At 65.5% G+C, this 54777-nt stretch carries 58 protein-coding genes and 1 tRNA gene (2 of these 59 running past the window's edge); 32 read left to right on the top strand and 27 right to left on the bottom strand.

From position 1 onward, the window contains the following. A protein-coding gene (locus tag FHT02_RS11705) for a PAS domain S-box protein (RefSeq protein WP_184087732.1) crosses the window boundary here: on the top strand, positions 1-1283 show its final stretch. The gene continues 2377 nt to the left of window position 1, outside the view; only the last 1283 of its 3660 coding nucleotides appear in the window; its start codon lies beyond the left edge, outside the window; its stop codon occupies positions 1281-1283. Between the two features lie 268 nt (positions 1284-1551). On the opposite strand, the gene FHT02_RS11700 is transcribed toward FHT02_RS11705, so the two are convergent. Further along, positions 1552-1626 (bottom strand) — tRNA-Gly (locus FHT02_RS11700). Between the two features lie 186 nt (positions 1627-1812). Between FHT02_RS11700 and FHT02_RS11695 the strand changes: the two genes are divergently transcribed. From FHT02_RS11695 to FHT02_RS11685, 3 genes are read left to right on the top strand one after another with little or no spacing between them, the layout of a single operon-like run. Then, complete coding sequence (locus FHT02_RS11695; protein ID WP_184087971.1) at positions 1813-2700, top strand: tetratricopeptide repeat protein; 888 nt, start codon at positions 1813-1815, stop codon at positions 2698-2700. After that, positions 2697-3305, top strand: a complete 609-nt coding sequence (locus FHT02_RS11690; protein ID WP_184087730.1) for an LON peptidase substrate-binding domain-containing protein — start codon at positions 2697-2699, stop codon at positions 3303-3305. The genes FHT02_RS11695 and FHT02_RS11690 overlap by 4 nt, the downstream gene beginning before the upstream one ends. Next, positions 3302-3472: a Trm112 family protein gene (locus FHT02_RS11685; RefSeq protein ID WP_184087729.1), complete on the top strand. Its 171-nt coding sequence runs from the start codon at positions 3302-3304 to the stop codon at positions 3470-3472. The genes FHT02_RS11690 and FHT02_RS11685 overlap by 4 nt, the downstream gene beginning before the upstream one ends. A 94-nt stretch (positions 3473-3566) precedes the next feature. Here the strand turns inward: FHT02_RS11685 and FHT02_RS11680 are convergent, their stop codons facing one another. Further along, entirely contained in the window at positions 3567-4784 is a 1218-nt protein-coding gene (locus FHT02_RS11680) for a UbiH/UbiF/VisC/COQ6 family ubiquinone biosynthesis hydroxylase (protein WP_184087727.1), read from the bottom strand. Positions 4785-4903: 119 nt separating this feature from the next. On the opposite strand from FHT02_RS11680, the gene FHT02_RS11675 reads away from it, so the two are divergent. The 4 genes from FHT02_RS11675 to ribA all read left to right on the top strand — a co-directional run bounded on the left by FHT02_RS11675 (position 4904) and on the right by ribA (position 10090). Next, positions 4904-7264, top strand: a complete 2361-nt coding sequence (locus tag FHT02_RS11675) for a DNA translocase FtsK (RefSeq protein ID WP_184087725.1) — start codon at positions 4904-4906, stop codon at positions 7262-7264. A gap of 88 nt (positions 7265-7352) precedes the next feature. Further along, the gene (locus FHT02_RS11670; protein WP_343056927.1) at positions 7353-7955 is read left to right on the top strand and encodes a LolA family protein; all 603 of its coding nucleotides are present in this window, start codon (positions 7353-7355) and stop codon (positions 7953-7955) included. A gap of 300 nt (positions 7956-8255) precedes the next feature. Continuing rightward, a complete protein-coding gene (locus FHT02_RS11665; protein ID WP_184087723.1) occupies positions 8256-9038 on the top strand; it encodes an exodeoxyribonuclease III in 783 nt (260 codons plus the stop codon). Beyond that, positions 9035-10090: a GTP cyclohydrolase II gene (ribA, locus tag FHT02_RS11660; RefSeq protein WP_184087721.1), complete on the top strand. Its 1056-nt coding sequence runs from the start codon at positions 9035-9037 to the stop codon at positions 10088-10090. Before FHT02_RS11665 ends, ribA begins: the two co-directional genes overlap by 4 nt. Positions 10091-10220: 130 nt before the next feature. Here ribA and FHT02_RS11655 read toward each other — a convergent pair whose 3' ends face one another. Further along, a complete protein-coding gene (locus FHT02_RS11655; protein ID WP_184087720.1) occupies positions 10221-10883 on the bottom strand; it encodes an HAD family hydrolase in 663 nt (220 codons plus the stop codon). Further along, a complete protein-coding gene (locus tag FHT02_RS11650; RefSeq protein WP_184087718.1) occupies positions 10880-11548 on the bottom strand; it encodes a YggS family pyridoxal phosphate-dependent enzyme in 669 nt (222 codons plus the stop codon). The genes FHT02_RS11655 and FHT02_RS11650 overlap by 4 nt, the downstream gene beginning before the upstream one ends. Here FHT02_RS11650 and FHT02_RS11645 point away from each other — a divergent pair. Next, complete coding sequence (locus tag FHT02_RS11645; RefSeq protein WP_246352364.1) at positions 11547-12101, top strand: thiamine phosphate synthase; 555 nt, start codon at positions 11547-11549, stop codon at positions 12099-12101. The two genes, FHT02_RS11650 and FHT02_RS11645, sit on opposite strands and share 2 nt — an antisense overlap. Positions 12102-12257: 156 nt before the next feature. Here the strand turns inward: FHT02_RS11645 and FHT02_RS11640 are convergent, their stop codons facing one another. After that, the gene (locus FHT02_RS11640) at positions 12258-12989 is read right to left on the bottom strand and encodes a hypothetical protein (RefSeq protein ID WP_184087716.1); all 732 of its coding nucleotides are present in this window, start codon (positions 12987-12989) and stop codon (positions 12258-12260) included. A gap of 236 nt (positions 12990-13225) precedes the next feature. Here FHT02_RS11640 and FHT02_RS11635 point away from each other — a divergent pair, with 236 nt between their 5' ends. The 4 genes from FHT02_RS11635 to holA are packed head-to-tail and all read left to right on the top strand — an operon-like array spanning position 13226 to position 17696. Further along, positions 13226-13660, top strand: coding sequence for a DUF3576 domain-containing protein (locus FHT02_RS11635; RefSeq protein ID WP_184087714.1), 435 nt, complete (start codon positions 13226-13228; stop codon positions 13658-13660). Positions 13661-13675: 15 nt separating this feature from the next. Then, positions 13676-16183, top strand: a complete 2508-nt coding sequence (leuS, locus tag FHT02_RS11630; RefSeq protein ID WP_184087712.1) for a leucine--tRNA ligase — start codon at positions 13676-13678, stop codon at positions 16181-16183. Continuing rightward, on the top strand, positions 16180-16677 hold the full coding sequence (lptE, locus tag FHT02_RS11625) for an LPS assembly lipoprotein LptE (RefSeq protein ID WP_184087710.1): 498 nt from the start codon (positions 16180-16182) through the stop codon (positions 16675-16677). The genes leuS and lptE overlap by 4 nt, the downstream gene beginning before the upstream one ends. After that, positions 16674-17696 carry a DNA polymerase III subunit delta gene (gene holA, locus FHT02_RS11620; RefSeq protein ID WP_184087708.1) on the top strand — a complete coding sequence of 341 codons (1023 nt, stop codon included), beginning with the start codon at positions 16674-16676 and terminating at the stop codon, positions 17694-17696. The genes lptE and holA overlap by 4 nt, the downstream gene beginning before the upstream one ends. Positions 17697-17717: 21 nt before the next feature. On the opposite strand, the gene FHT02_RS11615 is transcribed toward holA, so the two are convergent. From FHT02_RS11615 to FHT02_RS11585, 7 genes are all read right to left on the bottom strand, one after another. Continuing rightward, positions 17718-18557 carry an oxidoreductase gene (locus FHT02_RS11615; RefSeq protein WP_184087706.1) on the bottom strand — a complete coding sequence of 280 codons (840 nt, stop codon included), beginning with the start codon at positions 18555-18557 and terminating at the stop codon, positions 17718-17720. Between the two features lie 76 nt (positions 18558-18633). Then, positions 18634-19545 (bottom strand): ParB/RepB/Spo0J family partition protein, encoded by a 912-nt coding sequence (locus FHT02_RS11610; protein ID WP_184087704.1) that lies wholly within the window; start codon positions 19543-19545, stop codon positions 18634-18636. Beyond that, positions 19542-20324, bottom strand: a complete 783-nt coding sequence (locus FHT02_RS11605; protein WP_184087702.1) for a ParA family protein — start codon at positions 20322-20324, stop codon at positions 19542-19544. The genes FHT02_RS11610 and FHT02_RS11605 overlap by 4 nt, the downstream gene beginning before the upstream one ends. Next, positions 20321-20941: a 16S rRNA (guanine(527)-N(7))-methyltransferase RsmG gene (rsmG, locus tag FHT02_RS11600; protein ID WP_184087700.1), complete on the bottom strand. Its 621-nt coding sequence runs from the start codon at positions 20939-20941 to the stop codon at positions 20321-20323. The genes FHT02_RS11605 and rsmG overlap by 4 nt, the downstream gene beginning before the upstream one ends. Next, the gene (gene mnmG, locus FHT02_RS11595; RefSeq protein WP_184087698.1) at positions 20938-22773 is read right to left on the bottom strand and encodes a tRNA uridine-5-carboxymethylaminomethyl(34) synthesis enzyme MnmG; all 1836 of its coding nucleotides are present in this window, start codon (positions 22771-22773) and stop codon (positions 20938-20940) included. The genes rsmG and mnmG overlap by 4 nt, the downstream gene beginning before the upstream one ends. A gap of 57 nt (positions 22774-22830) precedes the next feature. After that, positions 22831-24120 (bottom strand): tRNA uridine-5-carboxymethylaminomethyl(34) synthesis GTPase MnmE, encoded by a 1290-nt coding sequence (mnmE, locus tag FHT02_RS11590; protein WP_184087696.1) that lies wholly within the window; start codon positions 24118-24120, stop codon positions 22831-22833. A gap of 1 nt (position 24121) precedes the next feature. Next, on the bottom strand, positions 24122-24355 hold the full coding sequence (locus tag FHT02_RS11585) for a DUF6489 family protein (protein WP_184087694.1): 234 nt from the start codon (positions 24353-24355) through the stop codon (positions 24122-24124). Between the two features lie 53 nt (positions 24356-24408). Here FHT02_RS11585 and FHT02_RS11580 point away from each other — a divergent pair, with 53 nt between their 5' ends. Next, complete coding sequence (locus FHT02_RS11580) at positions 24409-24888, top strand: methylated-DNA--[protein]-cysteine S-methyltransferase (RefSeq protein WP_184087692.1); 480 nt, start codon at positions 24409-24411, stop codon at positions 24886-24888. Continuing rightward, the gene (locus FHT02_RS11575; protein ID WP_184087690.1) at positions 24885-25580 is read left to right on the top strand and encodes a dienelactone hydrolase family protein; all 696 of its coding nucleotides are present in this window, start codon (positions 24885-24887) and stop codon (positions 25578-25580) included. The genes FHT02_RS11580 and FHT02_RS11575 overlap by 4 nt, the downstream gene beginning before the upstream one ends. Positions 25581-25639: 59 nt before the next feature. Here the strand turns inward: FHT02_RS11575 and FHT02_RS11570 are convergent, their stop codons facing one another. From FHT02_RS11570 to hemE, 4 genes are all read right to left on the bottom strand, one after another. Further along, positions 25640-26371, bottom strand: coding sequence for a TerC family protein (locus FHT02_RS11570; protein WP_184087688.1), 732 nt, complete (start codon positions 26369-26371; stop codon positions 25640-25642). 190 nt (positions 26372-26561) lie between these two features. Beyond that, the gene (gene rho, locus FHT02_RS11565) at positions 26562-27818 is read right to left on the bottom strand and encodes a transcription termination factor Rho (protein ID WP_184087686.1); all 1257 of its coding nucleotides are present in this window, start codon (positions 27816-27818) and stop codon (positions 26562-26564) included. A gap of 186 nt (positions 27819-28004) precedes the next feature. Then, positions 28005-28457: a CopD family protein gene (locus FHT02_RS11560; RefSeq protein WP_184087684.1), complete on the bottom strand. Its 453-nt coding sequence runs from the start codon at positions 28455-28457 to the stop codon at positions 28005-28007. After that, entirely contained in the window at positions 28454-29497 is a 1044-nt protein-coding gene (gene hemE, locus FHT02_RS11555; RefSeq protein WP_184087682.1) for a uroporphyrinogen decarboxylase, read from the bottom strand. Before hemE ends, FHT02_RS11560 begins: the two co-directional genes overlap by 4 nt. Positions 29498-29868: 371 nt before the next feature. On the opposite strand from hemE, the gene FHT02_RS11550 reads away from it, so the two are divergent. The 11 genes from FHT02_RS11550 to FHT02_RS11500 all read left to right on the top strand — a co-directional run bounded on the left by FHT02_RS11550 (position 29869) and on the right by FHT02_RS11500 (position 36654). Next, positions 29869-30690, top strand: a complete 822-nt coding sequence (locus FHT02_RS11550) for a pyruvate, water dikinase regulatory protein (RefSeq protein ID WP_184087680.1) — start codon at positions 29869-29871, stop codon at positions 30688-30690. Continuing rightward, on the top strand, positions 30687-31286 hold the full coding sequence (locus FHT02_RS11545) for a Maf family protein (RefSeq protein ID WP_184087678.1): 600 nt from the start codon (positions 30687-30689) through the stop codon (positions 31284-31286). The genes FHT02_RS11550 and FHT02_RS11545 overlap by 4 nt, the downstream gene beginning before the upstream one ends. After that, the gene (gene aroE / locus FHT02_RS11540; RefSeq protein WP_184087676.1) at positions 31283-32092 is read left to right on the top strand and encodes a shikimate dehydrogenase; all 810 of its coding nucleotides are present in this window, start codon (positions 31283-31285) and stop codon (positions 32090-32092) included. Before FHT02_RS11545 ends, aroE begins: the two co-directional genes overlap by 4 nt. Further along, complete coding sequence (gene coaE / locus FHT02_RS11535; protein WP_184087674.1) at positions 32089-32682, top strand: dephospho-CoA kinase; 594 nt, start codon at positions 32089-32091, stop codon at positions 32680-32682. Before aroE ends, coaE begins: the two co-directional genes overlap by 4 nt. 7 nt (positions 32683-32689) lie before the next feature. Then, positions 32690-33379, top strand: coding sequence for a DNA polymerase III subunit epsilon (gene dnaQ / locus FHT02_RS11530; RefSeq protein WP_184087673.1), 690 nt, complete (start codon positions 32690-32692; stop codon positions 33377-33379). Between the two features lie 52 nt (positions 33380-33431). Continuing rightward, positions 33432-34016, top strand: a complete 585-nt coding sequence (hpf, locus tag FHT02_RS11525; RefSeq protein WP_184087671.1) for a ribosome hibernation-promoting factor, HPF/YfiA family — start codon at positions 33432-33434, stop codon at positions 34014-34016. A 40-nt stretch (positions 34017-34056) separates the two neighbouring features. Beyond that, positions 34057-34524 carry a PTS sugar transporter subunit IIA gene (locus FHT02_RS11520; RefSeq protein WP_184087669.1) on the top strand — a complete coding sequence of 156 codons (468 nt, stop codon included), beginning with the start codon at positions 34057-34059 and terminating at the stop codon, positions 34522-34524. Next, positions 34511-34972: a hotdog fold thioesterase gene (locus FHT02_RS11515; RefSeq protein ID WP_184087667.1), complete on the top strand. Its 462-nt coding sequence runs from the start codon at positions 34511-34513 to the stop codon at positions 34970-34972. The genes FHT02_RS11520 and FHT02_RS11515 overlap by 14 nt, the downstream gene beginning before the upstream one ends. Then, positions 34969-35304 carry a DUF1491 family protein gene (locus tag FHT02_RS11510; RefSeq protein ID WP_184087665.1) on the top strand — a complete coding sequence of 112 codons (336 nt, stop codon included), beginning with the start codon at positions 34969-34971 and terminating at the stop codon, positions 35302-35304. The genes FHT02_RS11515 and FHT02_RS11510 overlap by 4 nt, the downstream gene beginning before the upstream one ends. Before the next feature lie 160 nt (positions 35305-35464). After that, positions 35465-36109, top strand: a complete 645-nt coding sequence (locus FHT02_RS11505) for a cell wall hydrolase (protein ID WP_184087663.1) — start codon at positions 35465-35467, stop codon at positions 36107-36109. Positions 36110-36156: 47 nt separating this feature from the next. After that, the gene (locus FHT02_RS11500) at positions 36157-36654 is read left to right on the top strand and encodes an MmcB family DNA repair protein (protein WP_184087661.1); all 498 of its coding nucleotides are present in this window, start codon (positions 36157-36159) and stop codon (positions 36652-36654) included. A gap of 44 nt (positions 36655-36698) precedes the next feature. Here the strand turns inward: FHT02_RS11500 and FHT02_RS11495 are convergent, their stop codons facing one another. Next, the gene (locus FHT02_RS11495; RefSeq protein WP_184087659.1) at positions 36699-37304 is read right to left on the bottom strand and encodes an ankyrin repeat domain-containing protein; all 606 of its coding nucleotides are present in this window, start codon (positions 37302-37304) and stop codon (positions 36699-36701) included. A 72-nt stretch (positions 37305-37376) separates the two neighbouring features. On the opposite strand from FHT02_RS11495, the gene FHT02_RS11490 reads away from it, so the two are divergent. Genes FHT02_RS11490 through FHT02_RS11480 form a run of 3 tightly spaced genes read left to right on the top strand, consistent with a single transcriptional unit; the run spans position 37377 to position 39057 of the window. Beyond that, positions 37377-37961 carry an SCO family protein gene (locus tag FHT02_RS11490; RefSeq protein WP_246352363.1) on the top strand — a complete coding sequence of 195 codons (585 nt, stop codon included), beginning with the start codon at positions 37377-37379 and terminating at the stop codon, positions 37959-37961. After that, positions 37958-38392 (top strand): YcgN family cysteine cluster protein, encoded by a 435-nt coding sequence (locus FHT02_RS11485; RefSeq protein ID WP_425506434.1) that lies wholly within the window; start codon positions 37958-37960, stop codon positions 38390-38392. Before FHT02_RS11490 ends, FHT02_RS11485 begins: the two co-directional genes overlap by 4 nt. After that, on the top strand, positions 38389-39057 hold the full coding sequence (locus FHT02_RS11480; protein ID WP_184087653.1) for a M48 family metallopeptidase: 669 nt from the start codon (positions 38389-38391) through the stop codon (positions 39055-39057). The genes FHT02_RS11485 and FHT02_RS11480 overlap by 4 nt, the downstream gene beginning before the upstream one ends. 164 nt (positions 39058-39221) lie before the next feature. Here FHT02_RS11480 and FHT02_RS11475 read toward each other — a convergent pair whose 3' ends face one another. The 4 genes from FHT02_RS11475 to FHT02_RS11460 are packed head-to-tail and all read right to left on the bottom strand — an operon-like array spanning position 39222 to position 42894. Continuing rightward, positions 39222-41372, bottom strand: a complete 2151-nt coding sequence (locus FHT02_RS11475) for a transglycosylase domain-containing protein (RefSeq protein ID WP_184087651.1) — start codon at positions 41370-41372, stop codon at positions 39222-39224. 42 nt (positions 41373-41414) lie between these two features. Then, entirely contained in the window at positions 41415-41849 is a 435-nt protein-coding gene (msrB, locus tag FHT02_RS11470) for a peptide-methionine (R)-S-oxide reductase MsrB (protein ID WP_184087649.1), read from the bottom strand. 34 nt (positions 41850-41883) lie between these two features. Further along, a complete protein-coding gene (locus FHT02_RS11465) occupies positions 41884-42372 on the bottom strand; it encodes a sterol desaturase family protein (RefSeq protein ID WP_184087647.1) in 489 nt (162 codons plus the stop codon). Positions 42373-42411: 39 nt separating this feature from the next. Next, the gene (locus FHT02_RS11460) at positions 42412-42894 is read right to left on the bottom strand and encodes a hypothetical protein (RefSeq protein WP_184087645.1); all 483 of its coding nucleotides are present in this window, start codon (positions 42892-42894) and stop codon (positions 42412-42414) included. Positions 42895-43082: 188 nt separating this feature from the next. On the opposite strand from FHT02_RS11460, the gene sucC reads away from it, so the two are divergent. The 3 genes from sucC to FHT02_RS11445 all read left to right on the top strand — a co-directional run bounded on the left by sucC (position 43083) and on the right by FHT02_RS11445 (position 46110). Continuing rightward, positions 43083-44282, top strand: a complete 1200-nt coding sequence (sucC, locus tag FHT02_RS11455) for an ADP-forming succinate--CoA ligase subunit beta (RefSeq protein ID WP_184087643.1) — start codon at positions 43083-43085, stop codon at positions 44280-44282. A 149-nt stretch (positions 44283-44431) separates the two neighbouring features. Next, positions 44432-45184, top strand: coding sequence for an electron transfer flavoprotein subunit beta/FixA family protein (locus tag FHT02_RS11450; RefSeq protein ID WP_184087641.1), 753 nt, complete (start codon positions 44432-44434; stop codon positions 45182-45184). Then, a complete protein-coding gene (locus FHT02_RS11445; RefSeq protein WP_184087639.1) occupies positions 45181-46110 on the top strand; it encodes an FAD-binding protein in 930 nt (309 codons plus the stop codon). The genes FHT02_RS11450 and FHT02_RS11445 overlap by 4 nt, the downstream gene beginning before the upstream one ends. A gap of 182 nt (positions 46111-46292) precedes the next feature. Here FHT02_RS11445 and FHT02_RS11440 read toward each other — a convergent pair whose 3' ends face one another. The 6 genes from FHT02_RS11440 to FHT02_RS11420 form a co-directional block, all read right to left on the bottom strand. Further along, positions 46293-47522 carry an MFS transporter gene (locus FHT02_RS11440; protein ID WP_184087636.1) on the bottom strand — a complete coding sequence of 410 codons (1230 nt, stop codon included), beginning with the start codon at positions 47520-47522 and terminating at the stop codon, positions 46293-46295. Between the two features lie 253 nt (positions 47523-47775). Beyond that, a complete protein-coding gene (locus FHT02_RS21920) occupies positions 47776-47910 on the bottom strand; it encodes a hypothetical protein (protein WP_281393175.1) in 135 nt (44 codons plus the stop codon). 260 nt (positions 47911-48170) lie between these two features. After that, complete coding sequence (locus FHT02_RS11435) at positions 48171-49598, bottom strand: MFS transporter (RefSeq protein ID WP_221239445.1); 1428 nt, start codon at positions 49596-49598, stop codon at positions 48171-48173. Between the two features lie 496 nt (positions 49599-50094). Beyond that, positions 50095-51393, bottom strand: a complete 1299-nt coding sequence (locus tag FHT02_RS11430) for an aminotransferase class V-fold PLP-dependent enzyme (protein WP_184087632.1) — start codon at positions 51391-51393, stop codon at positions 50095-50097. A 1-nt stretch (position 51394) separates the two neighbouring features. Beyond that, positions 51395-54004 (bottom strand): TonB-dependent receptor plug domain-containing protein, encoded by a 2610-nt coding sequence (locus FHT02_RS11425; RefSeq protein WP_184087630.1) that lies wholly within the window; start codon positions 54002-54004, stop codon positions 51395-51397. A 356-nt stretch (positions 54005-54360) separates the two neighbouring features. Next, positions 54361-54777, bottom strand: the final stretch of a protein-coding gene (locus FHT02_RS11420) for a zinc-dependent alcohol dehydrogenase family protein (RefSeq protein ID WP_184087628.1). Its footprint extends 720 nt past the window's final position; the window shows 417 of its 1137 coding nt (coding positions 721-1137); the start codon falls outside the window, past its right edge; it ends in the stop codon at positions 54361-54363.

Genomic DNA, 54777 nt, shown 5'->3' with positions numbered 1-54777 from the left:
AGGACGGTTCCTACCGGTCGCTGTCCTGGACCGCGGTTCCGGACCAAAGCTTCATTCACGCGGTCGCGCGCGACATGGAAGCCGAGCGAAAGGCGCGGGGCGAGCTTGAACAAGCCCAAGAGCAGCTCCGCCAGGCGCAGAAGATGGAGGCAGTGGGGCAGCTGACCGGTGGGATCGCTCATGATTTCAACAACCTGTTGACCGGCATCATCGGCTCCTTGGACATGATGCAGCGGCGGATCGCACGCGGCGAGACCGAGGCGCTGGAGCGGTACGCGACGGCCGCGATCACATCGGCCAACCGCGCCGCGGCGCTCACGCACCGCTTGCTTGCGTTTTCGCGCCGTCAGCCGCTCGATCCCAAGCCAGTCAATGCCAATCGGCTCGTCACCGGGATGGAGGAGCTGCTGCGGCGAACGATCGGCGAGGCCATCCGGTTGGAAATGGTGACCGCCGGTGGGCTGTGGCAGACGCTGTGCGATCCGCACCAGCTGGAAAGCGCGATCCTCAATCTGGCGATCAACGCGCGTGACGCCATGCCCGAGGGAGGCACGCTGACGATAGAAACGTGCAATGCGCATCTCGACGACGCCTATTCGGCCCAGGAACGGGACGTGAGGCCCGGGCAGTATATCTGCATCTGCGTAACCGACACCGGCTTCGGCATGACGCAAGACACGATCCAGAAGGTGTTCGAGCCGTTCTTCACCACCAAGCCGATCGGTCAGGGCACCGGGCTTGGCCTGTCGATGATCTATGGCTTTGCGCGCCAATCGGAAGGGTTCGCGAAGATCTATTCGGAGGTGGGCAAGGGCACGACTTTCAAGCTGTATCTGCCGCGCTATTATGGCGAGGGCGAGGAGGCGGAAGATCAGGCCACCGCGCTTGCCGACGAGCACCGCGCCGGACATGGCGAAGTGGTGCTGGTCGTCGAGGACGAGACCGCCGTCCGCGCGCTGGTCGTCGATGTGCTCGAAGAACTGGGCTACCGCGCGATCGAAGCGGTCGACGGTCCGTCCGGGCTGAAGCTGCTGCATTCCAGTTTGCGCATCGACCTTCTCGTCACCGACATCGGCCTGCCCGGGCTGAACGGCCGTCAGCTCGCCGACGCCGCGCGTGAACGGCGCCCCGACCTCAAAATCCTATTCATGACGGGCTATGCCGAGAATGCGACCATCGCGAACGGCTTTCTGGAGCCCGGAATGGAGATGATCACCAAGCCGTTCGCGATCGATGCGCTCGCCGGCCGTATCCGCACGATCATCGAGGCACAGCGCGCCTGATCCCAAGGGTGCCGGTGTGGCTTGCGCGCCATGCTGGAGGCGCTGTCGCGAACGTGCTGCCATCATTGCATGGGAGCTGCGGCTCCTGCCGCACGGACGCTTGCGGCGTGCGTTGCGGACGATGGCAGCTTGTTCGTTGAAAAAGCCCGGCAGCCGGCGCAATCACAATCCCGAGCCACGACGTGCAAGCGTGCACATGCCGCTCAACGACTTCGGTTTTCAAGGCTTGGTGTGCGGCCCTGCGAACCCGATACGGTTCGCGGTACGCTGGAGCGGGCGAAGGGATTCGAACCCTCGACCCCGACCTTGGCAAGGTCGTGCTCTACCCCTGAGCTACGCCCGCTCTGGCGTTCTGCCCGCTGCGCCGAAGCGCTTGGGCTGGGTGAGGCGCGTCCACTAGCGGCGGCCTTTAGGACGCGCAACCCCTTTTTCGACTTTTCCCGAAAAAGCTTGGCGCATGCGGGCGAAACGCCCACATAGCGGCCCAACCTGTTTTGCCGCTTAGGAGTGCCCCTTGGCCACGCTTGGAATGAGCCCCGCCGAAAAGGAAGCCGTCGACGCTTTCCGCCGCGACATCGTCGAACCGTCGATGACCAGCCTGGTGATCATCGATTTCTGGGCGGAATGGTGCGGGCCGTGCAAGGCGCTGGGCCCGGTGCTGGAAAAGGTCGCCGACGAATATGCGGCCAAGGGCGTCAAGCTGGCCAAGGTCGATGTCGACAAGAACCAGTTCATCGCCGCGCAATTCCAAGTACGCTCGATCCCGACCGTGTATGCGATGTTCCAGGGGCAGCTGGTCGCGGATCTAACCAGCGCACGCACCGAATCGCAGCTGCGCACGATGCTGGACCAGATCCTGCGCCAGCTGCCCGTGGCCAGCGAGGAAGCAGAGGCCCAAGCCGAGCTGGAGCCGCTGATCGCGATGGGCGAGCAAGTGCTGGCAGAGGGCGATGCCGAGCGCGCGCTGTCGGTTTTCGAGCAGATCGAGGACATGGCGCCCGGGCACCCGGTGGTCGCTGCCGGGCGGGTGCGCGCGCTGATCGCGCTGGGGCGCATCGAGGAAGCGCAGGCCGCGCTGGACGCACTGTCCGACGACGCCGCGAAGGCGCCCGAACTGGCCGGTGCGCGGGCGGCGCTGAGCCTGGCGCAGGAAGCCACGCCGGTCGACGATCTGGGCGAGCTTCGCGCGCGGGCGGCGGGCGGTGACATGGAAGCGCGCTATGACCTGGCCGGCGCGCTGATGGCGAGCGACCGCGACGAGGCCGCGAGCACCCTGCTGGAGATGATCCGCGAAGACAAAGCGTGGAACGAAGGTGCGGCGCGGCAGCGGCTGCTCAAGCTGTTCGAAGCGGTCGGGCTGGAGGATCCGTGGGTCTCGGCGCAGCGCCGGAAACTGTCGGCGATCCTGTTCGGATGACGGCCACGCGCCTTTCGGTGTTTCCGCTGGCAGGCGCGCTGCTGTTGCCGCGAATGCACTTGCCGCTTCACATCTTCGAGCCGCGCTACCGTGCGATGGTGTCCGACGCGCTCGCCCGGGACCGCCGCATCGGCATGATCCAGCCGCGCGGCGGGGGCGACAAGCCGCCCTTGTTCGCGATGGGTTGTGTCGGGCGCATCGCCGAAGTGGAGGCGCTGGAGGACGGCCGGTTCGACATCGTGCTGGAAGGGCTGGCGCGCTTCACCGTGCTGCGCGAGCTTGAGGTGACCACCCCGTTCCGCCAGGTCGAGGCCGAGCTGGAGAAAGTCGGCGAGAGCGAGACGCTGTCGCTGGGCGAGCGGGCGTCGCTGGAGATCGAGGCACGGCGCTTTGCCGATGTGCTGGGCTATGCCGTGGATTGGGAAGCGGTGACGCGGCTGGACGACGAATCGCTGGTGAATGGCATCGCCCAGATCGCGCCGTTCGACGCTGCGTCGAAACAAGCGTTGCTACAGAGCGATTCGCTGGGCGAGCGGGCGGAGCTGGCGGTGCAGCTGATGCAGTTCTTTGGCCGGCACGGCGAGGACCGGGCGACACTGCAATGAGCATCGATCCGTGGCTGCTCGAGCGGCTGGTGTGCCCCGCAACGCGAACGAAGCTGCGCTATGATGAAGCGCGCCAGGAACTGGTGTCGGATGAAGCCGGGATTGCGTATCCGGTGCGCGACGGGGTGCCGGTGTTGCTGATCGAAGCGGGGCGGAAAGTCGACTGAGCGCGCAGCGCGCGATTTACAACGATCCGCTTGTGGCGCTCCCCCTCTACCACGCCCGACGGGCGCGGTCCCCCGCCCCGCGGCGGGGAGGTCCTTAGACCGTCAAACCCTGCAGCAGCTTGGGCACGTCGCCGCTTTCGCCGCGGGCTTCGGCCATGAACCAGTTTTTCAGCATCGGCAGCTTGTCGACCGCCGACAGGCCGAAGCGGCGGACGTTTGCCGCGGTCTTGCCCGGGATGCCGAACAGTCGCGTGAGGCCGTCGGTGGCAGCGGCGACCATGAAAGTGTCGAGCCCGCGCCAGCGCTGATAGCGGGCGAGGAGCTGGGGGTCGCCCAAGTCGAGCCCCAGGCGCTTGCCGTCGACCAGCACCTCGACCAACGTCGCGACGTCGCGGAAGCCGACATTGACGCCTTGGCCGGCAATGGGGTGGATGCCGTGCGCAGCGTCGCCCACCAGCGCGAGGCGCTCGGCGGTGATCCAGGCTGCGTGGTGGAAGCCGAGCGGGTAGCTCGAGCGCGCCGAGAGGTTCGTGAGGTGGCCGAGGAAGCCACCCATGCGCTTCTCGACTTCGGCGAGGTAGCCGCGCTGGCTGATCTTCATCCAGCCCGCGGCCTCGCCTGCCTGCACCGTCCACACCACCGCCGAACGATGCCCTTCGTCATTGTCGGGCAGCGGCAGGATCGCGAAGGGGCCGTCAGGATAGAAGATTTCGAACGCGATATTCTCATGGGAGCGCGCATGGTTCATCGTCGCGATCATCGCGGCATGGTCATAGGTCCAGCGCGCGGTCTTGAGGCCTGCAGCCTCGCGCATGGGCGAATTGCGGCCTTCGGCGGCGATCAGCAGCTGGGCGCGTACGGTGGCACCCGAATCGAGAGTGGCGGTGACGCCAAATTCGCCGCGTTCGACCGACACCGTGCGGGTCTTCATGCGCATGTCGGCGCGCCGCGCGGCCTGGGCGGCCTCCAGCAAGGAAGTGCGCAGCACGCGGTTCTCGAACATGGTGCCGACCGCGCCCTCGCCCTCGCCAGGCGCGAAGTCGAGCTTGCCGGGTTCCAGCCCGTCGCTGACGCGGATGCCCTGGATCGGGCAACCCTTGCCCGCAAGCCGCTCGGCCACGCCGATCGCTTCGAACATGCGCATCGGCGCGCTGGCGATCGCCGAAGCGCGGCCGTCAAAGCCAGCCTGGAGGATGAGATCGGGATCGGCCGGATCCACCACGATCGAGGAAATTCCATGGGCGTCGAGCGCGACCGCGAGCGCGCTCCCCACCAAGCCGCCGCCGAGGATGAGAATGTCCGCGCTGTCCATATGCCCGCCCTACCCCCGTTCGCGACGCGGAGCCAGCGGTACAAAACAGGTCCATAGTTGACGCGCGAGTCCCTTTGCGCGATCATCCGGGCAAACCCTGACAATTTGGAGGCTGGGCGATGGCGTCCCGGGCACAAGCGCCGTTGTTGCGCGACACGATGAAGGCTGGCGTGCTGCGCAGCACCGCGCTGATCGGCGGCACGGTGCTGTTCGTGGCGACGGTGGCGCTGATGATCGCGATGCTGAGCTATCATGCGCAGGACCCGTCGCTGAACACCGCGTCGGGCGGGCCGGCGCGCAACCTGCTGGGCAGCACCGGGGCGTGGGCCTCCGACCTGCTCTATTCGCTGCTGGGACTGCCGGTGCTGCTGGTGATGCCAGTGGGCTTCATCGTCACCAACCGGCTGTGGCTGGACCGGCCGGTGGGGGCGTGGGCGCACATGCTGCGGGGCGCCGCACTGAGCGCGTGCCTGATCGCGGCGGGGCTGACGCTGATCCATATCGACTGGTGGCTGGGCATCGACTGGCGGCTGCCGGCGGGCATGGGCGGAGTCATCGGGCTGGCAGTGGCTGGATTCGTCGACTGGCTGATCGGGTTGGGCGGCAATCCCAGCGTCTCTTTCTGGGCCGGGAGCGTGCTCGGCGCGGCGGCGACGCTCGGCGGGCTGTTCTGCTGGTGGCGTTCGCTCGACTTCACGCTGCCCGAGCGGGCGATCCGCTTCCCCAGCTTGACCGGCCCGGCCAAGCAGCGGCTGCTGAAGGGACCCGAGCAGCGGGCGGCGATGCAGGATGTGGCCGAACTGCCGGAAGCCAGCGCGCTGTTTGACGCCGCGGAGCCGAGCGCGCCGCGCAAGGTCGTGGTGCCCGACAACCGTCCCGCGCCGGTGATCGCCGAGCGCGGCACCTCCCCCGCGCCGGCCAAGGCGCGGCTGGCGCCCGAGCAGACCAGCCTGGACTTCAAGGACAGCTATACGCTGCCGCCGCTCGACCTGTTGAAGCCGGGGCCGGCCAACCAGCACGCGACCATCGACAAGGCATCGCTGGAGCGCAATGCACGGCTGCTGGAAAGCGTGCTCGACGACTTCAATGTACGGGGTCAGGTGGTCGAGGTCCGCCCGGGCCCGGTGGTGACCATGTACGAGTTCGAGCCGGTCAGCGGGATCAAGGCGAGCCGCGTCATCCAGCTGGCCGACGACATCGCCCGCAACATGAGCGCGATTTCCGCGCGCGTCGCCACGATCCCGGGACGCACCGTGATCGGCATCGAGCTGCCAAACGTGAAGCGCGAAGGGGTGAACCTCCACGAGCTGATCGGCAGCCAGAGCTTCGAAGATCAGGGCGCGAACCTGCCGCTGGTGCTGGGCAAGAACATCGCCGGCGAGCCGGTGATCGCCGACCTGGCGCCGATGCCGCATCTCCTGGTCGCGGGTACCACCGGTTCGGGCAAGTCGGTGGGCCTGAACTGCATGATCCTGTCGCTGCTGTACCGGCTGACCCCGGACCAGTGCCGGATGATCATGATCGATCCCAAGATGCTCGAACTCAGCATGTACAAGGATATCCCCCACCTGCTGGCCGACGTCGTCACCGATCCGCCCAAGGCGGTGCGCGCGCTCAAATGGGCAGTGGAGCAGATGGAGGACCGCTATCGCATGATGGCGAGCGTCAATGTCCGCAGTCTCGCCAGCTTCAACGACAAGGTGCGCGCGGCCAAGGCCAAGGGCCAGCAGCTCGGCCGCAAGGTGCAGACCGGATATGATCCCGACACCGGGCGCCCGATCTATGAGGAGGAAACGCTCGACCTTCAGCCGCTGCCGCTGATCGTGGTGATCGTCGACGAGCTGGCCGACCTGATGATGACGGCGGGCAAGGAAGTCGAATTCCTGATCCAGCGGCTGGCGCAGAAGGCGCGCGCCGCCGGCATCCACCTGATCATGGCGACGCAGCGCCCTTCGGTCGACGTCATCACCGGCGTGATCAAGGCCAATTTGCCGACCCGTATCAGCTTCCATGTCACCTCGAAGATCGATTCGCGCACCATCCTGGGCGAACAGGGTGCCGAGCAGCTGCTGGGCCGCGGCGACATGCTGTACATGGCCGGCGGCAAGCAGATCCTGCGCGTGCACGGGCCGTTTGTCAGCGACGACGAAGTGCAGGCGGTGTCGGACTTCTGGCGCTCGCAGGGGACGCCGGATTACATCAGCGCGGTCACCGAAGAGCCCGAGGATGGCGGCTTTGCGCTGGAAGGCGGACCGCAGGGCGACGACACGCCTGAGGAACAGCTGTACCGCCGCGCCTGCCAGCTGGTGGCGGAGAGCCAGAAGGCTTCGACCTCGTGGCTCCAGCGCCAGCTGCGCGTGGGCTACAATTCGGCCGCCCGCCTGATCGAGCGGATGGAGAAGGACGGACTCGTGTCGCGCCCCGACCATGTCGGTCGCCGCGAAGTGCTGATGGACACCGATGGGCGCCCGCTGAACTGAGTCGGATCGTTTGGGGCAGGCGCGGGTTCAGGGGACATTCAAGCCGCGCCGCCTAGGTGGTGTCATCCAGTTTGTCGGAGATCGAATCGTGTTTGCACGGCCCCTCGCCTTTACCCTGCTCGCAGCGCCCGCGCTGATCGCCGCCGCGCCTGCGGGAGAGCTGGCCCAGGTGCAGCAGCATCTTCAGGGGGTGCGCAGCATGACGGCGACGTTTGCGCAGACCGACCGCACCGGGCGGACGCTGGGCGGAACGCTCACCCTGAAGCAGCCGGGCAAGATCCGCTTCCAGTATGAAAAGGGCGTGCCGCAGCTGATCGTCGCCGATGGGCGTAGCCTGTACTTCATTGATTACCAGGTGCGGCAGGTGGAACGCTGGCCAATCGGGAGTTCGCCGCTGGGCGTGCTGCTCAATCCAAAAAAGGATATCGCGAAGTTCGCCAAGGTGCTGCCGACCGGGGATCCGCGCGTGGTGTCAGTGGAGGTGCAGGACCGCGCGCATCCGGAATATGGTCGGATCACGCTGATCTTCCAGAAGAACGCATCGGGTCCTTCGGGGCTGATGCTGCAGGGGTGGGTGGCGCTCGATTCGCAGAACAACCGCACGACGATCCGGCTGTCCAACCAGCGTTTCAACGCCCCCGTTTCTGACGGAACGTTCCGCTGGAACGACCCACGGCAGCGTAATCGCTGATTCGTGAATATTGTTCATGCTGGCGACAGGTTCGCAGGCATAGAAGCATATTTGCGGATGTGGGGCGGTACTCGGGATTTTCCCCCTGTTGCTCGAGATCGACTCATTTCCCGCCTGCGTGACGAACGCTAGGTCGGCCCTCGCTCCATTGCCCCCGGAGCGAGGGCCTTTCCTTTTTTAAGCGCCACGCTTGGCCTGGGCGCCAGCCCGCTCGCCCCCGGCCACCCACAAGATCCTGCCGCTAGGTAGCCGCTTGGGGAGCGGGCTGGCACCGCCCGATAAAAACGCTACATCGCGGCCGTGAAGATCGCTTCGTGGAACATCAACTCGGTCCGCTTCCGGATCGGCATCGTCGAACAATTCCTGCGCGAAGAGACGCCCGATATCCTGTGCCTGCAGGAGACGAAGGTGATCGACGGCGACTTCCCCGAGGACGCTTTCCGCGCGCTGGGCTACGATCACATCATCAAACATGGCCAGCGCATGCACCACGGCGTGGCGATCATCGCCCGCGTGCCGGTAATCGAGGACGATCGGCTCGACTGGCAAGCGAACCAGGAAGCGCGGCATGTCGGCGTAAAGCTGCCGAACGGCGTGCGGCTGGAGAATGTCTATGTGCCCGCCGGCGGCGACGTGCCGGACCGTGCGGTAAACCCGAAGTTCGGGCAGAAGCTCGACTTCGTCCAGCGGATGACTGACTGGTCGGCCAGCCTCGACACGCCCACTATCCTGACCGGCGACTTCAACATCGCGCCGCTGGAATGCGACGTGTGGAGCCACAAGCAGCTGCTCGGCGTGGTCAGCCATACCCCAATCGAAGTCGAGGCGCTGGGGCGGTTGCAAGCGGCGCATGACTGGGTCGATCTGGGCCGGCGCTTCATTCCCGCGCCCGAGCGCTGCTTCACCTGGTGGAGCTATCGCTCGAAGGATCGCAATGCGAACGACCGCGGGCGGCGGCTCGACCATATGTGGGCGAGCCGCGAAGTCGCCGACAAGGCCGTGGCACACAAGGTGTGCGAACCGTGCCGCGACTGGCTAAAGCCATCGGACCATGTGCCGCTCATCACCGAGTTCGCCTTTTGAGCGCGCGGGCGGCAGCACAGGCGGTCGACGCGCTACGGCGCGGCTGGCCGGTGGCGATCCGTGGGCGTGACGGCACCCTCAAGCTGCTGGCGATCGAAACCGCCGACGCCGAGCGGCTGAACGCGTTCGATCCCGAGGGACGGGCGCCGGTGCTGTTGTCGGCCGGACGTGCGGCGACGCTGAAGCTGGCCAACCAGCGCGACGCGGCGACGCCCGACGGGGCGGTGCTGGTCGAGCGCGTGCCATGGCTGGATTTCGATACCGGTACTGCGCTGGCCGACCCGCAGCTCGACCTCGCGACACCGCTGAAGGGTCCGTTCCGGGCGATGCCGAACGTGGCGAGCGAAGCGTCCGCCGCCGCGCTGCGCCTCGCGCGCGTGGCGGGACTGTTGCCGGCGTTCTTCGTGCTGGCGCAGGAGGATGCCGAAGCGATCACGCCGAGCGACATCGACGCGCATGAGGATGCGGACCGCCTGCGCATCGTCGGACGCGCGCGGCTGCCGGTGGAAGGCGCCGAGGATACCGAGATTGTCGCGTTCCGCACCGACGAGATGCCCGGCGAGCATGTCGCGCTGGTGATCGGCCAGCCTGACGGTACGCCGCCGCTGGTGCGGCTGCACAGCGAGTGCCTGACCGGTGATGTGCTCGGCAGCCTGAAATGCGATTGCGGGCCGCAACTGCGCGCCGCCATTGCCGCGATTCAAGCGAGCGGATGGGGCGTTCTGCTCTATCTGCGCCAGGAAGGGCGCGGAATCGGGCTGATCAACAAACTGCGCGCTTATGCGCTGCAGGATCAGGGTTTCGACACGGTCGATGCCAACACCCGGCTGGGGTTCGCGGTGGACGCGCGCAACTTCGCAATCGCGGGGCGAATGCTGACGCTGCTGGGGCAGCCGGTGGTGCGATTGTTGACGAACAATCCGGACAAGGTGGCGGCGCTCGAAGCCTCAGGCGTCACGGTGCGCGAGCGGGTGGAACACAAGCTGCCGCCCAACCCGCATAACGAACGGTATTTGGCGACGAAGCGGGATCGGACCGGACACCAGTTGTAGGTGGTTTCGGAGTTCCCCGGCGAAGGCCGGGGCCCAGCTGCAACGAAGCTTGAAGCGGCAGGCCGCCTTGCCACGACTAGGCGGCTGGGCCCCGGCTTTCGCCGAGGAACTGGCTGGTATCTTGTCGGAGTTAGAAGATCAGGCGGCGCACATCGTCGAAGCTGGTGGCGATGTCCTGGACACCCAGCGCGCGAAGGCGGCCCGCGTGGCCGGGGGCACAGTGCGTGGCGGCGCACATGCCAATGACGTGTGCGCCCGAGGCGACGGCGCCGGTTGCGCCGACGGGGGAATCCTCCAGGATCACGCAGCGGGCGATGTCGACGCCCAGTGCCTGTGCGGCATGAAGGTAGATGTCCGGCGCGGGCTTGCCGCGCTCGACATGCTCGTGACCGCTGAAAATCTGGTTGCCGAACAGGTCGCGCACGCCGAGATGCTCTAGGTGGCGGCTGATCCACACGGTGCTGCTCGACGAAGCAATGGCGCGGGGCAGATCGGCCGGCAAATCGTGCAGGAAGCGGATCGCGCCGGCGACCTCGGGCAGGCCTTCTTCCAGCACGCGGTGGTCTTCGGCGCGCCGTGCCTCATGGAAGCTGTCGGGGATCGGACGGCCGATCCACTGCTCGACGGCGCCAAGGAACGCGCTGCCCGACAGGCCCATGAAATTGGCCATCGATTCTTCAGGGGTGGTGGGGTGGCCGATGCTGCTGAGATAGGCTGCGATCTGGCGGTTGCCGGCGGCTTCGCTTTCCAGCAGCACGCCGTCGAAGTCGAAGATGATGGCGTCGAACTTCATGCGCGGGCTCCAAACAGGGCAGAGCCAACCCGGACATGGGTGGCGCCGATGGTCACGGCCGTGGGAAAGTCGCTCGACATGCCCATGCTGAGCCCGCCCGGGCCATGGTCGCGCGCCAGCTTGGCGAGCAGCGCGAAATAAGGGGCGGGTTCCACCTCGAGCGGCGGCACGCACATCAGCCCGGCCAGAGGCAGGTCGGCAGCGCGCGCCTGTTCGATCAGCTTGGGCAGCTCCGCCACCGGGCACCCGCCCTTTTGCGGTTCGTCGCCAATATTCACCTGAAGGAAACAGGCCGGCCGCCGACCTTGCTTGTCCATCGCCTTGGCAAGCGCGGTGACCAGCGATTCGCGGTCGACCGAGTGGATCGCGTCGAACAGCGTGACGGCCTCCTCTGCCTTATTGGATTGAAGCTGGCCGACCAGATGCAGCTCGATGCCCGGCGTTTCCTCGCGCAGCGCGGGCCATTTTGCCTCAGCCTCCTGCACGCGATTCTCGCCGAACACGCGCTGGCCCGCTGCGATGAGCGGGCGGATGGCGTCGGCGTCGTGGGTCTTCGAGACCGCGATCAGCGTCACCGCCTCTGGCTTACGGTCGGCGATGCGTGCGGCGTGCGCGATGTCGTCGCGCACCTGAGTGAGGCGCTGGCTGGCGTCGTCTGTGAGCATGGGGTGCGCTATAGGCAGGCGAATGCGTGCCCGCCACCCCTCCCCGCCCCGGCTCTGGCTGATGACCGACGAGCGCATGGGCGCGCGCTTGTGGGTGGCGCTGGAGCGGCTGCCGCACGGCAGCGGCGTGGTGTTCCGGCACTATCGCCTGCCGCTGGCCGAGCGGCGGGCGCTGTTCGCGCGCGTGGCGAAGGTGGCCCGGCGGCGCGGACTGGTGCTGCTGCGTGCGGGCGAGCAGCGGCTGGGACGTTGGGAGGATGGCACGCATGGGACCCGACGGCGAGTGCGGGGCTGGTACAGCCGGGCGGCGCATTCGCCGGACGAGGTGGTGGCCGGGCTGCGCACCGGCGCCGACCTGTTATTCGTGTCGCCGGTGTTTGCCACGCGGTCGCATCCCGGGGCGACAACGTTGAGGCCAGTGCGGCTGGGAATGCTGATGCGCGGGGTGGCCGTGCCGGTGATCGCCCTGGGCGGAATGGACGAGGGGCGCGCGCGGCGGCTGCGTGGTTTGGGGGTATATGGTTGGGCTGGGATTGATGCCTGGGCTGGATAGGCGGGTTGATTTTACCCCGTTCCCGGGCTGAGGCAGGGCCGCGCTGCAACGAAGCTTGAGAGGACAACCGCAGTCGCCACCGCGTGGCAATCGCGGTTCGGCCTTCGCCGGAGCGAGTGGGCTTAGGCTAGCATCGGCTTGAAGCGGCTCCGCGCCTTAGAAGCGGAAGGCGGTGCCCACATAGACCGCCTGGCTGTCGCGGCGATCGTCGCTGAGCTTGGGCAGGCGGTCACGCTCGCTCTTGTACCGCACGCCGGCGGTCACATCGAGGTTGCGAGTCAGCGAGTAGGAACCGCCCAGGTCCATCGAATAGCTCGGCTTGTCGCCGATCAGCACCGGCGTTCCATCGAGCGGACGGTCGGCAGTGGCCTGTACCCGGCCCGAAGCGCGCTTGCCGCTGTAGCTCAGACCGAGATTTGCGCGCTCGCGGCTGCCGGGCTGGTGGACCAGTTCGACCTTGGTGACGTCGCCCGACACGGCGAAGCGCTTCCAGCCGACCGAGACGCCAAGGTTGTACCCGATCGGTGCCAGGCTGACCGCGGCCGGCGCGGCGGCGGCGAATTCCTCACGCTCCAGGCGGACCGTACCCGTCCTGCGCGCGCGCACCGCCACGGTCACGCCGCGGCGAGTGCCGGTGCGAGCCTCAGATGGCGTGAAGCGGAAGCCCGCTTCGGGCATGCCGCTGCGTGCGAGGATGGCGGCGAGCTTGGGATCGGCGGCTGCCGGCGTGAAAGTGCCGAGGCCACCGCGCGGCGTGAACGCCTGTCGCGGCGCAACGCGGCGGTCATCGCCGGCACGGTCCTGCGCATGCAGGGCGGGCGACAATGCGGCGCCAAGAGCGCACAGCACTCCCAGTCCCACTGCCGATTTCCACCCTGGCCGTCGCATGATCTACCCCTCTTATGCACTCGCCCTACCATGAAGTGGGATCGAGGTTCCACTGGGTCGAGGGCAGTCTTGCATGTGTCTGACAATTTTCGTGCCAGTGTTGCCCGATCCCCACAGATTCGCGGTCGTTCGGCACAGGGTTGCGCTGCGGCCGGCGCGGCTCAGCCGCCTTGCTACCGCCACATGCGCCACTATAGATGCAGCTTGCCTATCTATCTGCCTGTAGGAATGTGTCGATGAACCGCCTGTTGCGCACTGCGATCCTAGGGTCGCTCGCTTTTTCGATCACTGCGTGCGGCGGCGGGAACGACCGTCCGAGCGCCGACCTGGCCGCGTCGCGAGTCACCACCATCGGCGTGAACTCCTATCTATGGCGTGCGAGCCTCGACACGCTGAGCTTCATGCCGCTGCTCCAGACCGACTCCAATGGGGGCGTGATCGTCACCGACTGGTACATCAATCCCAACGTGCAGACCGAGCGGATGAAGGTCACCGTGACCGTGCTCGACCAGGATCTGCGCGCCGATGCGGTGCGGGTCGCAGCGCTGCGCGAAGTGAACCGCAACGGCCAGTGGGTCGCCGCGCCAGTTCAGGCCGCCACCGTGCAGAAGCTGGAAGACGTAATTCTCACCCGCGCCCGCGACCTGCGCCGCGCCGCCGTCGCCAACTGATCCAACGGCAATAGCATGGCGTCGCGTTTCAATCCGCTGAAGGCAGACGCCGCGTGGCAGAAGGCGTGGGACGACAACCGCACCTTCGCCGCGCGCGACGATTCGCCCAAGCCCAAGTCCTTCGTGCTCGAGATGTTCCCCTATCCTTCGGGGCGCATCCATATGGGGCATGTCCGCAACTACACGATGGGCGACGTGCTGGCGCGCTACCGGCGGATGACTGGGCATGAAGTGCTCCACCCGATGGGGTGGGACGCGTTCGGGATGCCCGCCGAGAATGCGGCAATGGAGCGCAAGGTCCATCCCGGCAGCTGGACGCGCGCCAACATCGCGACGATGAAGGCGCAGTTGAAGCGCCTGGGCTTCGCGCTCGATTGGACGCGCGAGATCGCGACCTGCGAGCCCGATTATTATGGCCACGAGCAGGCGCTGTTCCTCGATCTGCTCGAAGCCGGGCTGGTCTATCGCAAGGAAAGCGCGGTCAATTGGGATCCGGTCGACATGACCGTGCTGGCCAACGAGCAGGTGATCGACGGCCGCGGCTGGCGTTCGGGCGCATTGGTGGAGCGCAAGAAGCTCAGCCAGTGGTTCCTCAAGATCACACAGTTCGCCGACGAACTGCTCGACGGCGTGCGCGGGCTCGAGCATTGGCCCGACAAGGTCAAGCTGATGCAGGAGAACTGGATCGGCAAGTCCGAGGGGCTGCAGTTCCGCTTCAAGCTGTCAGATGGCGGCGAAGTCGAGGTGTTCACTACAAGGCCCGATACGATGTTCGGGTCGAGCTTCGTCGCGGTCGCGGCGGATCACCCGATCGCGCAGTCGCTTGCGACCGACAATCCCGAAGTGCAGGCGTTCATTGAGCGCTGCAAGCAGGGCGGCACCACCGCGGCCGAGCTGGAGACGCAGGAAAAGCTGGGCTTCGATACCGGCATCCGGGCTACGCATCCGCTGGATGCCAGCTGGGAGCTTCCGGTCTATATCGCGAACTTCGTGCTGATGGATTACGGCACCGGCGCGGTGTTCGGCGTGCCGGCGCATGATCAGCGCGACTTCGAGTTCGCAACCAAATACCAGCTGCCGATCCGGCGCGTGGTCTCCGAGGGCTCCCAAACCGCGCCCGAGTTCCACGGCACCGAGGCCTATACCGGCCCGGGCACTATCGTGAACTCGCACTTCCTCGACGGGCTCGACATCGCCGACGCGAAACGCGAGGTCATTCGCCGCGCCGAAGCGGGCGGCTGGGGTACCGGCACGACGGTGTGGCGCCTGCGTGACTGGGGCGTCAGCCGTCAGCGTTATTGGGGCACGCCGATCCCGATCATCCATTGCGAAAGCTGCGGCCCGGTGGGCGTGCCGAAGGACCAGCTGCCGGTGGTGCTGCCCGAGGACGTCAGCTTCGACATTCCCGGTAATCCGCTGGACCGGCATCCGACCTGGAAGCAAGTCGACTGCCCGAAGTGCGGCAGCCCGGCGCGGCGCGAGACCGACACGCTCGATACCTTTGTCGATTCGTCCTGGTACTTCCTCCGCTTTGCCAGCCAGCCGAGCGATCAGCCGTTCGACAAGGCCGTGGCCGAGCAATGGCTGCCGGTCGGCCAGTATATCGGCGGGGTCGAGCATGCGATCCTGCACCTGCTCTACGCGCGCTTCTTCACCCGCGCTCTCCAGCATATCGGCAAAATCGATGTGGCCGAACCGTTCGCCGGGCTGTTCACGCAGGGAATGGTGACGCACGAAACGTACAAGTCGCTCGACGGGCGCTGGCTCTCGCCCGAGGAAATCCGTAAGGATAGCGCCGGCGCAGTCGAGATCGCCAGCGGGGACATCGTGACGTTGGGCCGCATCGAAAAGATGTCCAAGTCCAAGAAGAACACGGTCGATCCGGAGCCGATCGTCGACCAATATGGCGCGGACGCAGTGCGCTGGTTCATGCTGTCGGATTCGCCGCCCGAGCGCGATCTGGAGTGGAGCGAGAACGGCATCGAAGGCGCGTGGCGCTTCGTGCAGCGGCTGTGGCGGCTGTTCGACGGGCTGGAAGATGCGCAGGGCGAGGACAAGGATCTCGACCGAAGGCTGCACCGCACGATCGCGGGCGTCGCCGAGGACATCGACGCGCTGACCTTCAACAAGGCGGTGGCCAAGCTTTATGAGCTTACCAACGCGATCGAGCGGGCGCAGCCGTCCGCATCGCGCAACACCGCCATCCGCACGCTGGTGCGGGTTGTGGCGCCAATGGTGCCGCACATCGCCGAGCAGGCCTGGGCGGAGATGGGCGGCGAAGGGCTGATCGCCGACGCCCCCTGGCCCGAGGTGGACCCTGCCCTGCTGGTCGATGACGAAGTCACCATCGCGGTTCAGGTTAATGGCAAGCTGCGCGACACGCTGGTGATGCCCAAGGGTGCGCCCAAGGATCAGGTCGAGGCGGCGGCACTCGGCGCCGAGAAGATCGTTCGCGCGCTCGAAGGCAACGCTCCGAGAAAGGTGATCGTCGTGCCCGACCGTCTCGTGAATATCGTCGCATGAAGGCGCTGCTGCTCCTCGCAGGTGCGCTGGCGCTCTCCGGTTGCGGGCTGCGGCCGCTATATGGCGGTGGGGCGGCAGGCCCGGTACAGTCGGTGCTCGCATCGATACAGGTTGCTCCGATCGAGGGGCAGTCGGGCTGGCTGATGTCCAACGCCCTGCGCGATCGGCTGAACGCGGGAGAGAACGCCGCGGCACGGTACCGGCTCGAGGTACGGCTGGACGACCGGATTGCCGGGCTTGGCGTTCGCCGCGACGACAGCGTCACGCGTGAGCGGCTGACGCTGCGCGCGCGCTATCAGCTGGTGGATTTGAACAACGGCACGGTGGTGCTGGATGCGACCGCGGGATCGGACGCTGGCATCGACGTCGTCGGGTCCGAATATGCAACGATCGCCGCCGAGCGCACCGCGCTGGAGCGGCTGTCGGGCATCGTCGCAGACCAGATCGTCGGCCGGGTGGCGCGGTACGCCAACGCCACTCCAGCACCGCAATGAAGGCCAATGCGGCGCAGATTCGCGCCGCAGTCGACAAGCCCAAGCCTGACATCCGCCTGTTTCTGTTCCACGGTCCGGACGAAGCCGGTGCAGCCGAGCTCGCCGACCGTCTGGGCAAGGCGCTTGGGCAAGGAGCCGAGCGCATCGACCTGGACATGAAGGCATTGCGCGAGCAGCCCGGGCGGCTGGCTGATGAGGCCGCGTCGCTGTCGCTGTTCGGCGACGCCCGCTATGTCCGCATATCCGGGCTCGAAGAAGCCGGTGGCGAGGCGGTGTCTCTGCTGCTCAAGGCCGAACAGGCCGGCAACCCCGTGGTGGCGATCGGGCCAGGTCTGAAGGCCAGCGGCAAGCTGGTGAAGATGATCGTTGCCGCGCAGAACGCCCTCTCCTTTGCCTGCTATGTGCCCGAAGGCATGGATGCGGTCCGCCTCGCCTCCGATCTGGCGAGAGCGCAGGGGCTGCGGCTGACCGGCGACGTGCCCCAGCGGCTTGCGAGCGCAAGCGGGGGCGACCGCGCGATCCTGGCGCGTGAGATCGAGAAACTGGCGCTGTATCTCGACGCCGAACCCGAACACCCGCGCGAGGCCGATGGCGACGCGCTGGACGCGATCGGCGCCGATCTGGGCGAGGTCGAGTTGTTCCATGCGATCGACGCTGTGCTGGACGGGCGCGTGACCGAGCTGGGCGTGGAGATCGGCCGGCTGGTGCAGGGCGGTGGATCGGTGATCCCGTTGCTGCGTCAGCTCGTGCGGCGATTCATGACGCTCGCCGAACTGCGCGCCGACATGGATCGCGGACTGGCGGTGGATGAAGTGCTTGAAAAGCATCGCGTGTTCTTCAAGGAGAAAGCTTCCACCGCGCGGGCGCTGCGCCGCTGGAGCGCGCCGCAAATCGCTCGCGCGATCGAACGCGTGCGCGAAGCAGAGCGCGGCGTGATGCACGGCGGCAGCGCCGGCGATGTCCTGGCCGAGGCGGAATGCACCGCGATTGCTCGCCAAGCGGCGCGCGCGCGGGGCTGAGCCCCCGCCGCTCAGCAAATATCAGCGTTGCTCGGGATAGTCCGCGCCGAGCGTGACCGCCTCCCACTTGTCGATCTCCGCCGACAAGGTGGCGAGCTTCTCCCGCACTGATCGCAGCCCCGGCGCGCCCAGGATCAGGTTCAGCGGCGGTTCCGCGCTGTCTACCGCCTGTACGATCGCCTCCGCCGCGCGCACCGGGTCGCCTGGCTGTCGGCCGCTATACCCTGCGACTTCGTCGAGGCGCCGATGGACGGTCTCCGCATAGGCATCGATCCGTCCTTCAGACTGCAACGAGCGCCCTGCCCAGTCGGTTCGAAACGGCCCAGGTTCCACGACTGTCACCTTGATCCCAAGCGGACCCACTTCCTTCGACAGCGCTTCCGACAGGCCGACGACGCCGAATTTAGTGGCGGCATAGTAGGAAGAGCCAGGATTACCGACCAGCCCGCCGACCGACGCGACATTGACGATATGCCCGCTCCCGCGTGCGCGCATCGCCGGCAGGACCGCTTTGGTCATGGCGATCAGGCCGAATAGATTCGTTTCGAACTGCGCGCGGTATCCCGCTTCCTCGCCCTCTTCGAACGCGGTCAGATAGCCATAGCCGGCATTGTTCACCAGCACGTCCACCCCGCCGGACGCTTCCACAATAGTCGCCGCAGCGGCGATGTCGGCATTGGACGTCACGTCGAGGCGCAGGGCGCGAGCATTGGGATGACCATCGACCAGGTTCGCAAGCTGCTCCGGGTCGCGGGCGCTCGCGAAGACGCGCTCACCGCGGCGGATCAGCAGTTCGGCCAGGGCCCGGCCGAAACCGGTGGAGCAGCCGGTAATCAGCCAGGTACGATCGGCAGCGGACATCATGCACTCCATGTCGGGACGATGCGCCAAACGCCTGCCGTGCGCTTTGGCTGCACATCCGCCACTCGGCGGGCGGCTAGATCCGCTCGCCGCTCAGCCGCTGGCAGACCATGTCGAGCTGGTCGAGCGTGCCATAGCTGACCGTAAGGGTGCCGCCCTTGGCGCCGTGACTGATCTGGACCTTGAGCCCCAGAACATCGCCCAGCTGCGTCTCCAGCGCGGCTAGATCGGCGTCGCGCATCCCGCTGCCCTGCGCACCATCTTTGTTGCGGCGGCTGCTGGGGGGCTTCGCCTCGCGGGCCAGCTTCTCGGTATCGCGCACCGACAGCCCCTTGTCCGAGACCTGGCGGGCAAGCTTTACGGGATCTGGCGCGCCGATCAGCGCGCGGGCATGGCCCATTTCGATGTCGCCCACGACCACCATCTGCCGGACGGGTTCCGGGAGGTCGAGCAGGCGCATCAGATTGGAGATGTGGCTGCGAGACTTGTGCACCAGCCGCGCCAGCGCCTCCTGGGTATGGCCGAATTCCTGGATCAACCGGGCATAGGCCTCGGCTTCTTCGATCGCGTTGAGGTCCTGTCGCTGGATGTTTTCCACCAGCGCGATTTCCATCGTGTCCGCGTCGCTCAGCTCGCGGACGATGACCGGGACTTCGTGCAGTCGCGCGCGCTGCGCCGCGCGCCAGCGGCGCTCGCCGGCAACGATCTGATAGCTATGCCCGTGTGGACGGACGACGATCGGCTGGATCAGGCCGCGCGCTTTGATCGATTGGGCGAGATCGTCGAGCGCATCTTCGTCGAAGTAGCGGCGTGGCTGGCCGGGATGCGGCGCCAGCGCGCTGACCGGCAATTGCCGCACGCCCGAAGGCTGGGAACCCTCTGCGCCCCCATCCACCGGCGCCTCGGGCAAGCTGTCGCCCAGCAGGGCACTAAGGCCGCGGCCCAGGCCAGGACGCGTCTTGCGGGCGGCGGGATTGGTATCGGTCATGCGGCCTTCTTGAGCTTGGGCAGCCGGTCAATCACTTCGCGGGCAAGCGCGATATACGCTTCCGACCCGGCGCAGCGATAATCATAGATGAGCGCAGGCACGCCGTGGCTGGGCGCTTCCGACAGGCGCACATTGCGGGGGATGACCGTGTCGAACACCACCTTGCCGAGCACCGCACGCACATCGTCGGACACCTGGTCGGTCAGGCGATTGCGGCGATCATACATGGTCAGCGCCACGCCCAGGATCGACAGGCCGGGATTGAAGCGGCTACGGATGCGTTCGACGGTGGTCAGCAACTGACTGAGCCCTTCAAGCGCGAAGAACTCGCATTGTAGCGGTACCAGCAACGCATGTGCGGCGACCATCGCATTGATCGTCAGCAAACCCAGCGATGGCGGGCAATCGATCAGCACCACATCCCATCGACCGGCGACATGCCGCCCGATTGCTGCGTCGAGCCGGTGGGTCCGGGCATCGAATTCGATCAGCTCGATCTCCGCGCCGGAGAGGTCCTGAGTCGCGGGGACGATGTCGAGCCGGGGGACCTTGGTCGCGATCGCAACGTCTTCCAGTTCGGCATCGGTGAGGAGCAGATCATAGGTGGAGCGGTCTCGGTCCGAGCGGCCGATGCCCAAGCCAGTCGACGCGTTCCCCTGCGGATCGAGATCGATCAGCAGCACGCGCTGGCCCGTAGCGGCAAGCGCTGTGCCCACGTTGATCGCCGTCGTCGTCTTTCCTACGCCACCTTTTTGATTAGCGATCGCGATGCAGATCATCTTGGGCGTACCCCTATTGCGACCACGATACCCGATTCAGGTTGTGTCATGCTCGGTTCCACGTGGAACGAACCATGCCACTTCCGGCGTGCCGCTGCCACCTCCGTTTCGGCTTGGCGGCCCTTTGGAAGCACCCAGAGTGTGGATAGACTCGTGCAATGGACGCTGGCGGCGAGCAGCTTACTTAATTCCGCGACCGCACGGGCCGACACGATCGCCGCCGGCTGGGATGGCGTGAATGCCTCTACCTTAGCGTGCTCGACTGATACGTGGGTGAGACCCAGCAAAAGGGCGGCCTCGCGGAGAAACTCGACGCGACGAACCCGTGGCTCAACCAGAACCACCGGGCGATCAGACAATATGGCAGCTACGATGCCGGGGAGGCCCGCGCCGCTACCGATGTCGAGCCAAGCACCTTCGCCAGCATTGCTGGCCAGCGGAACCAGCTGTGCCGAGTCCGTTATATGCCGCGTCCACATCGTATCGAGTGTCGACGCCGAGATGAGATTCTGCTTGGCCGAAGCTTCGGTAAGGATCGCCGCAAAGCGCTCAAGCTGGGTTTCACGTGAAACGCCGAAAGTAGCGCGTACCCATTCCCGCGCCTGCTCTTCGCTCATGCAGCTGCTCGCCGGGTGTGCAGCAGGATCGCCGAAAGCGCTGCGGGGGTGATGCCACGGATGCGCGATGCCGCCCCTAATGTGGTCGGGCGCGCGGCTGCCAGCCGTTCCACCATTTCGTTCGAAAGCCCCGGAATGGCCTCATAGCGCAACCCGCCGTCGAGCCGGATAGCGTCATTCGAACGAAGCTGGGCGACCTCCGCCGCCTGGCGTTCGAGATATGGCGCATAGCGCGCGTCTTCGACGAATTCCTGGAGCATCGCCGTGTCGACCTGCCCGATGTCATCCGGCGCCACATGGCCGAGCGTTACCGACGGAAAGCGCAGCCACTCCTTGGCCGTTCGTTTGGCGCCATCCTGCGCGACATCCGCACCCCTCCCCTTGAGTTGTGCCGCAGTGAACATTTGGGAAAAACTGACCTCCAGCGCTTTACGCGCTTCAACCCTGTTGCGTTGCCGATCCTGGCGATCCTTACCTAGCAATCCCAGCGCATCGGCAATCGACCCGAGCCGCGTCTCCGCATTGTCCGCACGTAGGTACAGCCTGAACTCGGCGCGTGCGGTCAGCATCCGATAAGGCTCGGTAACGCCTTGGAGCACCAGGTCGTCGATCATCACCCCCAAATAGCTGGTTGCACGATCGAGCAGAAGCGGCGCGATGTCACAGGCGTGCGCTGCGGCGTTGCTGCCTGCGACCAAACCCTGCCCCGCCGCCTCTTCATAGCCGGTCGTCCCGTTGATCTGCCCGGCAAAGAACAAGCCCGGGATCGCCGACAATCCGAGCCCCGCCCCTAAGGCACGGGGATCGATATAGTCATACTCGACGGCATAGCCCGGCGTGACGATCTCGGCGCGCTCCAGGCCCGGGACCGACTTGACCATTGCCACCTGAATGTCGACCGGCAGCGACGTGGACATGCCGTTGGGATAGACCAGGTGCGTGCCGAGCCCCTCCGGCTCCAAGAAGATCTGGTGTCCGTCGCGGTCGCCAAAGCGGTGGATCTTGTCTTCAATCGACGGGCAATAGCGCGGGCCCTGCGCATCGATCGCGCCGGTGAACAGCGGCGACCGGTCCAGCCCCGCGCGGATAGCATCATGCGTCGCGGCATTAGTGCGTGTGACTGCACAATGAAGTTGCGGCAGAACCCGGCGGCCCACGGGCGACATCGTCCATGGCTCGCACTCCGAAGGCTGCTCGATCGTTGCTGCCCAGTCGATCGTGCGGCCATCGAGCCGTGGCGGCGTTCCCGTTTTCAGCCGCGCCATCGGCAAGGCAAGTTCGCGCAATTGTTCGGCGAGACGTGTGGCGGCTGCTTCATTAATCCTTCCGCCGCTCAGCCGTTCCTCGCCGCGAAAAATTCGTCCGCCCAGGAACGTCCCTGTAGCGAGCACCACTGCCGACGCATCCAGCGTCGTACCATCGGCGAGCGTCACGCCCGCCACATGCCCGCCGACCAAGTGCAACGCCGCCGCTTCACCCCGGACCAGCGTCAGTCCCTGCTGCGCCACAAGCATGGCCTGAATGGCCGCGGCATAGTGCACTCTGTCAGCCTGGACCCGCGGACCTTGCACGGCGGTACCCTTGCTACGATTGAGCATGCGGTAGTGGATCCCGGCGGCGTCCGCAGCTCGTCCGATGAGGCCGTCAAAGGCATCGACTTCGCGAACTAAATGTCCCTTTCCAAGCCCGCCAACGGCGGGGTTGCAGGACATTGCGCCGAGCGCGTCGAGGTCGAAGCTGAGCAGCGCGGTGCGCGCGCCGCGCCGTGCAGACGCAGCGGCAGCTTCGGTGCCGGCATGGCCCCCGCCGATCACGATGACGTCGAATTGCATGCCGCTCCGGTACTGCATGTTAGCGCAGGCGTCAAAACCGTTCCACGTGAAACAGAGCTACTTGCCGATGCAGAACCGACTGAACAGCGCATCCATCATATCTTCCACGCCTGCCCTGCCAGAAATGGCATCGAACGCACGCTGCGCCGCGCGCAGATCTTCGGCGAAGAGCAACGGGTCGGTTTGCGCTGCCGCGTCGGCGAGCGAAGTTGCGGCGCGCTCGCACAGTTCACGCTGACGCTGATTCAGCGCGATCATATCGACTGGTGGCAGCAGGGCCGTGGCTAACGTGCCCAGCCGATCCCAAAGCGCTTGCATCCCCTCCCCCGTCGTTGCCGAGAGCGTCACGTCTTTTCCCGATGCTGCAGGGCGATCGGACACGTCAGCACGCGGATGCAGCCATAAGCGTGCAGGATGCGGCGGCGGCGCATCATCGCCCATCCACAACAGAATGTCGGCGGCGCCAATTGCATCCTGCGCGCGGGCGATCCCTATTTCCTCGATCACATCGCTCGGTGCTGCCGTCAGACCCGCAGTGTCGGTCAGCAGATAGGCGATGCCGTTCCGCATCACCGGTGCCTCGACCCGGTCGCGCGTGGTCCCAGCGATGGGCGAGGTGATCGCGGCATCGCGTCCCAACATTGCGTTGAGCAGCGTGGACTTGCCTGCATTGGGCGGCCCCGCCAGCACCACTCGCAATCCGTCACGCAGCCGCTCGACGGGGGGCTGAGCGGCGGCAGCGCCGATCTCGCGGCCAAGCATCGCGGCCCCCTTCCGCAGCATCTCGAGCGAGTCTGCCTCACCCACAACATCGTCTTCGTCGCCGTGATCAAGCATCGCCTCGATCTGCGCGGCGAGCCGCAACAAGCGATCCGTCCAGCCATCGACCTGCCGCCGCACCGCGCCCTCGGCCGAGCGCAGCGCCATGCGCCGCTGCGTCTCGGTTTCCGCCATTAGCAGGTCGCCGAGCCCCTCCGCTTCGCTCAGGTCCAGCCGTCCGTTGGCCAGCGCGCGCCGCGTGAATTCACCGGCTTCTGCCAGCCGTAAACCCGGCATGGCGGCGAGAACCGCCTCCACTGCCCGCACGACGGCGCGACCGCCATGCAGATGCAGTTCGGCAAGATCTTCGCCCGTTGCGCTATTCGGCCCAGGGAAGCACAGCACTAAAGCACGATCGAGCAGCGCGCCGTCGACCGGGTCACGCAGCGCACGCAGCGACGCCATACGCGGAGCTGGTACCGTACCCACGATACGCTGCACTGCAACAAAGGCGCCGGGGCCGCTCAGTCGCACCACGGCGATGCCCGCAGGCAATGCGCCGCTCGACAGCGCAAAGATCGTATCCATGTTAGCCGCCGGTCTTGCTGCCGCTCTCGAACATCGTCCGCCAGAAGTTCATCCCCGCCTCGCCCATCGGCGCCCAGTTTCGCACCAGCGCCTCGAACGCCTCAGGCGTTGCCTGCTTCTCGACCGCCTGCACCATCAGTTGAACATAGCGCTCATGCACCGGCGCCAGATCGGGCAGCCCCATAGCGCGGCGCGCCTCCTCGGGTGTGCACTCGATTTCGACGTTGATCTTCATGCCCTGTGTCTCTCCGCTTGAGCACGCCCAGCGGCGGCTGCTAGATCATGGCCATGTATGCGCGCGACCATGCCCTGATCGCAACGCCCATCGGCCCGATCCGTATTGAGGGAGACGATGCGGCAGTGATGGCGGTGTGCATCGGTGCTCCAGGCTCGCTAACTCCCGGAAGCGCGGCGGCAGTGCGGCTCGCGGTCGAACAGATCGCGGCGTGGTTTGCAGGCGATCGGGACAGTTTCGACGTGCCGCTCGCCCCTGCCCGCACGCCGCGCGGCGAAGTGCTGCGCCAGGGCCTGATCGACGTCGGCTATGGCGACACCCTCAGCTATGGCGCACTTGCGCAACGGCTCGGCTCAAGCGCACGGGCGATTGGCCAGCTTTGCGCGCGTAATCCCTTCCCGCTGATCGTCCCCTGCCACCGTGTGCTCGGTAGCGGCGGTGCGCTCGGGCACTACTCCGCGGGCGACGGCACCCCCACAAAATCCTGGCTGCTCGAGCATGAGCGGCGCTTTGCTAAAAGGACCCTGATATGACCGACACCAGCATCCAGGCGACGGATGGTAGCGGTGCCTTCCGCGCCTATGTCGCCAAGCCCGAGGGTACCCCGCGCGCTGCGATCATCGTGATCCAAGAGATTTTCGGCGTGAACCCGGGCATCACCAAGAAGTGCGACGACTGGGCCGTGCAGGGCTATCTTGCGATCGCACCCGACCTGTTCTGGCGCATCCAGCCAGGTGTCGTGCTCGACCCTGACGTCGAACCCGAGTTCCAGCAGGCCCTCGGCCTCATGGGCAAGTTCGACCAGAACAAGGGCATTGAGGATATCGAGGCCACGATCAAAGCCGCCCGTGCGCAGATCGGCGGCGGCAAGGTTGGCGTGGTCGGCTATTGCCTGGGCGGGCGGCTGGCGTTCATGGCCGCCGCACGTACCAACAGCGACGCGAGCGTCGGCTATTACGGCGTCGGCATCGACAATCTGCTAAGTGAGAAGCACGCCATCGCCAATCCGGTGCTGCTCCACGTTGCCGGCGCGGACCATTTCGTCACTCCCGACATCCAGGCCAAGATGCACGAAGGGCTCGACGACCATCCCAAGGTGACGATCTTCGACTATGCAGGCGAAGATCACGGCTTCGCTGCCGAACTGGGCCAGCGCCGTTCCGAAGCCGCCGCACAGCTTGCTGATCAGCGCACGGCGGACTTCTTTGCCCAGCATCTGGGCTGATATCAAAAAGGGGCGGCGGCTCAATGAGCCCCGCCCCTCCTTTTCAGCCCCTATGCAGCTCAGCTGAAGAAGCTGGTGATCCCCACGGTCTCCGGCGTGCCGACCCAGCCTTCGTAGATCATCTTGCCCGCAACGAGCACGATTACCGCCAGCCCGACATAGGCAATCCAGCGGTGTCGATCGATCAGCTTGGCGATGAAGTTCGCCGCCAGGCCCATCAGCGCGACCGACAGCAGCAAGCCGACCACCAGGATGCCCGGATGCTCGCGCGCCGCGCCGGCGACCGCCAGCACATTGTCCAGGCTCATCGACACGTCGGCCACGGCGACCGCCCAGGCGGCGCTTGCCATGGTGCGCGCGGGCTTCAGCCCCGAGCGTTCGTCGCCTTCGATCTCCGCCGAACCGTGGCTCTCGCCACCATGGCGAATCTCGCGCCAGAACTTCCAGCTCACCCAGAGCAGTAGCAGGCCGCCGGCGAAGATCAGCCCCACGATCCCCATCAACCAGCTGACCACCAGCGCGAAGAGAATGCGAAGCGCCAATGCCGCGCCGATGCCGATCAGGATGACCTTCTTGCGCTCTTCGGCCGGCAGTCCCGCGGCAAGCGCACCGACGACAATCGCGTTGTCGCCGGCCAGCACCAAGTCGATCATCAGCACCGATCCGAACGCGGCAAGCGCCGCCGGCTCGGTGATGTTCGAGAAGTCGGCGACGATATGGTCCCAGATCTCCAGCGGAGACCCGATACCCCCTGCGGCGGACGCAGCGGTTGATAGGATGAGATCGATCATAGGTTAGCCCTAGCGTGCGTGACAGCGCAGACAAGGGGTACGCGGAGGATAGGCTCTGGTTCCCGACAGCAATGGTCCAGCAGAACACTTTTCCCGGCGAAGGCGGGGGAGCAACGCCAACGGAACCATCCGAAAGAAGGCCGGGCACAGGCCCGACCTTTTACGCAGCCTCGATACCGGAGTCCCCGGATCAGTTGTTCATGCTGTCGAAGAAATCCTCGTTGGTCTTCGAATCCTTCATCTTGTCCAGCAGGAACTCCATCGCGTCGATGGTGCCCATCTGCATCAGGATGCGGCGGAGCACCCACATCTTGGTGAGCTTGGCCTTGTCGACCAGCAGCTCTTCCTTGCGAGTGCCCGATTTGCCGACGTCCAGCGCCGGGAAGATGCGCTTATCCGCCACCTTGCGGTCAAGGACGATTTCGGAGTTACCGGTGCCCTTGAACTCTTCGAAGATCACTTCGTCCATGCGGCTGCCGGTGTCGATCAGCGCAGTGGCGATGATCGAGAGCGAACCGCCCTCCTCGATGTTGCGCGCGGCGCCGAAGAAGCGCTTCGGGCGCTGGAGTGCGTTCGCGTCGACACCACCGGTCAGCACCTTGCCCGAGCTCGGGACGACGGTGTTGTAAGCGCGGCCCAGACGCGTGATCGAATCGAGCAGGATCACCACGTCCTTCTTGTGCTCGACCAGGCGCTTGGCCTTTTCGATCACCATTTCAGAGACTTGCACGTGGCGCTGCGCCGGCTCGTCAAAGGTCGAGGAGATCACCTCACCCTTCACGCTGCGCTGCATGTCGGTGACTTCTTCCGGGCGCTCGTCGATGAGCAGCACGATCAGGAAGACTTCGGGATGGTTGTCGGTGATCGCCTTGGCGATGTTCTGGAGCAGCACGGTCTTACCCACGCGCGGCGGCGCGACGATCAGCGCACGCTGGCCCTTGCCCTGCGGCGCGACGATGTCGATCACACGCGCCGACTTGTCCTTGACCGTCGGATCCACGGCGTCGAGCGTCAGCTTGCTCTCAGGGTAGAGCGGCGTCAGATTGTCGAAATTGACGCGGTGGCGGACCGCGTCGGGATCGTCGAAATTGACCGAGACCAGCCGGGTCAGCGCGAAATAACGTTCGCCGTCCTTGGGCCCGCGGATCTCCCCTTCGACCGTGTCGCCGGTACGCAGGCCGAACTTCCGCACCTGGTTGGGGCTGACATAGATGTCGTCGGGGCCGGCGAGGTAATTGGCCTGGGGCGAGCGCAGGAAACCGAAACCATCGGACAGCACTTCGATCGTGCCCTCGCCCATGATCTGCTCGCCATTTTCAGCCTGGGCCTTGAGAATGGCGAAGAGCAGGTCCTGCTTACGCAGTGTCGACGCGCTCTCGACGCCCAGTTCCTCAGCCATCGAGACCAGCTCGGCAGGCGGGGTTTTCTTGAGATCCTTGAGGTGCATGGGGAGTCCGGGTGCTTGGAAGCTTTGGGGAGAGCGTCGGTCGGCGGATTGCGCGCGAGAGTCGATGCTGGAGGGAGGGTGCCCGGTGAACCCGGGCACCTTCGCGAATTAGGTGCGGGTCACCGCCAAGTCAACTATGAACGGCGCAGCAAAGCAAGCTTTTCGATGCCGGCAGGCGCAACTTTGTTAGAATGGCTTCACCACTGCGAGCACCACGATCAGCACCGCGGCGAACGCCGGCACTTCGTTGATCAGCCGCAGGCGGCGCGTGGGCAGGCTCCCCTGCCCTGCCGCCAGCTTGCGGGCATAGCCCACGGCCCAGCCATGATATCCGCTGAGCAACACCACCAGCAGCAGCTTGGCATGCAGCCAGCCGAGCCCAGGCTGCCCATCGAGCAGCCCGACATTCACCGCCAATGTGAGGCCGAGCAGCCATACGATGATCATCGACGGGCTCAGGATCATCCGGCCCAGCATCGTCTCGCGCCTGACCCAGTCGGCTGCCTGCGGCGTACCCAGCGCCTCTTGGTGATGCACCAGATAGCGGGGCAGGAGGAACAGCCCGGCCATCCAGAAGATCACGAAGACGATGTGAAACGCCTTCACCCACAGATAGGCATTGCCGAGGAACCCCGTCATGCTGTGCCTCCACGAACGCGGGTGAGCAACTGCTCTACATGCGCGATCGGCGTGTCGGGCAGGATACCGTGGCCCAGGTTGAACACATGCGGCCGCTCGGTGAAGGCGGCGAGGATGCGGTCCACTGCCCCGTCGAGCGTTTCGCCCCCGGCGATCAGCGCGAGCGGGTCGAGATTACCCTGCACCGGCAACCCTTTGGGCAGCGCCGCATGCGCCCAGACCGGATCGACGGTTTCATCCACGCCGATCGCGTCGGCGCCCACTTCGCGGGCGTAAGCCGGCAGCTTGCCGCCTGCACCTTTGGGAAAGCCGATCACCGGCACGCCGGGCGCGCGTTCGTGCAGCGCTGCGATGATCCGCGCGGTGGGCGCGATCACCCAGCGTTCGAACTGCGCCGGGCTCAGGCTGCCCGACCAGCTGTCGAACAGCTGCACTGCCTCGACTCCCGCTTCGATCTGGCCAAGCAGATAGATGATCGTGCACTCGGCGATGCGGTCGATCAGCGCCTGCATCAGCCCGGGATCGCCATAAGCCAGCCGCCGCGCCTCAGCCTGCTCGCGGCTTCCCTGCCCGTTGATCATATACGTCGCGACGGTCCAGGGGCTACCAGCAAAGCCCAGGAAGGTGGTTTGGGGGGGCAACAGCGCCGCCACGCGCCGGACGGTGCCATAGACCGGGTCCAGCGCCTGAGGGGCGTCCTGCAGGCCGTCGAGCACCGCCCGCGCCTGCACCTTGGGGGCAAGCCGCGGACCTTCGCCGGTTTCGAACCACAGATCCTGGCCGAGCGCCATCGGCACCACGAGGATGTCGGAAAACAGGATTGCCCCGTCCATGCCAAAGCGGCGGATTGGCTGCAGCGTGATTTCGGCCGCCGCTTCGCTATCCATCGCCAATGCCAGGAACCCCCCCTTCTCGGCTCGCATCGCGCGATATTCGGGCAGATAGCGCCCAGCCTGACGCATCAGCCAGATCGGCGGCACATGCTGGCGCTGGCCCTGAAGCGTGGCGAGGAGTGGTTTCGGCGAGAATGACTCGGGCATATCGTCCCTCTGCACGCTCCAAGCGGCTGGTCAAAGCGCAATCCACGCCGCGCCATGGGTGCGCTGAATCGGCCGAACCAGAATCAATAAAGAAGAGAAACTAAGGATTGTTGGAGTCAGTTGGCGCGTGGATGCCGGTAATTGGGATTCCGCCCAAGGCTTTCCCACAGTTTGACTCTGATGCGCGTGCGATTCACCCGGGATTCGGCGCAGCCATCCCCGCTTTCCACAGGCTGTGGATCGGAACGCAGCGCTGGGGACCGGGTTGTGGAAGAATCACCAGCCGAGTCCTCGGTTCTGGTGCGCTTGGCCGCGGCCTGTGGTTGCGCTAGCGCTTGTCAGCCATGTTATCCACGGATCGATCCACCTAGATGAAGCTGCACCTCCATCTGCTGTCGGATTCCACCGGCGAGACGCTGGAAAACATCGCCAAGGCGGCGCTCGCTCAGTTCGACGATGTCGAAACGCTGCGCCATTTCTGGCCGATGGTCCGATCCGAAGCGCATCTTGAGCGCATCCTCCAGGAGATCGCGCAAAATCCTGGGCTGGTGATCTTCACGCTGGTGAACAGCGAGATTCGCCGCACGCTGGAGACGCGCTGCCGGGCGATGGGCCTGCCGGCGATCGCGCCGCTGGATCCGGTCAGCCACGCGCTGTCAGGGCTGCTCGGCCAGGAGGCCAAGGCGCGGCCCGGCCGTCAGCACAGCCTAGACGCCGCCTACTTCGCGCGGGTCGACGCGATCCAGTTCACCATGGCGCATGACGACGGCATCGGCGCGGAAGATTGGGAGGAGTGCGACATCGTGCTGGCGGGTGTATCGCGGTCCTCCAAGACGCCGACATCGATCTACCTCGCCAATCGCGGTTACAAGACCGCCAATATCCCGATCGTTGTCGAATCGCCGCCGCCGCGCGAACTGTTCGGCCTTAAGCGCCCGCTGGTGGTTGGCCTCACCACCAGCGCGGACCGGCTGGTGCAGATTCGCCGCAACCGGCTGCTGTCGCTCAATCAGAGCCCCGACACCGATTATGTCGAACAGGATGCGGTGCAGCGGGAGATCGCCTTTGCCCGGCGGATGTTCGCTGACAATGGCTGGCCGGTAATCGACGTCACCCGCCGCTCGATCGAGGAAACCGCCGCGGCGATCATCCAGCTGTGCAACGAACGTGCGCTTCAGGAGCGCGGCGCATGACGACATTGGTGCTCGCCTCGCAAAGCGCCTCGCGCCGGGCGATGCTTGGCGCCGCCGGGGTGCCGCACGAGGCAATGGCAGCACAGGTTGATGAGGCCACCGCCAAGGAGTCGCTGCTCGCTGCGGGCACGTCCCCGCGCGACCTGGCCGACGCGCTGGCCGAGCTGAAGGCGCTCAAGGTGTCGCGGATGGTGCCCCAGGCGCTGGTGCTGGGCGGTGATTCGGTGGTGGCGCTCGACGATGGCAGCCTCCTCGATAAGCCAGTCAGCCGTGAGGATGCCGCCGAGCATCTCCGTCGCATGTCCGGCCAGCATCACGATCTCTACAGCGCCGCAGTGATCGCCGAGCGGGGTCACGCGGTATGGCGCCATGTCGATCGCGCCCGCATGCATGTCCGCTCGCTCTCTGAAGCGTTTATTCAGGACTATCTTGACGGGGAATGGCCGGCGATCGGCGCCTGTGTCGGCTGCTACCGGATCGAAGGTCCCGGCGTGCAGCTGTTTGCCAAGGTGGAGGGCAGCCACTTCACGATCCTTGGCATGCCGATGCTGCCGCTGCTCGACTATCTTCGTACCCGGAAAGTGCTGACGTCATGACGCCCTATGCCGAAGTGATCGGTGACCCGATCGCGCAGTCCAAATCTCCGCTGATCCACGGCTTCTGGCTGAAGGCGCTCGGCATCGATGCGGAATACCGCGCGACGCATGTGACTCCCGAAGGCCTCGCCGACTATTTCGCGACGCGGGCTGCCGATCCCGCTTGGCGCGGTTGCAACATCACCCTGCCGCACAAGATCGCTGCGCTCGATCATGTCGACGATCGCGGCAGCGTGCGCGACTCGATCGGTGCGATCAACACCGTGATCCGCGGCGAGGATGGCGCGCTTATCGGCACCAACACTGACGCCGGGGGCTTTTACGCGCCGATCGCCGGGTTGGAGCTAGAAGGGCAGCATGCAGTGGTGATCGGCGCCGGCGGCGCGGCGCGGGCAATCCTGTTCGCGCTCTCCCGTGTCGGCATCGGCCGCGTCACCATCCTCAACCGCAACGTGCTCAAGGCTGCGGCGTTGCTCGCGCGCTTCGGGATCAAGGGCGATGCCGTGCCGCTCGGCAGTCCGCTCCCGCCTGCCGAATTGCTGGTCAATGCCAGCGCGCTCGGCATGGTCGGCCAGCCGCCGCTGGACCTGGATCTGTCGCCATTGCCGGGGGACGCGGTGGTTTATGACGCCGTCTACGCGCCACTGGAAACCGATCTGCTCGCCCAGGCGCGCGAGCGCGATCTCGACACAGTCGACGGGCTCGAGATGCTGGTCGGCCAGGCAGCACTCGCCTTCGAAATGTTCTTCGGTGCCGAGCCGCCGCGCGACGGCGACGACGAACTCCGCGCGCTGCTGACCGCATGATCATCCTTGGCCTTACCGGCTCGATCGGCATGGGCAAATCGACCGTAGCCGCCATGTTTGTCGACGAAGGGGTACCGGTGTTCGACGCCGACGCCACCGTCCACCAGCTTCAGGGCTCCGGCGGCACCCTGGTCGCGGCGATCGAAGCCGCGTTTCCCGACACCACCGGTGTCGAGGGGGTGAACCGCACCGCACTTGGCGAAGCGGTGCTCGGCGACTCTCAGGCGCTCGCCCGGCTCGAAGCGATCGTCCACCCCGCCGTCGCCGACGAACGCGAAAGCTTCCTCGCCCTTTACTACGACAGGCCATTGGTGGTTCTGGACGTGCCACTGCTGTTCGAAGCAGGCGGTTGGAAGGAAGTCGACAAGATCGCCGTCGTCTCAGCGCCTGCCCAGGTTCAGCGCGAACGCGTGCTCGCTCGCCCCGGCATGACCCCCGAGCGCCTCGCTGCGATCCTCGCCCGGCAACTGCCCGATGAGGAGAAGCGCGCCCGCGCCGATTTCGTGGTCCCTACCGGCGGCTCTCTCGACGAGACCCGCGCCGCGGTGCGTGCGCTGATCGCTTGCCTCTACGATCCGGCGGGAGGATAAGGCGGCCATGCGCGAGATCGTGTTTGACACTGAAACCACGGGCCTCAGCTTCCCGAGCGGCGACCGCCTGGTCGAGATCGGCTGCGTCGAACTGGTCAACCGCGTGCCGACCGGCAACCATTTCCACCGCTACATCAATCCCGAGCGCGACATGCCAGCGGAGGCTGAGCGCGTCCACGGTCTGAGCGCGCGCTTCCTCTCCGACAAGCCGCTGTTCGTCGATGTCGTCGAGGAGCTGATCGACTTCATCGGCGAGTGTCCGCTTGTCGCGCACAACGCGACCTTCGACTTTGGTTTCCTGAACGGCGAGCTCGACCGCTGCGGCCGGCCCCTGGTCTGCACCACGCGCATGGTGGACACGCTCGGCATCGCCCGCATCCGCCATCCTGGCGCCAAGCACACGCTGGACGCGCTCTGCTCGCGCTACGGCATCGACTTGAGCGCACGCCAGCTGCACGGCGCATTGCTCGACGCCCAGCTGCTCGCGCAGGTCTATGTCGAGTTGACCGGCGGGCGGCAGATCACGCTGGGCCTGGCGGTCGACACGCCAGTGATGCGGGAGACCCCGGCGGAGGCGCCGACTCGCGTGCATGTGCGCCCGGCGCGGCATTTCGCAGTGCCCGCGGCGGAACTTGAACGCCACGCAGCCTTTGTTCAGAGTCTGGAGGAGCCGCTCTGGGCTCAGGCCGCGCACTGAACCGCTGCCCACGCTCAAGGCTCCCCCGTTTCGAAGTAAGCGGAGGTTATCAATGGAAATCCGGGTTTCTGGGCATCAGGTCGATACGGGCGATGCGTTGCAGACGCAGGTCACCGATCGGCTTCAGGCGATCGCCGACAAATATTTCTCGCGCGCGATCTCGTCCCAGGTGACTTTCGGCAAGGGTCCGCACGACAGTTTCACGTGCGACATCATCATGCACGTGACGCAGGGCCTGGTGCTGAAGGCTGCCAATAGTGGCCAGGAAGCGAATGGCGCCTTTGCCGGCGCCGCCGACCGGATCGACAAGCAGCTGCGGCGCTATACCCGCCGCCTCAAGGACCGGCATGCCAGCGAGGCCAATGCGATTGCCGAGGACAATGGCTATGACAATGCCGGCTACACGCTGTTCCAGGAGCATGCCGAGGAAGAAGAAGTCGCCGATGCGCCGCTGATCATCGCCGAAACCCGCGTCGACGTGCCGGAATCGACGGTGTCGGACGCCGTGATGATGCTCGATCTGCGGCACACCAATGCGCTGCTGTTCCGCAACACCGCCACGGGGGTCCACAACATGGTCTATCGCCGCGGCGATGGCACGATCGGCTGGGTTGAGCCCAACCGCACACAGGCCTAACAGTCGCCCCCGAAGACCGGGGGGTCTGACTGGAAGACCGATGACTGAACTCAGCGATCTGCTGGCGCCGGAGGCAGTGCTTGCCGGCGTCGGCGCCGCGAACAAGAAACTGCTGTTCCAGCACCTGGGTGCCGCGGCGACGCGCGCCTATGGGCTGGGCAGCCAGGACGTGACCGAACCGCTGCTTGAACGCGAAAAGCTGGGATCGACCGGCTTTGGCGGCGGAATCGCCATTCCGCATGCCCGGCTCGACGGGCTCGCGCGGGTGTCCGGCGTGTTCGCCCGTCTGGCGACTCCGATCGATTTTGGCGCAGTGGACGATCTGCCCGTCGATCTCGTCTTCATGCTGCTGTCGCCCACCGGCGCGGGTGCCGAGCACCTCAAAGCGCTCGCCTCGGTTTCGCGGCGCCTGCGTGATCGCAATTTCGCCGCCAAGCTGCGCGGCGCGGGCTCGCCCGATGCGCTTTATGCTCTGCTGACCGGAGTCGAGGCGCGTGACGCCGCCTGAGCCCACCGGCGCGCAGGCGCATTTCCGCGCGCTAGAGGCGCTTTATGCCGCTGCGCCGATCAACCAACTGTTCGAATCGGCGCTGGAGATCCCCGAGCCGGGGGTCGCCCGCATCCGCTTCCAAGTCGATCCGTGCTTTTTCCATGCTGCCGGTGCGGCGCATGGCACGACCTATTTCAAAATGCTCGACGACGCGGCCTTCTACGCCGCCAACAGCCTGATCACCGACCGGTTCCTGCTGACCACCCAGTTCAACCTGCTCCTCACCAAGCCTTTGTCCGAGGGCCCAGTGGTGGCGGAAGGACGGTGGGTCAGCGGCCAGCGCCGCGTGTTTGTCGCCGAGGCGCGGCTGGTCGATGCCACCGGCGAGGAAGTCGCACGCGGCACCGGCACCTTTATGCGCTCGCGCATCGCTCTCGCCGCGCTGCCTGGCTATCGGTCCGAGTGAGCGCGCGGCTTGCCAGCGGCACGGCCGTCAGCGCGCTGGTCCGCCGCGTCCATGCCCAGGGCGGCTCGGCGATGATCCTCGCGCGGGGCGACGCGACTGCGGGCGGCATCCTCGTCCTTGCCCTCGAACGGGGCGCCAAGCCGCGCTTCTTTGAACGCGGGGTCGGCCCAGACGGGCTACCCGCGCTGCTGCCCTCCGGGCCTGCCGATCTGCCCGATGATGCCGCTGTTACCAGCTATTGGGGGCGCCGCCGTGCCGGGGACCCAGATTTATGGGTCGTGGAACTGGATATCGCAGACGCCGAACGGTTCGCCGCTGAAACGTTGGCGTAACATTGACTCCCCGGACACAACCGGGAAAGGGATTGCCACGTTCCAATAGCGTTGTGCCGTTCGGGGTCAGAGATCGATCGGTTACGCAGTCGGGGGGATTGTCCGGCGGCCCGTTTTGGGGGGGCCAGGCCGCACGCCAACCGCATAATGCAGATGACGAATGAAGTTCACGCCACTGGCTGCGACGATCGCGGCTGTGACTCTCTGCGCTGGCGCGCTTGCTAACGCTGCCACGCTGGACGCGATCTCGGATGCACCAGCACCGGTTCAGTCCATTCAAAACGACCCGGAGCCGCAGTCGGTTCCCACGCCGCAGCCTGCGGCCCTTGTGATCCAGAACAGCGGTGAGATCGTGCAACCGATCCCGCAGGATGCGGTCCAGGAAGACGAAGACTTCGCCTCGCTCTCGGAAGCAGTCGCCGCGCAGGACGCGCAGCTTGACCCCAGCGACGAACTCGAATGCCTCGCCGTAGGCATCTATTATGAATCCAAAGGCGAACCGCTTGCCGGCCAGTTCGCCGTCGCTCAGGTGCTGATCAATCGCACGCAGTCGGGCCGCTTTCCCAAGTCGGTCTGCTCGGTGCTGACTCAGCGCGGCCAGTTCTCCTTCGTTCGCGGTGGCAAGATCCCCACCCCGCCTGCCAATGCGCAGTGGCGTCAGGCGCTTGCGATCGCCCAGGTCGCGCAAAAGGATCTATGGGACGGCCCGGCCGAGGACGCGCTCTACTTCCATGCGCGTTATTCCAAGGCGAACTGGGCGCGCCCGCGCGTCGCTTCGATCGGCAACCACATCTTCTATCGCTGACGCGTCCAGGGGTTTTCCCTGTTCGCGGAATGTTCTAACAGCCGGGAATGAGCGTCGCTTCATTCCCGGCTGTTTCCGTTTCGCAAGACGCTGCGCCCTTGGTCGCGGCCGATGTGGTCCGCGGCGTCACGCGCATGCTGCTGCGCCATGATTGTGTGGCGATCGGCGAAGTGCCGCTGGACGGCGGCCGCCGCGCCGATCTGATGGCGATCGACGCGCGCGGGAATCTGGTTATCGTCGAGATCAAGGTGTCGCGCAGCGACTTGCTGGGCGACGGCAAGTGGCAGGACTATCTCGCGCACTGTGACCGCTTCTTCTGGGCAGTGCCGCAGGGTTTCGATCTACGCCCGTTCGACAGTGAGGCTTTCCTGCCAGACCGCGCCGGGCTGATCGTCGCCGACCGCTATGACGCGGCGGTACTTCGCGAAGCCGCTACCGTGCCGCTGGCAAGCGCCACCCGGCGCAAATGCACGCTTGCCTTTGCCCGCCGGGCCGCCCGCCGCGTGATCCACATGCTGGATCCCGACGCTGACTCCCTAAGGTGAACGCTGCACTGTTCCCCAGCGAAGGCCGGGGAACAGCCTATGGCTCAGCCCTTCGGCCCCGCAGCTCCAGCCGCAGCGCCGCCCTTGGGCGCATCGGCGATCAGCTTGGCGATCGCGGGATAGCGCGACTCGCGCTTGGCATAATCGCGCGCGCTCATGCCGGTTTGGTAATCGGCGCGGTCGGGATCGGCATTGGCCTTCACCAATTGCCGCACCACCTCTTCATGGTGCGACAGCACCGCACGGATCAACGGTGTCTGCCCGGCGCTGTTCGGCGTGTTCGGGTTAGCGCCGTATTTGAGCAGGATCGATACACCCTCGCTCCATCCCTGATCGGCGGCGATCAGCAGCGCGGTGTCGCCGTCGCGATCCTGCAAATTCTTGTTCACATCGTCCTGCTGCAACAGCACGCGCAGATACAGCTGGTCGCGCCGCTTGGTGACGATGTGGATCGCGCCCTCGCCGGTGCCGCGGTCCTTGGTGTTGATCAGCCGCAGCGACGAATTGCTCAGGAACTGGTTGACCTTGGTGCCGTCGCCCTTGCGCACCGCTTCCAGAAACTCGTGGCTGTCGGACATCTGCTGCGCGGTGGCCGGCGCGGCGGCGAGCAGGAGGGCGGCACTGGCCGCGAGGCGGAAAGCGAACTTCATGTGGCGGAACAACCCTTTGCGTGGACCCCGTTCTTGCAAGCCGGTGCCTAACAGATCATGGCGTGGGGCGCCATGACCCGGTCGCTGATCCCGCTCGCCCTTTTCTGTCTTCCGCTCGCCGGCTGTGGCGGCGGAACGCCCGAACAGCCGCCTCTCGCCGGAGCACGCGTCGGCGGCCCATTCGCGCTTACCGACGGGAACGGCCGGACGGTGCGCGACACCGATTTCACCGGCCGGTACCGCATCGTCTATTTCGGTTACACCTATTGCCCCGATGTCTGCCCCACCGACATGCAGAAGATCGGGCAGGCGATGAAGATCCTCGACAAGGATGCACCGCGCACCGTGCAAAAGGTCGTGCCGATCTTCATCAGCGTCGATCCCGAGCGTGACACCCCCACCGCGGTGAAGCAGTTCGTCGCGAACTTCGATCCCCGCGCCGTCGGTCTCACCGGCACGCCCGACCAGATCGCACAGGTCGCGAAAAACTATGCGGTGTATTACAAGAAACAGCCGCCGAGCCCGAGCGGCGGCTATATGGTGGATCACTTCGCGGCTGCCTATCTAATGGGTCCGAACGGGGAACCCCTGGCATTGCTGCCGCTCGAAAAGGGCGGCGCGGCGATCGCACAAGAAGTGAGGCATTGGGTCCGGTGAGTGGACGCTTTTGGGAAGACACGCCGCTGTCGAAGCTCGACCGCGCGCAGTGGGAGGCGCTGTGCGACGGCTGCGGCAAATGCTGCGTGCACAAGCTTGAGGATGAGGAGACCGGCGAGCTGCTGGCGACCAACGTCGCCTGCCGCATGCTCGATCGCCGCATGGGCATGTGCAGCGACTACAAGCATCGTCATGCTTATGTCAGCGAATGCGTGCGGCTGACCAACAACAATGTCGCGGGCATCGAATGGCTGCCCTCTACTTGCGCCTACCGTCTCCGGGCTGCGGGCGACCCGCTGCCCGGCTGGCATTATCTGGTCTGCGGCGACCGCGAGGCCGTGCATGAAGCCGGCGAATCCACCCGCGGCTGGACCATTTCCGAAGACGATGCCGGCGATTTCGAGCACCATCTGGTGGACCGCACGCTTTGACCCCGCCGATCGAGGTTGTCCGCAACGCTCGAGCAAAGGTGATGCGGCTGGCGGTCGATCCCTGCGACGGCCGCGTTCGACTGACCCTGCCCCGCCGCGCTTCCCTGCAAAAGGCTCTCGCCTGGGCCGAGCGGCAGCGCCCCTGGATCGATGCGCAACAGGCCAGGCTGCCGCAAGGTCGCCCGTTCGTGCCCGGCGCGCGCATCCCCTTTTGCGGCGCCGACGTGGAGATCGCCTGGGCGGCCACGCACCCGCGCACGCCGCGCCTGGAGGGTGACCGGCTGGTCTGCGGCGGCCCGCTCGAAAGCCTTGCCGGCAGGATCGAACGCTGGCTGCGCGCCCAGGCGCTGGCGCTGCTCAGCGACGAAACCGCCGAATATGCCGCTCGGGCGGGCGTCGAAGTCAGCAGCGTCTCGGTGGGCGACGCGAAGGGGCGGTGGGGCAGTTGCACCGCATCGGGCGCCATCCGCTACAGCTGGCGCCTGATCCTCGCCCCGCCCGAGGTCCGCCGCCACACGGTGGCGCATGAAGTGGCGCACCGCATCCACATGAACCACGCCCCGGCGTTCCATCGGCTGGTGGACGAACTCTTTGAAGGCAATCCAGACACAGCGCGCCTGTGGCTCCGCCGCCATGGCCCGTCGTTGCACTGGGTGGGGCGGTAGAAGCCGACCGCAACAGTTCCCCGGCGAAGGCCGGGGCGCAGTAGCGGTGTAGCTTCAAGGGCGCGGTACGGTTAAACAGCCAGCCCGGAGCCAGGTCCCGGCCCTCGTGGGGGAACGATGTTCGGAAACCTCTTCCCGCCCTCGCAAAACAGGGGTTTACGCCCTCAATATTCCTCTTCGACCGGCGCTGCCGGCCGCTCGCGCGGCACCACGCCCGAACGCCCCGCCATATCCGGCGCGGGGGTGCGGATCGGCCCGCGCTGCGGCGCTTGTTGCGGGTTGGCGGGGCTCCCGCCCGTCATCCGGTCGATCCAATCTTCATCGATCCGGTCTTCCTGCTCCTCGCCGGGCGCCTGGCCGGGCTGCGCGCCCTGCCCTTGCTCCTGCGGCTCGATCGGGTTGCCGTCTTGGTCGACGAACACGCCGTTGTCCGGTTCGGCGTAATAGGCGTTGTCCTCGGGCTCGAGCTGCCACTCGGGCAGTGTCACCTTGGTTTCGAACTCCTCGACCGGGCGTGTGGCGACCGCCTTGGTCATGAAGCTGGCAAAGGCGCGCGCCGGCGCGGTGCCGCCTTGCAGCCCGCCCACTGCGCGGGCGTCGTCACGGCCCATCCACACGCCGGTGGTGAGGCCACTGGAAAAGCCCATGAACCAGCCGTCTTTGTTAGAACTGGTCGTGCCCGTCTTGCCCGCCACCGGACGGCCGATCTGCGCGGCGCGGCCGGTTCCGGTGGCCACCGCCGTCTGGAGCAGGTCGGTCATCTGCGCGGCGACATAGGGGGCGACCAGCACATGGCTGGTATCCACTTCGTGCTGGTAGATCACTTGCCCGTTCGCCGTGACGCGCGTGATGCCATAGGGCGTCACCGCCACTCCCTTGCTCGCAATCGAAGCATAAGCCCGAGTCATGTCGAGCAGGCGGACGTTGGACGTGCCCAGCACCATTGCCGGCTGGGTGTTGATCGGCGTGGTGATGCCGAAGCGGCGGGCCATGTCGGCCACGGTGCCGAAGCCCACTTCCTGGCCCAGCTTTGCCGCCACCGTGTTGATCGAATAAGCAAAAGCAGTGCGCAGCGACATCTGGCCGCTGTTATGGCCCGAACTGTTGCGCGGGCTCCACCCGGCGATCGTCACCGGCTCGTCGACCACGACATCGTCGACCTTGTGCCCGGCTTCCAGCGCGGCGAGATAGGTGAACAGCTTGAACGCGGATCCCGGCTGGCGCGTCGCCTGCGTGGCGCGGTTGTAGATCGACGACACATAATCCTTGCCGCCCACCATCGCGCGCACCGCGCCGTCGCGGTCCAGGCTCACCAAGGCGCCTTGCGCACCCGGCGGCGCGTTGCGGCGGATCGCCTCGTCCGCGGCGCGCTGCATGCCCAGGTCCAGCGTGGTCCACACTTCCAGCGGGGCTTCGCTTTCGTCGATCAGCACTTCCAGCTGGGGCAGCGCCCAGTCGGTGAAATAGCGAACGCTGTTCTGCCTGGGCTCCGGCGCCAGCTTCACCGAACGAGGATCGACGCTGGCCGCTTGCGCGGAGCTGATTTTGCCGGTTTCCGCCATGACGTTCAGCACGACGCTTGCGCGCTGCACGGCGGCTTCGGCGTCGGCGGTCGGCGAGTAATGCGACGGCGCCTTAACCAGCCCGGCGACCACGGCGGCTTCGGCCAGGCTCAGATCGTTGGCCGGGTGGCCAAAGAACTTCCGGCTGGCGGCGTCGATGCCATAGGCCCCGCCACCGAAATAGACCTTGTTAAGGTACAGCTCGAGGATCTGGTCCTTGCTGAACTTGCGCTCCATCGCGAGTGCGATCACCGCTTCGCGCATCTTGCGGCCGAAGTCGTACTTGTTCGACAGGAAGATCGTGCGCGCCACCTGCTGGGTGATCGTCGACGCGCCCTGCAAGCGCCGGCCCGATCCACGCTTCAGATAAGCGACGCGCACCGCCCGGGCGAGGCCCAGCGGATCGACGCCCCAATGGCTTTCGAAGCGGCGGTCCTCCACCGCGACGATCGCGTCCTTCATCACGCCCGGAATCTCGTCGTACGGAACCCACTCGCCATAACTCGGCCCGAGTGACACCAGCACGGTGCCGTCGGCGGCGTGAACGCGAATCATCTGCCCGTTGGGCGACGACTTGAGCTCATCATAGCTCGGCAGCGACGCGCGGGTCGTATAAACCGCTACCAGAAGCGCAATGACGGCAACCAGCCCCACCGCGACGCCGCTGATCAGCGTCCAAAGTACGAGCTTCTTCCAGAAGGACGGGCGGCGCCACCAGGAAGGGCGGCGGGTTGCGGGGGATTTGGCAGCCATTGGGTTGGGTGGAGTAAGCCCTATTCCGCCGGCTCACAAGGATCAGGAGCCGTTCGCCTCGCCATTAGCCGCGTTTGCGTTGCCCGCGCGTGAACGGAAGTCGAGCGAGACCGAGTTCATGCAATAGCGCAGGCCCGTCGGCGGCGGCCCGTCGGGGAAGACATGGCCCAGATGCCCGTCGCAGCGCGCGCAGCGTGCCTCGATCCGGCGCATGCCATGCGTGTTGTCGGCATGCTCGACAACATGGTCCTGCGCGATCGGCTGGGTGAAGCTCGGCCAGCCGGATCCGGAGTCATATTTGTCGGCGCTGTCGAACAGGTCGAGCTTGCACGCCGCGCAGGCATAAACGCCATCGGCCTTGTTGTCGTTGTAGCGGCCCGCGAACGGCCGCTCGGTGCCCGCCTCGCGCAGGACATGATATTGCTCGGGAGTCAGGCGCTTGCGCCATTCGGACTCGGACAGATTCAGCTGTTCCATAGGCGCAATCATGTGGGTTGCGCCCGCTAATGCGTCAATCCGCCTTCGTCTTAACCCGGGTTAACTTGAGCTGCTGCTTGAGCCTGTCCGCACGCGGCGCCCACAGGAAGCCGAAGCTTACCGTGCCATGCTTGCCCTGCACCGCGTGGTGCAGCCGATGCGCCTGCACGATCCGCTTCATGTAGCGCGAGCGCGCGACATAGCGGTGGGGCAGGCGCTTATGGACGATGATGTCGTGAAACCCGAAATAGATCGCACCATAAGCGGCGATCCCCGCGCCGATCCAGGCGAAGCCCGGCCACCAGTCCAGTTGCACCCCGCCCAGCAGCAGCACGAACGACGGCACTGCGAAGATGGCCGCATACAGGTCGTTCAACTCCCAATTGCCCGTGCGCGGCTCGTGGTGAGACTTGTGCAGGAACCAGCCAGGCCCGTGCATAATCCAACGGTGCGCGCCATAAGCGAACGCCTCCATCCCCGCGACGGTGGCGATGAACAGCAGGAATCCGGCAAGCAGGCTCATCACACCGATATAGGCGCGCGGCGCCGCTGCGTCATGCCCCTAGAAAGTGGCTTCGCTGCCATTGCAGGGGGATCGCGTCAGGGTATAGGCGGCGAACGGCTTGTCCGGGGTGCCGGGCTTCTGCTCGACAATCGTCCAGCGCCAGCCCTGGCCCTCCGGCGTTAAAACGTTGCGGTAGGTGGACTCGGGATAGCGATAGTCGATCCGGAGCGCACCACTTTCCACCATGCCGTTGCCCGCCGTGCTGTATCCCGCGCCGAAGCTGTCCATCCACCAGCCGCTCAGCTTCGTCTGGTCATGATGGCCCATCACCACCGCGGCATCATAGGGATCGCCGGGATCGAGGCCGTGCATCTCCAGCATCAGGTAGCGCTCGCCGAGTCGCCAGCTGCCGCGCACCCGCGTCCGCACCGGCTTTCCCATCACGGCGCCCGGCGCTTCCCAGCAGCCGGCAAGGCCGGTCAGCGCCGCGTGCGCAGGGTCGGCGGCGATGAGCGCCAGCACGGCGAGAGGGGTCAGCATGAAAGCGCTATAGCGTCGCGGCTAAAGAACGCGAAGCCTCCTGCTACCTCATGATCGCAGGGGAGCCCATTTATTGCAACTAATTCGCATCCGCGCTTGGGGCGAATAGGGGTGGATTCCTCTCAGCTAGTGTGCTTTGGGCAAAGGCAGTTTTTCCCGTTTCGCCAATGATGAAGGGGCGTGCTCCCATGAACATCCACGAATATCAGGCCAAGGAACTGCTCGCAAAGTTCGGTGCGCCGATCGCTGCTGGCCATGCCGCGTTCACGGTCGAAGAGGCCGTCGAGGCCGCCAAGCAGCTCCCCGGGCCGCTTTATGTCGTGAAGTCGCAGATCCATGCCGGCGGCCGCGGCAAGGGCAAGTTCAAGGAGCTGAGCCCCGAAGCGAAGGGTGGCGTCCGCCTCGCCTTCACTCTCGATGAAGTGCGCGCCCACGCCACCGACATGCTCGGCAACACGCTGGTGACGATCCAAACCGGCGACGCCGGCAAGCAGGTGAACCGCCTGTACATCACCGACGGTGCCGACATCGCCAAGGAATTCTACCTCGCCCTCCTGGTCGACCGCGCCACTGGCCGTGTCGCCTTCGTCGTCTCCACCGAAGGCGGCATGGACATCGAGGAAGTCGCGCATTCGACTCCGGAAAAGATCCACACCTTCGCCGTCGATCCCGCGACCGGCTTCCAGCCGCACCATGGCCGCGCCGTCGCCGGCGCGCTCGGCCTGACCGGCGACCTCGCCAAGCAGGCGACCAAGGTCGCGTCGTCGCTGTACAAGGCGTTTCTGGAAACCGACGCCGAACAGATCGAAGTCAACCCGCTCGCGCTGACCGAGCAGGGCAATCTGCTGGTCCTCGACGCCAAGGTCGGCTTCGACGGCAACGCCATGTTCCGCCACAAGGACATTGCCGAGCTGCGCGATGAGACCGAGGAAGATCCCGCCGAGCTGGAAGCGTCGAAGTACGACCTCGCCTATATCAAGCTCGACGGCGACATCGGCTGCATGGTCAACGGCGCCGGCCTCGCGATGGCGACGATGGACATCATCAAGCTCAATGGCATGTTCCCGGCCAACTTCCTTGACGTGGGCGGCGGCGCCACCACCGAAAAGGTGACCGCGGCGTTCAAGATCATCCTGGGTGATCCCAACGTGAAGGGCATCCTGGTCAACATCTTCGGCGGCATCATGCGCTGCGACATCATTGCCGAAGGCATTGTCGCCGCCGCCAAGGAAGTGAACCTGTCGGTGCCGCTGGTCGTCCGCCTCGAGGGCACCAACGTCCAGCAGGGCAAGGACATCCTCGCCAATTCCGGCCTTGCCATCGTTCCCGCGAACGACCTGGGCGACGCGGCCAAGAAGATCGTCGCAGAGGTCCAGAAGGCCGCCTGATCCGATCCTACCGGGGGCGCGGGAACCGAAAGGCTCCGCGCCCCTTTTCTCTTTAACGGTTTTAGCGAGCGGCTCACACGTTGGTCTTGCGTTTTGCCGCTTGACGTTAACGTAAGCGGTAACGACATTGCCGCCGAGGAGATGAGCTGATGAAGGTACTCGTGCCGGTCAAGCGCGTGCTTGACTACAACGTAAAGCCCCGCGTGAAGGCGGACGGGTCGGGGATTGACCTCGCCAATCTGAAGATGAGCCTGAACCCTTTTGACGAAATCGCCATCGAAGAGGCGGTGCGGCTGAAGGAAAAGGGCACCGCGACCGAAGTCGTCGTGGTCACCGTCGGCGTCGCCAAGGCGGAAACCGACATTCTGCTGACCGCCCGCGCCATGGGCGCAGACCGTGCGATCCTCATCCAGAGCGACGACGAAGTCGAACCGCTCGGCGTCGCCAAGCTGCTCGCCAAGGTGGTCGAGGAAGAAGCGCCCGGCTTGGTGATCCTGGGCAAGCAGGCGATCGACGACGACGCCAACCAGACCGGCCAGATGCTCGCCGCCTTGCTCAACTGGCCCCAGGGCACCTTCGCTTCGAAGGTCGAGGCCGATGGCGAGCGCGTGAAAGTCACCCGCGAAGTCGATGGCGGCTTGGAAACGGTCGACCTCAAGCTTCCGGCGATCGTCACCACCGATCTGCGCCTCAACGAGCCGCGCTACGCGACGCTGCCCAACATCATGAAGGCCAAGTCCAAGCCGGTCGCCAAGAAGACCGTCGCCGATTACGGCGTGGACGTGTCGCCGCGTATCAAGACGCTCAAGGTAACCGAGCCCGGCAAGCGCCAGGCCGGCATCAAGGTTGGCTCGGTCGACGAGCTGGTGGAACGCCTCAAGGGTATGGGAGTCGCCAAGTGAAGACGCTCGTCTGGGTCGAACACGATAACAAGGTCGTCAAGGACGCGACGCTCGCCACTGTCACTGCCGCCTCGAAGCTGGGGGACGTCGACCTGCTGGTCGCGGGCAGCGGCGCACAGGCGGTTGCGGACGCAGCCGCGAAGATCGCCGGCGCCGGCAAGGTGCTGCTTGCCGACGACGCCGCGTACGAACATGCGCTGGCGGAGAATGTCGCGCCACTGATCGTCACGCTGATGCAGGCCTATGACGCGGTGCTGTTCCCGTCGACCACCACCGGCAAGAACATCGCCCCGCGCGTTGCCGCCTTGCTCGATGTGATGCAGATCTCCGATATTCTCTCGGTGGAAGGTGCTGATACCTTCACGCGGCCGATCTATGCCGGCAACGCGATCGCGACGGTTCAGTCGTCGGATGCTAAGAAGGTCATCACCGTGCGCACTACCGCCTTTGAGAAGGCAGACCATGAGAAGGGCAATGGCGTTGTCGAACCCGTCTCGGGTCAGGGCGACAAGGGTCTCTCCAGCTTCGTCGGGTCTGAGATCGCGGAGAGTGCCCGCCCTGAACTGACCAGCGCGAAGGTGATCGTCTCTGGCGGCCGCGCGCTCGGCAATTCGGAGAACTTCCACGCGATCATCGAACCACTCGCGGACAAGCTCGGCGCTGCGGTCGGCGCCTCGCGCGCCGCGGTCGATGCGGGCTATGTCCCCAACGACTATCAGGTCGGCCAGACCGGCAAGATCGTTGCCCCCGAAGTCTATGTCGCGGTCGGCATCTCCGGCGCAATCCAGCACCTTTCCGGCATGAAGGACTCCAAGACCATCATCGCCATCAACAAGGACGAGGACGCCCCGATCTTCCAGGTCGCCGATATCGGCCTGGTCGGCGACCTCTTCACCATCGTCCCCGAGCTCACCGAAAAGCTCTGAGTGAAACAGGAAGGGCGTCTCGAAAGAGGCGCCCTTCTAAGATCCTCCCCGGCAGGTGGAGGGGGACCACGCGCAGCATGGTGGAGGGTACCCCGCTCTCCGTAGACGCGACACGCCCACGCCTGCCGCACCCATGGGAGGTTCACCCTTAAACCTCTCTTCGTTCGCTTCGCCTCAGCGACTCAATCGCTGCCCATCGCCCGCGGCGGCGCCGCCTCCGCCAGCGGCAAGGGCGCGACCCGCCCCAGCAACCCCGCCAGGGCAAGCGCTACCACCATCAACCCGCCGCAAAAGCCGACAACGCCATTCCACCCCCAGGCGGTCCACGCCATTCCGCCCGCCGACCCCAGCACGCTCGATCCCAGATAATAAAAGAACAGGTAGAACGCCGCCGCCTGCCCGCGATTGCCGTGCGCGCGCCGCCCAACCCAGCTCGATGCGATCGAATGCGCGCCGAAGAAGCCGATCGTCACCACGCCGATCCCGGCGATCACCAGCGGAAGCCACCTGCCTGCGGTCAGCGCCACGCCGATCAGCAGCAGTCCCGCCGGTATCCAGAACACCAGCCGCCGCCCGCGCCGCTCGGCCAGTCCACCGAACCAAGCCGAACTGACCGACCCCAACAGGTACAGCAGGAAGATCGCCCCGATCGCCGCATGGCTGAGGGAGAAGGGCGGACCCATCAGCCGGAAGCCGGCATAATTGTAGATGGTGACGAACACCCCCATCAGCAGCGACGCCTCGGCGAACAGCAAGGGCAGGGCGCGGTCCCGGAACAGCGCGCCGGCCGACCGCACCAGCCCGCTTAGGCTCGACCGCTGCCGGACGAAGCGGCGCGACGGCGGCGCCAGGCGCCGGAACGCGTCGGCCAGCGCCAGCCCGGCGATGCCAACCACCGCCAGGGCCCAGCGCCAGTCCACCAGCTCGGTCACCAGGCTGACGCCCAGCCGTCCCGCCATCCCGCCGATCCCGCTGCCGGCGATATACAGGCCCATCGCTGGCCCGACCGACTTGGCGTCCACTTCCTCACTGACATAGGCCATCGCCACCGCCGGCACCCCCGCCAGCGCCAATCCGGTGAGCAACCGCGGGCCGAGCAGCGCGTCCCACCCCGGCGCTGCCGCGGTCAGCACCGTCAGCAGCCCGGCGGCATACATAGCCGCCACCATCATCGGCCGCCGCCCGATGCGATCGGACAGCACACCAGCAAACAGGATCGCCACCGCCAGCGGTCCCGTCGCCAGCGACACCGCCAGGCTCGAAGCCTCCGCGCTGACGCCGAAGTCATGCGCGAACAGCGGCAGCAGAGGCTGCACGCAATAGAGCAGCGAAAAGGTCGAAAAGCCGGCGAACAGCATCGCCAGCGTCAACCGCCGATAGCCGACGCTGCCCCGCACCAATCCCTGTTCCATAGCACGCCAACGCCTTGAACTCGCTCAAGCTGCAACGCCTGCCGTGCCGGCCCTTAAGATCTGCCCCGCTGAACGCGGATGGCATACCTCACTCTTGATAAGCGCAAGCGCGCGGCTGGCGCTCCGCACGACAGTAGCGCGGCAATCCACAGGCATTTGCCTGCGTCTTGCGCTGCGAAGATCACGGCAATGCTATGGAAAGGATGGAAAGCGAGCGACGCTGCGGGGTAACTCCCGTCCTCGCCGAGCCCAATCAGCCAGCGAGGCACCGCCGCTCATATTCACAGGCCATGTCCATGTGTGCGCGGAACGCCCTCATGCAGGCGGCACGCATCGCGGCGAGGCGTTCATCGATAGCGCGGGCGCGGAAATATTCGAATTCAGTCACGGCGATTCCAGTAGCTGCAAATCGCATATGATTGCTGGAATATTGCTGTAGAACTCAGGTGTTCTACTATGGGCTCGCAACGCGAACTTCATCGATCCCGACCGGGCTCCGTCAGTATGTCGAAACGGCCGCCAGCGTTCACGCCCGGCCATGCCGGCCTCAGGCAGATGGTCGGCGTGCTGCTGGCTCAACGATGCCGGTGGATGGCACCGTGCTCGTCTACGGCTTCCCAGTCAGGAGCGCGATCAAGAGGGCAAACGCTAAGCCGCCGCTTCCAGCTCGCGTAAGCTGCGGCCGCGCGTCTCTCGCCCGGCGCGCCCGATCAGTATTGCTGACAGGGTCATCGGTATGATCAGCGCAGCCGCCGCGCCTCCCATTGTCGGGATCAGCCCGGCAAACGCTCCTAGCTGGACCGCCACCCCGCCGAACTTGCTGCTGCCCGCGATAAGTCCGGTGGCACGTCCACGGATGCGCAGCGCGTAGTTCTCGGCTGCATAGGGAAGTAACACGGCGATCAAGCCGTTGCTGCCGACGACCAGCAGTGCGATGACGGCAATAAGCAGCGGCGGCCAAGCCAGCGTAGATGCCGGCAGCAAGGCTCCGGCAAGACCGGCCAGGGTGAGGAGCACCGTGCCGATCAGGGTGCGTTTGCTGCTCCACCGGCTGTAAAAGAAGGCCGCAACCATGATCGTGGGCAGAGCAACAAGTGCCGAGCTGGCGATGATGCCGCTCGCAATCTCGGCACTGAAGCCTCGATCCTGGAGATCGGAAGGCAGCCACAGCAGCAACCCGAAGTTGACGAAGCTCCACGACAGGGCAGTGATCACCAGGGCGATGGTCAACTCGCGGTGGTGAGCCGCTGCGCTGCCGGCATCCGCTGGAGGAGCTTGAGGCGCACGCCTGACGATGCCGAACTTGCGGGCCATGCCCGCCAACTCAGCGTCCATGCCCCGTTCCATCAGAAAACGCGGGGATTCGGGTATCCACCTTGCCATCGCGAGGAGCAGCAAACCGGTCGGGAAGCCCTGCAGCCACAAGCTGCGCCAGCCGAACAATGGCTCGAACAGATGAGCCGCGCCACTTGCCGCGAGATAGCCGCCGACAAGCCCGGTACCGCCAACCAGCACAAGAACCCAGCTCCTGTGCCGTGGAGGCATGATTTCAGCCAACAACGTGTAGACGACAGGCAGCATGCCGCCAGCCGAGCACCCCATCAGAAAGCACATGACCAGGTTCCAGCTGTAGGACGGCATGGCTCCGCAGATGGAGGTCGAAACGAACAGGATCGTGGACAACAGGATCGACACACGCCGGCCATAAATGTCCGCCAGCCACCCCCACAGGAACGAGCCGACTGTCGTTCCGGTAAGGGCGACGAACGGCAACAGCGCGACGGTCGATTTCGCAAGCCCATATTCGCCACGCATGCCGGGGAGCACAAAGCCGAGCGTTGCCGGCTTCATCGTGTCGATGATGAGACCAAGGGTAAGCACCAGCAGCACGGCAGCATGCGAGCGCGTTAGTGGAGTATCATCGGGCGCTTCAAACGCAGCGCCAGCGCCTGCACGGTGGTCAGGCCGGTTCTTGGGGAGCGCGCCAAAGATCGCGGCCGGAACGCCGATCCCGATCAACGCCATGCCCAGGTACATCCACCCGTCCATAGGCATGCCCGACAGGTGGTTGCCCATCCTATGCGCCATGGCGAGCATCGGTAAGTGAAGCGCAACCCCAACGCTGATCGCTGCACACCCTGCCCAAAAAAGCGGCCAGCGTTCTCCGACACCCGAATTTCCGCGGCTGCTACTGCGGTGCGCCATTCATTCACCCCCCCACCAATAGCAGCGGCATACGTCGCGGAGCGTAACTGGAGCAAGTCGAGTACCGCCCTGCTCAGGCTACTTGAATAACGCTCAGGCCGCATGCACCGCGGCGTGATGCGCCTCATGGCGCACAGCCTCGCTGCCTCCCGTCAGGCCCTTTCCTGCTATTGTCCGGCCGCGCGTTTTGAAATCAGGGAGTGGCGACGGAGAAGCCGCAAAAAGCGGCCATCGCGAAATACTGACTTATCCAGCATCTCACACGTCACCGCTTTTGCGACAGCTTGGCGATCGGAAGTGACGATTCCTTGAACTGAATGTCTTTGCCTGGCGCGTCCTGTTCAGACGCGCTGGGCCGCGCTTGACGTCAGGTGCGTGCTTCTTCCCTGATCGCGGCTATCAGACGGTCGAGTTCGGCAATCGTAGTGAACAACGCCGGCGTCACGCGCATCGCCGGGCCGCTCTTCAGACCCCGCTTGGCAACCACCATCAGCCGATTGCGCGCCAATATCCGCTTTTGCATCGCTTGCGCGCCTTCCCAGTCGCGCGCTCTCGGGAGGCGAAAAGCGGCAACGGCTCCGTAGCGAGGGGCAGGCGAGGGTTGCAGGATCTCGATCCCGGGGACGTCCTTCACGCCGTCGATCCAGTGATCACGCAGCCGCTGAAGATGCCGCAGCTTTGCCTCCGGGCCGATCGCTCGGTGAAAGTCGATCGCGGTCGGGATGGCAAGATGGGCGGCATAGTTGATGGTGCCGGTGAGAACGCGTGCCCGCACGTCATCGGCATCGCGGATGCGGTTGCCCATATAGGGCGCAATCGCATCCTGCCGGCTCTTGCGAATGTAGATGCCGCCGGTGCCCAGAGGCGCGGCCAGCCATTTGTGGATGGAAAAGCCGACGAAATCCGCGCCGATCTCATCCACGGTGAAGGGCAGGTGTCCTACCGCCTGCGCGCTGTCGAGGATCACGTCGACTCCGCGCGCTTTAGCCAGCGCGATGATCTCCTTGACCGGAGGGACCAGGCCGTTGCGGTTGGACAAGTGAGTCAGGAGCAGCAGCTTCGCACGCGGCGTGTCGCGCAGCACGCGATCATAGGCGGCAAGGATGTTGGCGTCGGTGGAGGGCTCCGGAACCGACATGCGTACCAGGCGAGCCCCACGGCTTTCTTCCAGAAAGGCCATGGCATATTGCATCTCGTCATAGTCGACATCCGCTATGATGACGGCGTCGCCGGCCTTGAGAGGTCGATAATTCGTGATGAGCGCGTAGAGCGCCTCGGTGCCGCCGGTGCACAGCGCCACCTCGTTCATGGAAGCACCGATTAGCTTGGCCACCTCGCTCCGCGAGCGGTTCAGCACATCGTCCCGGCGCAGATTCGGCAAGGCGCTGCGGAGGAACAGGCTGTTGTTCCGGTTCACCCAATCGGTGTGCTCGAGATAGTCCTGATGCACCACCCTGGGCATCGCACCATAATAAGCGGCGTCGAAGTTGGAGATCGAGCGGTCGATATCCCACGCACGCACCAGACGTCGCTCGGCCTCGATAAAGGACAAGTCGCCGATTGCCACCGACGGGGTTGCGGCGGAGGCAGCGGCGGTCCCAACTGGCAGGGCCACAGCCGCGCCGATCACGCCGCGGCGGCTCCAGGATGGTTCTGGCGTTTTCATCTCAGTAGCTGATCCCAAGCCGCATGAAGAAAGCTCGGCCATTGAAGCCGAACGGGGAGACGTAGTTGTAGGGAAAGATGCCGTTGTTATCCGCCCCGTTGGTGCCGGCGGCCACGCTCGAGACCGTTGAGGCGATGTTCCGGTCGGGGTAGGTATCGAACAGGTTGGTCACGCCCGCTGCGAGTGTGACCTGATTGGTCGGGCGCCACTCGCCATGAAGGTCGACGATGGTTTCCGCACCAAAGCGTTGAATCACCTGGCTGTTGCCGCTCGCCGGATCGGTGGGCCGCAATTCCACATCATAGCCAGGTGTCAAAACGTCGATGCGTGCCGGCGTCAGGCTGGCGAACTGTACCGCTCGTACCGCGCCATAGCGCACTGCTGTCAGGTTAAAGCTGAACCGGCCGCGATCCCAGCGCAGGTCTGCGACCACCTTGTCGCGCGGTTGAGCATCAGTGAAGCGCAGTTGCTGCGTCAAATCGAACAATGGCGTCGTGATGCCAAGTGCTGCCAGCGGCGGGGGAGTGGGGGCGATCCGATCGAATTTGGTTTCATTGTAGTTAGCGGCCAGCGTCGCGGTGAAGCGGCCAAGGCTGCTCGCGGGGAAGCGATACCGTATGGTCGCGTCGAACCCGCGGGTCGTCGTGTCCACCGCATTGGTCAGGTAGCTTGCCGCCGCGATCCCCGGAAAGCCGGCCTGCGTCAGGACCGTCGTTACGCGCGGGTCCTGGAACGTCGAGGACAATGCAATACGGTCATCGACGCCAATCTGATAAAAGTCGATTGTCGCGGTCAGGCGCGGACCTTCGAAGGTCGCACCCAATGACAGGTTGCGCGATGTCTCCGGGCGAAGGTCGCTTGCGCCAAGCAGGCGTGCCGCAGGATCATCGACCGGCAGCAGACGGAGCGAGGTAAGCTGGCCGTTGATGATCGAGTTGCTGGTCGTGGAGAAGAAGGACTGCGCAAGGTTGGGAGCGCGAAACCCGGTGCTTGCCGATCCACGCACCGCCACACCTGGCAGCAGTTCATACCGCGCGGCGACTTTCCAGTTGGTGGTGTCGCCGAAGTCAGAGAAATGCTCGTGGCGCAGGGCCCCGGAAACCAGCAGCGCGCCCAGAGTCTGTTCAAGTTCGACATAGGCGGCAACGCCGCTGCGGCTCTCGTCCCGTGCATCGCTGGGCCGCGTGCCCGCCGTAGGCTGGAACCCGATCGGCGCGGGGCGTCCTGCATTGGGTCCGTCGAGGATCGGAATACCGCCATTCACATAGCTGGCCACGTCGCCGGCCACCAGCTTGTACTGTTCTTCGCGATATTCGAACCCGATTGCGAGCTTGAGCGGCTCGGCCAGCCCGGTCGCCAACGCACGGGTCAGATCAAGATTGTTGGTCCATTGATCGAAGCGGATGCCGCCACGATAGCTCTCCGTCGGGCTTCCTAGCCCAAGTGAGGCGTTGTTCGCATTACTCTGCCCAAGGTCGATCCGGCTGCCGCCGAACAGCGTGGAAAGATCCCAACCAAAACCGAGCAGCGCGTCGCCGCGGGCACCCAGGGCGGCCGAATAATTGTCCAATCTGGTCTCGATGCGCGGGGCAAAGCCGTCCGGATGGATGGCTCGAACGGTTTCATCCTGACCGGCGCGTCGGCTGAAGCCGATGGACGTGCCTTGCATGCGGCTGGCACCGCCAAAGCCGTATAGTTCTGCGGCGCCGAGCGGCAGATTCATGTTCACGAAGCCGGAAATCTGCTCTGTCTCAGGCTCGCCCAGCTGGAACAAGCGCCGGTCCACCGTTGCTTCGCGAGGATCCAGCGCGCCAGCGGAAGGCGTGAGACCTGTACCGGACCCGAAGTTGCCCGATGGAAGCCGCGTGCCGTTGCTGCCAAGATACTGCTGGCGCGTATCCGGCTCGGCGCGGTTCGTGCCCTCGGTCGTTCGGTAGGCAAAAGTGGTGCGCAGGAAGCCGTTGTCACCGATCTTCGCTCCATGCCAAACGGCGATGTCGGCTACCTGGCCATCGCCGCGTTCGGTGATGCCCAGCGTTGCGCTGCCGCCGGTGCCAACCCGACTGTCGAGTACGATGTTGAGGACGCCGGCAATCGCATCCGATCCGTATTGCGCGGCAGCGCCGTCGCGCAGGACCTCCAGTCGACCAATCGCCGCGGCCGGGATTGCGTTCAGATCGAATGCAACGTCGCCGCGGCCAATCTGGTTGTGATTGGACACGTCCCCCGTGGGGTGTCTGCGCTTGCCGTTGACGAGAACGAGCAACTGGCCCGGCGAGAGCCCTCGTAAGGACGGGGCACTGTAGAAGTCGACAGCGCCGGCCGTGGATGGTCGCGGGATGTTGAAGGACGGGACTTCAACCTTCAGCTGGTCGTTCAGCTGCGTGTATCCACCGTTGCGGAGCTCATCGCCGGAGATGGTATCGATTGGAACAGGCGAGTCAGTGACGGTGCGCCCGCCGAACCGCGAGCCGGTCACGGTTATTTCGGGGTCGGAGTTCTGATCTGCAGCGACACTGTCGTCGGAAGGCACAGTCTGCGCCCTGCCGGGCAGCGAAATGCCGAGGGTGAGCACCGAAAGTGAGGCAAGCAGCGTGCCGCGATCAATCATCCAAAGCTTCCAGAATCAGTTAGAGACAGCGCTCGCTCGAAGCGCGTCCCGCCACGATTGCGGCATCACCGCTTTACCTAAGTGATACGATATATCAACTCCGACTGCGGAACTTTGCGTCGTTGGTCACGGACGCGAAGCGGTGCCGCGTCGCGGGAGTGCTAAGTTTCGGACGTTGCGCAGGCTATTGGTTTTGCGGCAGCCGAAGTCCGGTCGTGGTGGTTAGGCAGATCGCGTCCAAGAGGAAGTCTGCTCAAAGCCGCCTTCCCAAACAGGTCTGGAAAGAGGAACCGGCAAGGCTAGTTCCGATTTGCGCGTGGGCGGGAAGCAGACCGGCATCTTTGTCCGGGAGGTCATCAGCCCTCGGGAATGTCAAATCTGATGATCTGACGTACTGCATGCCCGGCATGTAGCGCATCGAAGCCGGCATTGATCTGATCAAGCGTCAGATAGCCACTTACCAATTTGTCCACCGGCAGCCGCCCGGCGCGGTAAAGCGCGACGTACCGTGGAATGTCGCGTGTGGGGACGCAGGTTCCGATGTAGCTGCCCTTCAGCGTGCGTTCCTCGGCCACCAGGGCGACGACGTTCACGGCTAATGCCGCATCGGCTGGCGGCAGGCCGGCGGTCACCGTGGTACCGCCGCGCCGCGTCATCGCTACCGCACTCTCCAGCGCTCGCACTGATCCTGCCATCTCGAGTACCACGTCGCAGCCACCAGCGGTCAGTTCACGCACCGCCGCAACGGCGCCCGGCCCGGCCTTCACCACCGA

The organism is Sphingomonas xinjiangensis (assembly GCF_014199255.1).
GTDB classification, from domain to species: domain Bacteria; phylum Pseudomonadota; class Alphaproteobacteria; order Sphingomonadales; family Sphingomonadaceae; genus Sphingomonas; species Sphingomonas xinjiangensis.
This window is presented reverse-complemented; position numbering and strand designations above follow the sequence as displayed.

Excerpts from the sequence above, each read along its gene's own strand:
- FHT02_RS11695 (WP_184087971.1), top strand. The coding sequence starts at position 1,813 with ATGAGCCCCGCCGAAAAGGAAGCCGTCGACGCTTTCCGCCGCGACATC.
- FHT02_RS11690 (WP_184087730.1), top strand. The coding sequence starts at position 2,697 with ATGACGGCCACGCGCCTTTCGGTGTTTCCGCTGGCAGGCGCGCTGCTG.
- FHT02_RS11685 (WP_184087729.1), top strand. The coding sequence starts at position 3,302 with ATGAGCATCGATCCGTGGCTGCTCGAGCGGCTGGTGTGCCCCGCAACG.
- FHT02_RS11680 (WP_184087727.1), bottom strand. The coding sequence starts at position 4,784 with ATGGACAGCGCGGACATTCTCATCCTCGGCGGCGGCTTGGTGGGGAGC.
- FHT02_RS11675 (WP_184087725.1), top strand. The coding sequence starts at position 4,904 with ATGGCGTCCCGGGCACAAGCGCCGTTGTTGCGCGACACGATGAAGGCT.
- FHT02_RS11655 (WP_184087720.1), bottom strand. The coding sequence starts at position 10,883 with ATGAAGTTCGACGCCATCATCTTCGACTTCGACGGCGTGCTGCTGGAA.
- FHT02_RS11645 (WP_246352364.1), top strand. The coding sequence starts at position 11,547 with ATGGGGTGCGCTATAGGCAGGCGAATGCGTGCCCGCCACCCCTCCCCG.
- FHT02_RS11650 (WP_184087718.1), bottom strand. The coding sequence starts at position 11,548 with ATGCTCACAGACGACGCCAGCCAGCGCCTCACTCAGGTGCGCGACGAC.
- FHT02_RS11640 (WP_184087716.1), bottom strand. The coding sequence starts at position 12,989 with ATGCGACGGCCAGGGTGGAAATCGGCAGTGGGACTGGGAGTGCTGTGC.
- FHT02_RS11635 (WP_184087714.1), top strand. The coding sequence starts at position 13,226 with ATGAACCGCCTGTTGCGCACTGCGATCCTAGGGTCGCTCGCTTTTTCG.
- leuS (WP_184087712.1), top strand. The coding sequence starts at position 13,676 with ATGGCGTCGCGTTTCAATCCGCTGAAGGCAGACGCCGCGTGGCAGAAG.
- lptE (WP_184087710.1), top strand. The coding sequence starts at position 16,180 with ATGAAGGCGCTGCTGCTCCTCGCAGGTGCGCTGGCGCTCTCCGGTTGC.
- holA (WP_184087708.1), top strand. The coding sequence starts at position 16,674 with ATGAAGGCCAATGCGGCGCAGATTCGCGCCGCAGTCGACAAGCCCAAG.
- FHT02_RS11615 (WP_184087706.1), bottom strand. The coding sequence starts at position 18,557 with ATGTCCGCTGCCGATCGTACCTGGCTGATTACCGGCTGCTCCACCGGT.
- FHT02_RS11610 (WP_184087704.1), bottom strand. The coding sequence starts at position 19,545 with ATGACCGATACCAATCCCGCCGCCCGCAAGACGCGTCCTGGCCTGGGC.
- FHT02_RS11605 (WP_184087702.1), bottom strand. The coding sequence starts at position 20,324 with ATGATCTGCATCGCGATCGCTAATCAAAAAGGTGGCGTAGGAAAGACG.
- rsmG (WP_184087700.1), bottom strand. The coding sequence starts at position 20,941 with ATGAGCGAAGAGCAGGCGCGGGAATGGGTACGCGCTACTTTCGGCGTT.
- mnmG (WP_184087698.1), bottom strand. The coding sequence starts at position 22,773 with ATGCAATTCGACGTCATCGTGATCGGCGGGGGCCATGCCGGCACCGAA.
- mnmE (WP_184087696.1), bottom strand. The coding sequence starts at position 24,120 with ATGGATACGATCTTTGCGCTGTCGAGCGGCGCATTGCCTGCGGGCATC.
- FHT02_RS11585 (WP_184087694.1), bottom strand. The coding sequence starts at position 24,355 with ATGAAGATCAACGTCGAAATCGAGTGCACACCCGAGGAGGCGCGCCGC.
- FHT02_RS11580 (WP_184087692.1), top strand. The coding sequence starts at position 24,409 with ATGTATGCGCGCGACCATGCCCTGATCGCAACGCCCATCGGCCCGATC.
- FHT02_RS11575 (WP_184087690.1), top strand. The coding sequence starts at position 24,885 with ATGACCGACACCAGCATCCAGGCGACGGATGGTAGCGGTGCCTTCCGC.
- FHT02_RS11570 (WP_184087688.1), bottom strand. The coding sequence starts at position 26,371 with ATGATCGATCTCATCCTATCAACCGCTGCGTCCGCCGCAGGGGGTATC.
- rho (WP_184087686.1), bottom strand. The coding sequence starts at position 27,818 with ATGCACCTCAAGGATCTCAAGAAAACCCCGCCTGCCGAGCTGGTCTCG.
- FHT02_RS11560 (WP_184087684.1), bottom strand. The coding sequence starts at position 28,457 with ATGACGGGGTTCCTCGGCAATGCCTATCTGTGGGTGAAGGCGTTTCAC.
- hemE (WP_184087682.1), bottom strand. The coding sequence starts at position 29,497 with ATGCCCGAGTCATTCTCGCCGAAACCACTCCTCGCCACGCTTCAGGGC.
- FHT02_RS11550 (WP_184087680.1), top strand. The coding sequence starts at position 29,869 with ATGAAGCTGCACCTCCATCTGCTGTCGGATTCCACCGGCGAGACGCTG.
- FHT02_RS11545 (WP_184087678.1), top strand. The coding sequence starts at position 30,687 with ATGACGACATTGGTGCTCGCCTCGCAAAGCGCCTCGCGCCGGGCGATG.
- aroE (WP_184087676.1), top strand. The coding sequence starts at position 31,283 with ATGACGCCCTATGCCGAAGTGATCGGTGACCCGATCGCGCAGTCCAAA.
- coaE (WP_184087674.1), top strand. The coding sequence starts at position 32,089 with ATGATCATCCTTGGCCTTACCGGCTCGATCGGCATGGGCAAATCGACC.
- dnaQ (WP_184087673.1), top strand. The coding sequence starts at position 32,690 with ATGCGCGAGATCGTGTTTGACACTGAAACCACGGGCCTCAGCTTCCCG.
- hpf (WP_184087671.1), top strand. The coding sequence starts at position 33,432 with ATGGAAATCCGGGTTTCTGGGCATCAGGTCGATACGGGCGATGCGTTG.
- FHT02_RS11520 (WP_184087669.1), top strand. The coding sequence starts at position 34,057 with ATGACTGAACTCAGCGATCTGCTGGCGCCGGAGGCAGTGCTTGCCGGC.
- FHT02_RS11505 (WP_184087663.1), top strand. The coding sequence starts at position 35,465 with ATGAAGTTCACGCCACTGGCTGCGACGATCGCGGCTGTGACTCTCTGC.
- FHT02_RS11500 (WP_184087661.1), top strand. The coding sequence starts at position 36,157 with ATGAGCGTCGCTTCATTCCCGGCTGTTTCCGTTTCGCAAGACGCTGCG.
- FHT02_RS11495 (WP_184087659.1), bottom strand. The coding sequence starts at position 37,304 with ATGAAGTTCGCTTTCCGCCTCGCGGCCAGTGCCGCCCTCCTGCTCGCC.
- FHT02_RS11490 (WP_246352363.1), top strand. The coding sequence starts at position 37,377 with ATGACCCGGTCGCTGATCCCGCTCGCCCTTTTCTGTCTTCCGCTCGCC.
- FHT02_RS11475 (WP_184087651.1), bottom strand. The coding sequence starts at position 41,372 with ATGGCTGCCAAATCCCCCGCAACCCGCCGCCCTTCCTGGTGGCGCCGC.
- msrB (WP_184087649.1), bottom strand. The coding sequence starts at position 41,849 with ATGGAACAGCTGAATCTGTCCGAGTCCGAATGGCGCAAGCGCCTGACT.
- FHT02_RS11465 (WP_184087647.1), bottom strand. The coding sequence starts at position 42,372 with ATGAGCCTGCTTGCCGGATTCCTGCTGTTCATCGCCACCGTCGCGGGG.
- FHT02_RS11460 (WP_184087645.1), bottom strand. The coding sequence starts at position 42,894 with ATGCTGACCCCTCTCGCCGTGCTGGCGCTCATCGCCGCCGACCCTGCG.
- sucC (WP_184087643.1), top strand. The coding sequence starts at position 43,083 with ATGAACATCCACGAATATCAGGCCAAGGAACTGCTCGCAAAGTTCGGT.
- FHT02_RS11450 (WP_184087641.1), top strand. The coding sequence starts at position 44,432 with ATGAAGGTACTCGTGCCGGTCAAGCGCGTGCTTGACTACAACGTAAAG.
- FHT02_RS11440 (WP_184087636.1), bottom strand. The coding sequence starts at position 47,522 with ATGGAACAGGGATTGGTGCGGGGCAGCGTCGGCTATCGGCGGTTGACG.
- FHT02_RS11435 (WP_221239445.1), bottom strand. The coding sequence starts at position 49,598 with ATGGGCAACCACCTGTCGGGCATGCCTATGGACGGGTGGATGTACCTG.
- FHT02_RS11430 (WP_184087632.1), bottom strand. The coding sequence starts at position 51,393 with ATGAAAACGCCAGAACCATCCTGGAGCCGCCGCGGCGTGATCGGCGCG.
- FHT02_RS11425 (WP_184087630.1), bottom strand. The coding sequence starts at position 54,004 with ATGATTGATCGCGGCACGCTGCTTGCCTCACTTTCGGTGCTCACCCTC.